Raw genomic sequence first — 53,438 nt, 5'->3', positions numbered from 1 at the left:
TTGCCGCGCAGTCGCTTACGATCTTTTTGTTGATTCAGAAGATTACTGGCTCTAGATTTATCTCCTCGGTGGCACGCTGAGTCGGAGAGAAAGGGCCCCACTGGGGGATGGGTGGAGCGAGGACGCAGTGCGCCACCGCTATAAATGAATCGTTCCATCGACCTTTACAGGGCGCCTGTCTGAGGCGCAGTCCGCACTGCTCTTGTGCGGTCGCGCCGAGTTCGGCCGTGGGGGGGAGCAGGGGGGGAAGCCCCACCGCTGCACGGGGAAGCCGAAGGGGGCCGGGCAGTCGGCCCCCACGGTGGGGGGTGGGGTAAAACCCCACGAACTTAAGGCAGGGGGTGTGGGGCAAAGCCCCATTCCACTTTCTCTTGATTTCTAATTATTCATCATTTTCCGATTGATCAATCGTGTCCTATTTCCTCCCAACATGAATCGCCACAATTCCACCGGTCAAATTTTCATAAGCCACCTCAATCAATCCGGCAGCCTCCATTCTTTTCTTTAACCCTCCTTGGTCCGGAAATTTTCGAATGGAGTCGGGAAGGTAGGTGTAGACGCCGGTGGGGTCTTTGGAGACCCACGTCCCGATTTTGGGAAGGAGGATGAAGGAGTAGAAGTCGTAGAGCTTGCGGAGGGTTGGGGTGGTGGGACGGGAGAATTCGAGGCAGGCGAATTTGCCGCCCGGCTTTAAGATACGATAGATCTCGCGGAGCGCCTGGTCCAAATCGGTGACATTGCGCATGCAGAAGCCGGTGATGACGGCGTCGACCGAATCATCGGGGAGTGGGAGGCGCTCGGCGTTGCCGAGGGCGCAGATCGCTTGGTCGATTCGGCGGACGGCGAGCTTTCGCCGTCCGATCCGGAGCATCGGCTCGTTGAGGTCAAGGGCGACGACCCGGCCCTTTCCTCCGACCGCGCCGGCGGCAAGCACCGAGAGATCGGCCGTTCCGGCGCCGATGTCGGCGACGCTCTCGCCGGGCCGAAGTTGAACCGCTTCGATCGTCCGGACCTTCCAGCGGTGGTGGAGGCCGAAGGAGAGAAGGGTGTTGTTCAGATCGTAGAAGCGGGCGATCGAGGAGAACATCTTCTGGACGGCCCGTTCTTTTTCGGAGGGAGGGGGCGGGGCGTAGGCTACCACGTGATGACCCGGTCGTGCTCGGCGATCAGCCGGGCGATCTCGGCATAGTCGACCGCCGGGTGGGGCGAGGCAATCCCGCGCGCCGTCAGATCTTCCCGGCAGGCGTAGGTCTCCGAAGGAAACGGCCCTTTGGCGAAGACGCCGTCTTGGATTAAAAGAACGGCGGCCTGCCGATCTTGCGCGATCGCCTCCTGCGCCAGCGGATCGTTTGTCTTTCGGACGATATGGAGCGTCTTCATCGAAAGGGGATCACCACCTCCGCCTCGGAGATCAGATTGAGCGCTTCTGGGTGCGAGAGCCGCTTCGTCCCGTCGGGAACCGTTTCGATCCCCCGGTCGGCGAGCGCCTCCGCCTCGGCATAGAGCTGAACGCGGACTCTCGGGAAGTATTCCAGATAGGTTTCAATCGACGGCTGTCCGACCGCCTCGGCTTTCAACGGCAGCAGGCTCCAGACCCCGTCTCCCATCAGCAGAATCGAGACTTCATTTTCGGAGAGAATCAGCCCCATCGTCATTCGGAATGCCTCGCTGGTTCGGAGGGTGTTGAATGGGCTCTCTTGAACGATGACCAATACGCGCTTCACATCACGCTCCGAACGAGAGAAAGCGGTCCGACCGGGCGACGATTCGAGAGAGCGCATGTTGCGAGAGCCAGCCGATGCCGGGGATCGCATCGGCCTCGAAGATCCCCCGCCCTTCGGCCGACTGGGTGCAAAGCGAGACGGTTAAGCCTTCCTTTATTAATTTTTCGAGCTGGGCGGCGGGGCTTTTCGGCGATTCGATTCGAACAAGATTATAAATGCCGTCATCCATCAAAAAAAGCGACACCTGATGTCCGGCGGTGAGGAGCGCTTCGATTAGTCGGAAAACGGTGTGGCTGTTTTGATGCTCGGGGCTTGTGGTGAGCAAAAAACCGATCGTCAGTTGTGTGGGGGGAGTGTTGGTTTCCATGGGAGTAAAAAGGGTTTTATCATAGCGGGGGGGGGTTGTCAACGAAAGGCGTCGGGGCGTGGCCCCGGACCCCGGGTACTGCCTGGAGTCGTGGGGTTTCCCCCCACACCCCACCGCGGGGGTTGCTTGCCCAACCCCCTTCGGATTCCCAAGGGACACCAGGGGGCAGACCCCCTGGACCCCACGGTCACAACTTGCACCACGCGCGGGAGGGCACCGCGGATGGTGCTTCGACAAGGTGACCTGATTTGGAAGGGAGTATGAGACGTCTGATTTGGAACGCGCAAGATGGCGGGCACAGCACGCCCTGGACGCGCACTGTCTTACGTTCTTAGTTCTCCATCAAACTAGAAAGAGATGAAGCGTGATGAGGCCTGCGGCCTCGAGGCCCCTGCGTACTCTAATCAAACGTAGCATCGACCCAATCAGGTCGAGCCGCAGCAGTCCGCGCTGATCTTGCGCGGTCGCGTGGCATTCGACCGTGGGGCGCAGGGGCTTGCCCCCGCTGCACGGGGAAGCCGAAGGGGGCTGGGCACGCAGCCCCCGCGGTGGGGCGCGGGGCAAAGCCCTGCTCCATCATCTCTTATGCCCAATATTAATGGATCGCCCCTTGACACAACGCACCCAAAATCCTTTAATGGCGGAAAGCCTTCCCTCGGAGAAATTCCAATGAAGCCACTTCGATATCTCTTCCTGCTTGCCTTGATCTTTGTCCCCGCCCCCCTCCACGCCGCGCTCCACCATGAGATCAAAATCGCCCTGACGCCGGAGAAGGGGCGAATCGAGGTGACCGACACGATCACCCTTCCCGAGGCCGACCCCCAGCTTTCCTTCCTTCTGCACGCGGGACTCGCACCGACCTCCCCGACGCCGGGGATCAAGCTCACACGCAAAAAGAAGCCGTCCAAATCGATGGTCGGCCTCGATCCGGAGGGGAGCGGCCTTCAGATTCCGATCGAGGAGTACCGCGTCACCCTCCCTGCGGGGGAGCGGAGGCTTATTCTAAAATACCAGGGAGCGATCGACCACCCCAAAGAAGGGGGGGAGGCGTATGGCCGCAGCTTCGATGAGACGCCCGGTGCCCTCTCTCCGGAGGGGGTCTTCTTGGCCTCGGCCAGTCTTTGGTATCCCTGGTTCAATAACGATTTAATCACCTTCACGGTCGACGCCCGGATGCCGAAGGGGTGGGAGCTGATCAGCCAGGGAAAGCGGATGAAGCATCTCCAGAAGGAAAGCGGCGCGGAGATCCGATGGGAGTCGCGCGAGCCGCAGGAGGAGATCTATCTGGTCGGCGGGCCGGCGACCGAGTACCGCCATCCGGCCGGCGGGGTGGAGGCGCTCGCCTTTCTTCGGAAACCCGATCCGGCGCTGGCGGAGAAATACCTTGGGGTGACCGGGCAATATATCGACCTGTACCAACAGCTGATCGGACCGTATCCGTATAAAAAATTTGCCTTGGTCGAGAACTTCTGGGAGACCGGCTACGGGATGCCGTCGTTTACGCTGCTCGGATCGCAGGTGATCCGCCTGCCGTTCATCCTCCACTCTTCTTATCCCCACGAAATCCTCCACAACTGGTGGGGGAATGGGGTCTATGTCGATTTTCCGACCGGCAATTGGAGCGAGGGGCTGACGGCCTATCTTGCCGATCATCTGATTTCGGAGCAGCGGGGCGGCGGGCCGCAGGCGCGGCGGGCGTCGCTTCAAAAGTATGCCGATTACGTGGCAGAGGCGACCGACTTTCCGCTCACCGCCTTCCGCGGCCGCCACAGCGCCGCCACCGAAGCGGTCGGCTACGGCAAGACGTTGATGTTCTTCCACATGCTCCGGCAGCAGCTGGGAGATGCGCTCTTCATCAAAAGCCTTCAGGCGTTTTATCGCGAGAACCGGTTCAAACGGGCCGGTTTCGCCGATCTCCAGCGGGCCTTCTCCGCCGTCGCCGGACGCGACCTCCAGGCTGAATTCGACCAGTGGGTCACCCGGCCCGGCGCGCCGGTCGTTCAGCTCTCCGAGACGACGGTGAAACAGGAGGAAGAGAAATATCTCCTCACCGCGACCTTGGAGCAGACCCAAGCGGGTCCGGCCTATCAGCTGCGCGTCCCGGTCGCCGTGACGGTGGCGGGGCGGGACGCGGCGTATCAGATGACGGTCGAAATGAAGTCGAAGGAGCGGACCTTCACCCTCTCCCTTCCGGCCCGGCCCCTTCGGATCGATGTCGATCCGGAGTTCGATCTCTTCCGACGGCTCGATCGAAACGAGATCCCAGCCGCCCTCTCGCTCGCATTCGGGGCGGAGAAGGGATTGATCCTCCTCCCCGCCGCGGAATCGGCGGATTCGAAAGAGCTGCTCGACGGATATCGACAGCTCGCGGAGGAGTGGAAGAAGACGCAGTCGATGGCGCTGGAGATCAAACTCGACAGCGAGGTCGCTACCCTTCCTTCCGATCGGGCGGTCTGGCTCTTCGGCTGGAACAATCGGTTTAAGATAAACATGGTCGGTGCCTTGGCCGACTACCACCTGGAAATCGGCGGCGTTCAGCCGAAGGAGGGGGCCGGCCTCCAAGAAACGGTCTTAAAGGTCAACAACGTCACGATCCCGATTCCGAATCACTCCCTCGTCTTCACGACGCGGCATCCGGACAATCCGGCCCGCTCGCTCACCTGGATCACCACCGACCGCGCCGCGGCGCTCCCCGGATTGGCGCGGAAGCTGCCGCACTACGGTCCCTACAGCTATCTTGCGTTCGAGGGAGACGAGCCGACCAACGTCGTGAAAGGGCAGTGGCCGGTCCGCGACTCGCCGATGACCCGCTTGCTCCTCAATGAGAAGGGGGAGAAGGGGACCCCTGCGACGGTCGAGCGCGGCAAGCTCGCCGCGCGGCATGCCTTGGCAGAACTTCCTGCGACTTTTTCCGATGCCCGGATGATGGAGGAGATCCGCTTTCTCTCCGCCGAGGGATTACAGGGGCGCGGGTTCGGGACGCCGGCGCTCGATCGGGCGGCGGACTATCTCGCAACGAAGTTCCGTGAAGCGGGACTGCAGCCGGGCGGGGAGGAGGGGAGTTATTTCCAGCGCTGGAAAGAGCGGGGAGGGGAGCCGGAAGGGGAGGCGACGTTGAAGAATGTGATCGGCGTGCTCCCGGGGCGAAAGCCGGAGTGGGCCGGTCAGAGTATCGTCGTCGGGGCGCACTACGATCACCTCGGTCAGGGCTGGCCCGACGTCCGCCAAGAAAACAGAGGAAAGATCCACCCCGGCGCCGACGACAATGCGAGCGGGGTGGCGGTCTTACTGGAGCTGGCGCGGAGCTTGGCGAAAGAAGGACCGCCGGAGCGGACGGTCATTTTCGTCGCCTTCTCCGGCGAGGAAGCGGGCCGCCGCGGGTCGAAATATTTCGTCGCCCATTCAAAAGACTTTCCCCTCGAGAAGATGATCGGGATGCTCAATCTCGACACGGTCGGGCGGCTCGGTGCGAACAAGCTGATCGTCTTCGGCACCGGCTCGGCCGAGGAATGGGTCCACCTTTTTAATGGCGCCGGTTTCGTGACCGGCGTGCCGATCCAACCGGCGCCGAAAGACCTCGGGGCGAGCGACCAGGTCAGCTTCGCCGAGGCCGGCGTCCCCGCCATCCAGCTCCACAGCGGTCCGAATGTCGACTATCACCGTCCTTCCGACACCGCCGACAAGATCGACCGGGAAGGGTTGATCAAGGTCGCGTCGGTGCTGAAGGAGGCGACCGTCTATCTGACCTCCCGGCCGGGCCCGCTGACCTCCCTTCTCCCGCAGCGCCGTCTCGGCGAAGCGCCGCCGGTTCCCGGAAGAAAGGTCAGCCTCGGAACCCTTCCCGATTTTGGATATCAAGGAGAAGGGGTCCAGCTCGAAGGGGTGATCGCCGGATCGCCCGCCGACCAGGCGGGGCTGCGGAAAGGGGATCGGATCGTCCGGATCGGCACGACGCAGATCCATGACCTCCGCGCCCTCTCCGAACTGCTCAAGACCCTCCACCCGGGCGATCGGATCTCCCTCCTTTTTATCCGCGACGGAAAAGAGCAGACGGCCGAAGCGGTGGTGAAGGAGCGGTAGGCCGATTGCGGAAGGCGGATTTCGGATTGCGGAAGACGGAAGAGGAGAACAATCAGCGGTGCCTGGCACAAAAATAAAAAGGGGCCCCGAAATCGGAGCCCCTTCCTATCGCCTCTAAAAAAGCTTAATGTTTCGCCGCCGCCACCGCAGCAGCCACCGCCACCGTAAAAAGTCCTTCGTCTTCTTGCGAAAGTTTAAACTTCGTCCCCGCCGGAGCAAACTCGCCGAGATCGCCTGCAAAAAGATCCTCAATCATCTTCTTCACGAAGTCTTTCCCCATCTGGGCCGCCCCCATTCCGAGTCCCTGCGCCTTCGCCTGCTGGACATTCCCGAACTCCAACTCCTTGCTCCCGCCGAATTCAGCGGGAAGGGTGAAACCGTCGAAAACGATCCGGGCGCTGTTTAACGGCTCAATCATTCCGATCAAGGTTTTGGCCACCTGATCCATCGGCAGAATCTGCGCCGGCTTGATGTTCGCCGCCTGCGGGAACTCGCGAAGGGTCTCGTGCAATTTCACCTTGGCATCGTTCATCATCAACATCGGCTCGATCTCTAAAAGTTTTTTGCAGATGTCGCCATCGCCCGGCAGCTTCTTGGCCGATTCGATCACCTTGATATGCATCATCGGGAGGTCAAACCGCTCCAGCACCGGCCGTTTGCTCTTTTCGTCCACACGGAGCCAGCGGAGCAGGCGGGCCTTCAGGCTCGGGATTTCGGAGAAGAGCTTGTCGGCGAGCTTCGCCTGAACGTCGGCGTGGAGCCCCTTTCCTTCCAGAAGCTTCTCCATCTCCGCCTCCACCTCTTGATCCGGAACGAAGCCGGAGATGGCATCGATGGTCGTCTTCTGCGCTTCAAGCCGCAGGCCGGTAAAGTTCACCTTTACCATCCGGATCAGCTCGGCGCGGGTCTCCGGGGTCTTGAAGGTCCCGATGAGACCGACGACATTCTGCTTTTGCAGCTCGTCCTGAACGCGGTGCATCAATTCGAAGAGCTTGGCGAGCCGGGCCGCATCGGCCGGCAGATTCCGGAGCCCCTCTCTCGCATGATCCTTGTCGAGGGCGGTGGTCGACGGCAGCCGGAGCTGATACAGATTGAAGAGCGCCTCCCACACCTCGCTTTCAAGCGGGATCGTTTTCTTCTCCTTCCGGGCGACCTTTGCCCGAGAGGCCAGGGCGATCGCCGCCTCTTTGCGGATATTCTCGCTCCGATTCGTCAACGCGTTGATGAGAACGCGGATCATCGGCTCGGTGCTCGGATATCCGATCGACGGTCCCTCTTTCGGCAGCGTTTGGATGAAGGCCCTCATGATGTGAATCGCCGTGTCGTCTTCCTTCACCGTCTCGGCGTTGGTCAAGAGCGTCTCGAGCCCCGCTGGAGGATATTTCCCCTGGGTATACTGGGCGAAATGTAAAAGCGCTTCCTCGCCCCCTTTGGGGAGCATCTCAATCAAAAGCGAGGTGATCTCCTCGGTCGCGCTGAAATAGCTCAGCGTCTTATAAAGCTCCATCCAGACCGGGTTGTGACCGTCCCCCTCGGCCCGAAGGCGCGCGATCAACGTCTCCCGCAGCTTCGCTTCGAAGAGAGGCCGGTCATCCTTCCGCTTCTCCGTCACCAGCTGAACCAGAAGGTTTCTCAGGAGAATGGCCGTCTCCAAGCGGATCTCTTTTTTAGGAACGGAGAGAAGAGAGGCGATCGAGCCGATCGTCTCCGGGTTAAACGGAAGGCGTTTGAGCAGCCGCATTTCGAGCTTCTGGATCCACTCGACCGGCTCCTTCTGCACGATTGGGATTAAGATCGTTACGATCTTCGGATCAGGCACCGCGCTATTGTAGACCAGCTTCTCTATTGTCGACTGCCGTACCGTGTCCGGCGTTTTCGCCGGATCGAGATTTACCTCTAACTCTGTCGCCATTCGTCCCCCCGTCCTCATGATCTAAAATTAAAAAACTGTAATTGTCTTTTATACCCCAACTCCCTGCACGAATTCAACAAATTCTTCATGAAAAGAAGTAAGAAAACGATCCGCCGTCCACTGCGCCGACAGCGGACCACGGATGGTTGAAAGCTTAATTCTTCAACATCTTCCGTAAGAATTGACCGGTATGGGAACGCGCGGCCTCTGCGACCTGCGCCGGGGTGCCGGTGGCAACCACCTCTCCGCCGCCGGTCCCCCCCTCCGGGCCGAGATCGATGACCCAATCGGCGTTTCGGATCACATCCAGATTATGCTCGATCACCACCACCGTATTTCCCGACTCGGCGAAACGATTGAGAACATCGAGGAGCCGTTGGATGTCGGCGAAGTGGAGCCCGGTCGTCGGCTCATCAAGGATATAGAGGGTTTTCCCGGTCGGCCGCTTCGAGAGCTCTTTGGAGAGCTTCACCCGCTGCGCCTCGCCGCCCGAGAGGGTCGTCGCCGACTGGCCGAGCTTCACATAGCCCAACCCCACCTCTTGAAGGGTGAGGAGCTTGGCCTTGATCAATGGAATGGCCTGAAAGAATTCGAGCGCCGCATCGACCGTCATGTCGAGGACATCGGCCACGCTCTTTCCCCGGTAGAGGATGTCGAGCGTCTCCCGGTTGTACCGCTTGCCGTTGCAGACCTCGCAGGTGACATAGATGTCGGGGAGAAAATGCATCTCGATCTTGATCACCCCGTCTCCCTGGCACGCCTCGCACCGCCCCCCTTTGACGTTGAACGAGTAGCGCCCCGATTTGTAGCCGCGCATCCGCGACTCGGGAAGCTGGGCGAAGAGCTCGCGAACAAAGCTGAAGACGCCGGAATAGGTCGCCGGGTTCGACCGCGGGGTCCGGCCGATCGGCGACTGGTCGATGTGAATCACCTTGTCGATCTGGTCGACCCCCTCCATCGCGCGGCAGGCCCCCGGCTTCTCGGAGCTTCGATAGAGCCGCTGGGCGAGGTTTTTATAGAGCACCTCCAGGACGAGCGTCGATTTTCCGGAGCCGGAGACGCCGGTGATGCAGGTGAAGAGTCCGAGCGGAATCTCGACATCGATGTTCCGGAGGTTGTGTTCGGTCGCCCCCTTGATCTTCAAAGCGCCCTTCGCGGCGCGCAGGCGCGGCGGAAGGGAAATCGTCCGCTCTCCGGAGAGGTATTTTCCGGTCAGCGAGCGGGGCTGATCGACGATCTCCTTCGGCGTCCCCTGCGCGATCACTTCGCCGCCATGAATTCCGGCCGCCGGCCCCATGTCGATCACCCAATCGGCGGTCTGAATCGTCTCTTCGTCATGCTCGACGACCAGCACCGTGTTCCCCAAATCCCGAAGGCGACGCAGCGTGTTGAGGAGCCGGACGTTGTCCCGCTGGTGGAGGCCGATGCTCGGCTCGTCGAGGATGTAAAGGACGCCGACGAGCGATGAGCCGATCTGCGTCGCCAACCGGATCCGCTGCCCCTCGCCGCCGGAGAGGGTCCCGGCCGAGCGATCGAGCGTCAGGTAATCGACGCCGACATTCACCAAGAAGCCGAGCCGCTCCCGGATCTCTTTCAAAATCCGCTGCGCGATCGTCTTCTCTTTCTCGTTGAGCCGAAGCGCTTCAATAAAGTCGCGCGATTCCCGAATCGAGAGCCGGGTCACGTCGGCGATCGATTTTTCGGCAATTTTGATCGAGAGGCTCTCCGGCTTCAGCCGGTTCCCTTTGCAGGCGGGGCAGGGGTTCATCCCCATGAACTCCTCGATCTCGGCCCGGATGTAGGTCGAATCGGTCTCTTTGTAGCGCCGCTCGAGATTCGGGATCACCCCTTCGAACGGCCGGCGATAGAATTCCCGCCGACCTTCTTTTTCATAATAAAACCGGACCTCCTCGCTCCCCGAGCCGTAGAGAAGGATTTTCCGGTGCGCCGGGGAGAGGTCGTTGAACGGCGCCCGCAGGTCGAAGCTGTAATGTTCGGACAGCGCCTCGAGCATCTGATAATAGAACATCGAGCTCCGCCGCTCCCACGGTCGGATCGCTCCCTCGCGGAGAGAAAGCTGCTTGTTCGGAACGACCCGGTCGGGATCGATGTCGAGGGTGGTGCCGAGCCCGTCGCACGAAGGACAGGCGCCGTGCGGCGAGTTAAACGAGAAGACGCGCGGCTCGATCTCGGGATAGCTCACCCCGCAGTCGACGCAGGCCAAGTGCTCCGAGAAGAGGAGCGACTCTTTGTCTTTGAGGAGGACGACGATCCCCTCCCCCATTTTCATCGCCAGCTCGAGCGAATCGGCGAGCCGCCGCTCCAGCCCCTCTTTGATGACGAGCCGGTCGACGACGACCTCAATCGTATGCTTTTTATTTTTCTCCTGGATCGGGTTCTCATCTTGCGAGAGATCGATCATCTTCCCGTCGATTCGAACCCGGATGAACCCTTTTTGCCGAACGCCGTGAAGCTCCTTCTTATATTCTCCCTTTCGCCCCCGGACGATCGGCGCCAGAATCTGAATCTTCTCCCCCGCCGGAAATTGCATGATCGTGTCGACCATCTGCTGGATCGTCTGGGCGGAGATCTCCTTCCCGCAGCTGTAACAATAAGGTCGGCCGATCCGGGCGTAGAGGAGGCGGAAGTAGTCGTAGATTTCGGTGACGGTGCCGACGGTGGAGCGGGGGTTTTTGCTCGTCGTCTTCTGCTCGATCGAGATCGCCGGCGAGAGCCCTTCGATCGCATCGACGTCGGGCTTGTCCATCTGCTCCAGAAACTGGCGGGCATAGGCCGAGAGCGACTCGACATAGCGCCGCTGTCCCTCGGCAAAGATCGTGTCGAAGGCGAGCGATGACTTCCCCGAGCCCGACAGTCCGGTGATGACGACGAACCGGTCGCGCGGGATCTCCAAATCGATATTCTTGAGGTTGTGCTCGCGCGCCCCTTTGATGATGATTTTTTGGTCTTTCATGCCGATTCCGTCAATTCCAATGAGAAATTAAGTTGGGAACCTGCGATCTTAACATGCTCTTTGGGCGAGGTCAACGCGTGGGAGAGGGCATCGGGGGATGGGTTGAGTCAGCCGATTTGTTTGGGTGATTGCGGTCTGTTGCGGCGAGGCATCACCGGAGAGAATGGAAGGGGGGAAAGCGCTTGAAACTGGGAGGTGGGGCCGTCTTTCCCGGTTGATATTCTGTGGGACCGGCGCCGACCGAAGAAGGTCGGTTTCCGATCCGCATTCCGCAATTCATTTGAACGGTTCGATTTCGAATTTTAATTTTCGGTGGGCCTCTCTCAGGGCCGCTTCGGCTTCTTCGGGGGTTTTGGCGCGGGCGAAGATGAAGCCGAGGTAGCGTCTTCCTTCGGGGAGGGGGATCACTTTTTGTTTTCGGCGGATCGTGATCTGGATGCTCTCGATGCCGGCGACTTTTTTCGCCTCCTCGATTCCGTGATAATCGAGGAGGGTGCCGGCGGCGGGGATCGGGATCATCATCACGCCTGCGGCGCGGCGCTGGCGCTCAAGGGAGTCGATCGGCATTGCCAACGCGTGGCGGAGGAGGAGCTCCTCCAGCGTCGTCCCGACGCCGAAGCGGAGGGTGCGGGAGCAGATCCCGCCGATCGACCGGGCGGCCAATTCAATCATCCAGGGACCGCTTTCATTGACCCGCAGCTCGGCGTGGATCGGTCCCTCCTTTAGGCCGAGCGCGGCGGTTGCGCGGCGGGTGCAATCGACGATCGCTTCCTGCACCGACGGGGAGAGGCGGGAGGGGGTGACATAGATCGTCTCCTCGAAAAAAGGACCGTTGAGCGGGTCCGGCTTGTCGAAGAGGGCGAGGAGTGCGAGCGTCCCATTCTGCAAGAGCCCTTCCAGCGCCACCTCTTTCCCAGGGATAAAGCCTTCCACCAAAAACTGCTTGGCCGCCGGGCCGCCGAGACGCCGGACCTCCGGCTCTTTGAGAATCCGGCCAAGCCGATGAAACGCGGCGACGAATTCCTCCGGCGTGTCGGCGCGGATCACCCCGCGGCTCGCCGAGAGGAAGGTCGGCTTCAAGACGCACGGATAGATTCGCTTCGGGGCGATCTCCTCCGGGCGATCGTCGGTCGAGAAGCGCTGAAACGGCGGAGTCGGGATCGCGGCGGCGGTGAGGGCCTCTCGCAGTTGGAGCTTGTCTTTCGTCGGAGCGGCGGCGGAGACCGGGTTGTGGGGGAGTCCGAGTGCTTCCGAGATCAGGGCGGCGAGGACGACGCCCTCTTCATCGGCCGAGAGGACCGCTTGAAACGGCTGTTCCTCGGCAAAGGCGATCGCTTGCGCCACCCCTTTTTTTAAATCGATGAAGTCGAGGGTGACCGTCTTGCCGGGGACGACCGACTCGAGCGCCTGTCGCTCGTTTGAGCCGACGACGATCTCGACGCCGAGGCGTTCGGCCGCGCCGAGGAAATCTTCGGCGCGGTAGGAGGTGCTGGGAAGGAGGAGAAGAAGCCGCTTCATCTGCGCTCCGAAAAAGGGGGAAGAGGGTCGAAGGAGGAGACGACTCGAAAAGAATCAGGAAGGGGCCGGAGAAGGAATCCGGGCGACGGGATCTGGGTGACGGAATCTGGGCGACGGGCGAGCTGAATTATTTCCCCGGCGTGTAGTAGGGATTGTTTCCGCCGGCGTGATCGGTCACATCGAGGACCTCTTTAATGTTGGGGACCCCTTTTTTGATCGCCACCACCACCCCTTGCTTCAGCGTCACGTCGGCCATGCCGCATCCTTGACAGCCGCCGCCGAGCCGGATGTAGGCGACCTGCTCTTTGACATCGACGAGGCTGATGAAGCCGCCGTGCGAGGCGACCGCCGGATTGATTTCAGTGTCGAGGACCTGTTGGACCGCTTTCGCTTCGGGACTGTCGAGATTGGGCGGGGTCGTCGGCACGGCCGGTTTCGGCTCAATGACCTTCGGGTTCTCGACCTTAAAGCCGCTCTGCTGCAGGGTCGTAATGAAGTCGATCTTCACATCTTCGAGGAGATTTGCATGTTGCGGCTCCATGAAGATCTGAAGTCCCTCCGCCTCGACCATGACATCGTTCGGATCTCTCTTCCCCTGTTCGATGAAGGCAAGCGTGTATTCAGGGCTCGGGAGGGTCGATTTCACGATCAGGCGGAGCCCTTCGATCTTCTTCCCTTGCTCCGTCTCCTGTTTTTCTTTGAGAAGGATGATTCTCTTTTTTGCGATCTCAGTGACCTGAATCATTGCGGGTGATCTCCTTCTGAACGTTCTTTAAAAAGAGCGCAAACCACACTCTTAGATTCCGATCATATCATACTTCGGCCCCGTTTGGCAGCCAGGAAGTGAAGAGGGGGAGACCCCTTCTTCAGCGTTCGAAAGGGTGCACAGTGACGATTCGGACCGGCCGAGGCGATCCGCATTCATACCCTATGGGGATTCATCGGGGAGGAATGAATCATCGCAATGTGATCGGACGACGTTATGATACGCAAGAACGGGAGTCTAGGGGCGCGGCCTGATTGACACTGCTGATCACCCAATGATATAAACGTTTCCGCAATATTCAAAAATTTATTCATTTTTCATTTCTCTCCTTTGTTTCAGAGCATACCCATCGAAAGGTGGGGACGCAGAGTCATGGGGCTAAAGCCGAAAAGGCCATGCCCGCCGGGCCGCCGAAGGGATTCCTTCGGCGGCCTTTTTTTGTGCGCGACATCGGAGCGGTTCAGGCCCCTCCGGGACAAGACAGGCTTCATCTTTATTTTTATTCCGTCCTTTGTTTCAGAGCATACCCATCGAAAGGTGGGGACGCAGAGTCACGGGGCTAAAGCGACGCTCCGATCCGGTTTGCCGGTCGGAGCGTGGGTGTGGGGCATCGGAGGATTCGCTGGAAAGCGGACCGGACGGGCCCCGCCTCTGATAGACGCCATGCCCGCCGAGCCGCCGAAGGAAATTTCTTTGGCGGCCTTTTTTTGTTTTTAACAAGGAGGTATTGTGCGCGAGATCATAGGGAAGCGGGGCTTCGTTCTATTCATTTCTCTTTTTTCCTTGATTGTTTTCAATGCAACCGCGTCGGCAATGAATGCCACGCTGACCTGGGACGCGAATACCGATTCAAGAGTGGCCGGCTATAAAGTTTATTACGGGACCGCCTCAGGAATTTATCTGGCTGCGATGGATGTCGGCAAGCAGACGTCTTACTCCCTCACCAATCTTCCTGATCAGACGCACTACTTCACCGTGACGGCCTATGATGGGTCAGGAAACGAGAGCGCTTACGCCGATGAGGCCTCCAAGACCCCGCCGCCCGATACGGCGGCGCCGCTGATCTCCAGCATTAACGTGAGCGGCATCACCACCGCGGCGGCGACGATTACCTGGGGGACGGATGAAGGGGCCGACACCCAGGTGCAGTATGGGACGACGACCACTTACGGATCATCGACAACATTGGCGACGGCGAAGGTGACGGTGCACAGCCAGAGCCTCAGCGGCCTGCAGCCGAGCACCCTCTACCACTATCGGGTGCTGAGCCGCGATGCGGCCGGCAACCTCGCCACCTCCCTCGATAACACATTTACCACCGCGGCCATTGTGATCCTCCCGCCCCCGCCGGTCGTGACCCCTTCCCCTTCTTCGGGCACGGTGACCTTGTCGCCGATGACCGACACCTATTTGAATGTAGATACGTCGGTCAACAACGCCGATGTGACGCTAAATACTTATACTTGGCCTGCAAACCAGGCGGCCAATGCCATCTTAATGGAATTCAGTTTAAGCGCCCTTCCGGCCGGCGCCGTCATCCAGAGCGCCACGCTGAACCTTTCCTTGGTGGAAGCGGATACGGAGGCGGAGCCGACCTACACGGTGACGGTGCACAAGCTGATCAACAAGAATCCCGATCTGACCCAAGCGACCGGATACAGCTATGATGGGATCAACAGCTGGACGGCCAATGATTGCTGCGCCAACAGTGTTCCTCTGGCGCAGGCCGACATCTCGGCGGCTTATGACACGAAGGCGATCGACAAAACGCTCGGCGTGAAGCGCTGGGATATGACACAGATGGTCAAGGAGTGGATCGCCGGGCCTGCGACCAATTATGGGTTGCTGCTGAACTCCGACACGACCAAAGGAGCCGATCGCTACCGTTTCTTCGGCAGCATGGAAAACCCGAATGCCTCCCTCCGTCCTTCGCTCACCATCATCTATACCGCCGCCGATACAACCCCGCCGGTCCTCTCGGGAATGGCCGCCGGCGGCATCGGGGGCCTGGCCGCGACGATCCGCTGGACGAGCAATGAACCGGCCACCTCGCAGGTGGAGTATGGGACGACGACCGCATACGGTTCCCGCTCGCTTCTCGATGTCACCCTCCTGAACGCTCACAGCGTTCTTCTCGCCGGTCTGAATCCGCTGACCACCTACCACTACCGGGTCCTCAGTCGGGATGCGTCGGGAAACACCGCCGCCTCCGGTGATGCGACCTTCACCACGACCCTTCTGCCCGATCTCTCGTCGCCGTCGGTGCCGACCGGTCTGACCGCCACGGCGGCTTCGCAAAGCCTCGTCAATCTGGTGTGGAAGGCCTCCACAGACAATGTGGCTGTCGCCGGTTACCGAATCTACCGAAACGGCGCTCAGGTGGGAACGACGACCTCATTAAATTACGCCGACACCGGGTTGAGTGCGAGCACGACGTATAACTATACCCTGTCGGCTTACGATGCGGCGGGGAACGCCTCGCCGCAGACGGCGGCCGTGAGTGCCACGACGTCGGCCTCCAGCTCGGCCATTCGATTGACGCTGACGCCGACAATGGATAGTTATCTGAATGTCGACAGCTCGGTGAACAACACCGATGCGACATTGAATACCTATACCTGGCCGGACAATCAGATTGCGAATGTCGCCTTGATGAAGTTCGACTTGAAGAGCCTTCCGCCCGGCGCCATTATCCAGAGTGCCACGCTCTATCTTTCCTTAGTGGAAGCGGATACGGAGGCGGAGCCGACCTACATGGTGTCCGTGCACAAGCTGATCAACAAGAATCCCGATCTGACCCAAGCGACCGGCTATACCTATGACGGCATCAACAGCTGGACCGCCAATAACTGCTGTGCCGATAATATTCCTTTGGCGCAGGGCGACATCTCGGCCGCCTATGACACCAAGGCGATCGATAAAGTGCTTGGAAGGAAGAGCTGGAATGTCACGGCGATCATCCAAAATTGGATGAGCAGCCCTGCAACCAATTATGGATTGCTGCTCAATTCGGACGCGACGAAGGGGAGCGACCGCTATCGCTACTTTGCCAGCATGGAAAATCCGAACGCCTCCCTTCGTCCCTCCCTTCGGATCTATTATCTGCTGCCGTAAGGAGCTCCGGTGTGTTGCCACCTTCGGGAGGCCAGTCCAGGGGGGGATATGGCAGCGCAGGCTGGGTGGGTCGATCCTAAATGAACCCGCCCAGCCCTTAAAGTGGAAGTAAAAAAATGAATGCCGGGGGGCGCATTCCGCTTGAGCCGTGTCTCTTCATCGGAGGAGATCCAACCTATATAAAGTATTGAAACCGACCCCGCAGTGTGCTATATATACTCCCTATAGTTAGAATACTGAGTATCCTTTAACCACACATTGTTTTTGTTCCTTTGCTTCAGAGCAAACCCGCTGAAAGGTGGGGACGCAGAGTCACGGGGCTAAAGCCGAAGAGGCTATGCCCGCCGGGCCGCCGAAGGGATACTTCGGCGGCCTTTTTTTATCTCTTCATCTTTTCGCAGGCTCCGGAGGTATTCAAGAGCAACAATTTATTTATTTGACCTTTGCTTCAGAGCAAACTCATCGAAAGGTGGGGACGCAGAGCAACGGGGCTAAAGCCGATCGGCCATGCCCGCCGAGCCGCCAAAGGATATTCCATTTGGCGGCTTTTTTTGTTTTTAGGAAGGAGATCGTCGTGCACAATACCCTCGGAAAGTGTGGATTCATCCTTTTTATTTTTATGGTGTTACTGATTCCAATGAATGGAATCGCATCGGCAATGGATGCCACACTGACATGGAGTGCGAACACAGACACGATTTTAGCAGGATACAAAATCTATTATGGAACCACTTCACGGAAATATAATACCCCGATTGATGTTGGAAAGCAGATTTCTTATGTTCTGACGAATCTTCCCAACCAAATCCACTTTTTCGCTGTAACCTCTTACGATACCGGTGGTCACGAGAGCGCCTTTTCTGCAGAAGTCTCTAAAGCCCCCTCCCCCGATATTACAGCGCCGCTCATTTCGAGCATTAATGCGAGCAGCATTACCAGTGCTGTTGCAACCATCACCTGGGGGACGAACGAAGGAGCCAACACCCAGGTACAGTATGGAACGACGACCTCTTATGGATCATCAACCACTTTGATCTCAGCCCTGGTCACGGTCCATAGTCAAGCGCTCACTGGACTCCAGCCGACTACCCTTTACCATTATCGGGTCCTCAGCCGAGATGCGGCCGGCAATCTGGCTACGTCTCTCGATAATTCCTTCACGACTCCAGCCGCTCCAGATACCACCGCACCGGCGATGCCGACGGGCCTGAAGGCCAGCACGGTTTCGTCAAGTCAGGTCAATCTGACCTGGACCGCCTCGACCGACAATGTAAAAGCAATCGGATATCGGATCTACAGAAATGGTGCCCAAGTGGGGACGTCTGCAACGACGAGCTACTTGGACACCGGCCTCGCATCTTCCACGACGTACAACTACAGCCTCTCCGCCTATGATGCGGCCGGAAACGTCTCGGCGCAGACGGCGGCGGTCAGCGCCGCCACCCTCGCGGCGCCCGATACCGCCGCGCCGGCCCTCTCGGCGATCGCCGCCGGGAGCATCACGACCGGCGGAGCGACGATCACTTGGACCAGCAGTGAAGCGGCCGACACGCAGGTCGAATATGGAACGACCCTCGCTTACGGGACAACGACCGTCGTTCTCCCGACAAAGGTCACCGCCCATTCGCAGAGCCTCACCGGCCTTCTCTCGGCCACCCTCTATCACTACCGGGTCAAGAGCAAAGATGCCGCCGGTAACCTGGCGGTCTCGGCCGATGCGACCTTCACCACCGCCACCCCCGCCGACACGACCCCGCCTGCGGTGCCCGCCGGCCTTCAGGCGGCCGCGGCCTCTTCGACTCAGATCAATCTCACCTGGACTGTTTCGACCGACAATGTAAAAGTGGCCGGCTATCGCGTTTATCGGAATGGCACGCAGGTGGGAACGACCGCGACCGCAAGTTACGCCGACAGCGGTTTGGTTGCGTCGACGACCTACAGCTATACGATTTCGGCGTATGATGCCGCGGGGAATGCCTCGGCGCAGACGTCGGCGGTCAGTGTGAAGACGTCGGCGGCGCCCGACACGACCGCGCCGGTTCTCTCCGGAATCGGCACTACGGGGATCACCTCGGGGGGAGCGACCGTCGGTTGGACCACCAATGAACCGGCGACGACCCAGGTGGAATATGGCGCCACCGCCACGTATGGGCTCCTCTCCACCCTCAACAGTACCCTCGCAACCTCCCATAGTGTCGCCCTGACCGGCTTGAGCGCTTCGACGGTGTACCACTACCGGGTGATCAGCCGAGATGGGGCGGGGAACATCGCAACCTCGGGGGACAATACCTTCACCACCGCCCTCCCGCCTGATACGACCGCGCCGGTCATCTCCGGCATCGCGGCAGGGAACATCACCCCCGGCGGGGCGACCCTCAGCTGGACCACCAACGAGTCGTCCGACACGCAGGTGGAATATGGGACGACGACCGCTTATGGCAGCGCCACACCGATCGTTTCCAATCGGGTCACCGCACACTCCCAAAGCTTAACCGGCCTTCTCTCCGCGACCCTCTATCACTATCGGGTCAAGAGCAAAGATGCGGCGGGGAATCTGGCCGTTTCGAGCGATGCCACCTTCACCACCGCGACCCCCCCCGATACGGCGGCACCGTCGGTCCCGGCCGGGCTGAGCGCAACGGCGGCGTCGGCCGGTCAGATCAATTTGGCCTGGAGCGCCTCAACCGATAATGTGAAGGTGACCGGCTACCGGGTCTACCGCAACGGAACACAGGTCGGAACGGCCGCATTACCGAGCTACGTGGATTCCGGTCTTACTGCCGCGACCACTTACAGTTATACTGTCTCGGCCTACGACGCGGCCGGGAACGCCTCCGCGCAAACCCAGGCGGTCAGTGCGAAGACCTTGCCGCCCCCCGATACGACCGCGCCGACCCTCTCCGGAATCGGCATCAGCGGGGTGACCCCCGGCGGCGCGACCGTCGGTTGGACGACAAACGAGCCGGCGACGACCCAGGTGGAATATGGGACGACGACCGCCTATGGCACCCTCTCGACGCTGAATACGACCTTGGCGGCCTCTCACAGCGTGGCGCTCACCGGCCTGAGCCCTTCGACGACCTATCACTATCGGCTGCTCAGCCGGGATGCGGCCGGCAATCTGGCGACCTCGGGCGACAACAGCTTCACGACCGCCGCGCCGCCCGACACGACCCCGCCGGTGATCTCCGGAATGGGGGCGGGGAGCGTCACGGTCAACAGTGCCGTCATCGGTTGGAGCACGAACGAGCCGGCCGACACACAGATCGAGTATGGGACGACAACGACCTATGGCTCTTTCACCGCCGTCGTCTCGACCCTGGTCACATCGCATGCTCAGAGTGTGAGCGGGCTGAATCCCTCCACCCTCTATCACTATCGGGTGCGGAGCAGAGATGCGGCGGGGAATCTGACGATCTCCGGCGACGGGACCTTCACGACCGCAATGCCGCCCGACACCACCGCGCCGTCGGTGCCGAATGGCTTGAGCGCGTCGGCGGTCTCCTCCAGCCAGATCAACCTGAGTTGGAGCGCCTCAACCGACAACGTGAAAGTGGCCGGCTATCGAATTTACCGAAACGGAGCGCAGATTGCCACGACGACCTCGACGAGCTATTCGAATACCGGGCTTTCCGAGAATACAACGTACCGTTACACGGTCTCCGCGTATGATGCGGCGGGGAATGTCTCGAACCAGAGCGCCAGCCGTTCGGCGACCACGGACAGAAGCCGATGGGGAGGGCGCTGAAACGGAGGTCGGACAGAATCGATCTTTTTTTGAACGGGCCGGAACGACCCGGATGGAGCGGTCTCGGCAAGAATCGGCAAGAATCCGGGATGATTCGGTCCGGCAGGGGTAGGGGGCTATAATCCTGTTTTCCGTCGCGGCGATTCTGATCCTTTAGGCCGCTTCCTCGCGGCCACTGGATAAGAGGGCGTCTCTCAGTTCCATCGCATTTCGGGGGGCATGCCCGAAGGCGTCATTGTTGAAATAAGCAAAGATCGCCCTTCCGGCATCGGCTTCTTTCGCAAGCCAGCGGGCCCACTCTTGGAGGTGCCGTTTCGGATAGGCCCCTTCCGGATGTTCCCTAAAACCATGGAATCGGACATAGACGAACGGTCCGACCCGCTCGTGAGGGGAGGCGGAACCGGGCATGTCATGGAGACAGAGGGCGACCCGCTTCTCCTCCATCGCTCGAAAGATGGTATCGGTATACCAGGTCGGATCTCGAAATTCGACCACGTGCCGTCCCGCTTCCGGGAGGGCATCGAGAAATTGAAAGAATCGTGTCTCGTTCCGTTTCCAATAGGGGGGAAGCTGGTAGAGGACGGGACCGAGTTTTTCTTCGAGAAGCCGGGCGCGGCTCCAGAAGAGATCGAGCGGCTCGGCCGGATCTTTCAGCTTTTTTAAATGGGTGAGATAACGGCTCGCCTTCACGGCAAAAAGAAAAGGGTCGGGAACCCGGCCGCGCCACTCCGAAAAGGTTTTCTCGGTTGGAAGCCGATAGAAGCTGTTGTTTACCTCGACCGTATCAAAGCGCTCCGCATAGAATTCAAGCCATCTTTTTTGAGGCAAGGTGGCAGGATAGAAGGCCTCCTTCCAATGGCGGTATTGCCAGCCGGAACATCCGACCCGATAAGGAGTGCTTTTCTTCATGACGCCTTTCCCTCACGCTGAATAAAACCGATGCCGGCCCCCCTTTGCGTCGATCACCTTCGAAAGGGAGGCCGATCTGCGACGGCCGCCGTTCAACCGGATCGAAACCCTCTTCTCTAATTATTTTAGAACACTCCTCGGCTCCGACGCAATCGAAGGACCGTGCGCGCCCCTCTCCGTTCCCCGTTTGGTTTGATCCCGGGATGGGCTCATTCAATAAAAAAATATTCTGAATTAAGGTTTGACTCTGAAATCGGCATTATGTTATAAGAAATCCTACTGTAAATAGATATATCTAATTCGAAGATTTACCTTTCCGTTATATCCTTTGATCAGAGCAAACTCATCGAAAGATGGGGGCGCAGAGCAACGGGGCTAAAGCCGATCGGCCATGCCCGCCGAGCCGCCAAAGGAAATTCGTTGGCGGCTCGTTTTTTGTTACAGCCATATTCTTCATGCAGCACTGGCATTGAAATCGATCTTTCATAGAATCTGAATGCTCGTATTTTAGTCAGCGAATAAAAGAGACAAGAAGCGTAAGCGGTCGGCCCGTCGAAAGGACCAGCGACGCGCATCGACAACGCCCGCAAGCCGCTACAGGGAGGGAGGCGGTTTCTGAGCTCAGGACGGGCATTGTGGACGATACGGAGATGCGATGAGGAGAGTCAGTGCTCGGTGGGTGATCGTTCTTTTTCTTTCACTCTGGCTCAATCAGGGTGGGGTCGCGTGGGCGGGTCAGGCGGTCCTGACGTGGGACCCGAGCCCCGACGCGGTCAGCGGCTATAAGGTTTATACCGGGACGGTTTCCGGTATCTATTTGACCGCCGTCGATGTCGGAACGGGGACGACCTATACGGTCCCCAATCTCATCGACGGATTGACCTACTACTTTGCCGTCACCGCCTATGACGGCGCCGGAAATGAAAGCCCCTCCTCCAACGAGGTCAGCAAAGCGATCCCCCTGGCGATCGACCTGACCCCTCCCATTCTCTCGAGCATCACGGTCGGCAGCCTGACACTGAATTCCGCGACGATCAGCTGGAGCAGCAATGAGGTATCGAGCAGCCGCGTCGTCTATGGGGCGACCGCTTCCTATGGCGCTTCAACGCCGGGGACGCCGGACCTCGTAACGGCTCACACCCAAACGCTCACCGGTCTGCAGCCGGGAACCCTCTATCACTTCAGCGCCCTCAGCCGCGATGCGGCGGGGAATCTGGCCACCTCTCAAGACGGCACCTTCACCACCCTCGGCGACGGCACCGCTCCCTCCACACCGGCAGGGGTGACCGGGACTGTTCTCTCCGCCACACAGATCAATCTCACCTGGTCGGCCTCCACCGACAACCTGGGGGTGACCGGCTATCGTATCTATCGCAATGGAACCCAGGTGGCCAGCAGCGCGACCCCAGGCTATCTCGACGGCGGTCTGACCGCTAACACGACCTATAGCTATACGGTGGCGGCCTATGATGCGGCGGGGAATCTCTCGGCGGCTTCTTCTGCGCGCGCCTATACCACCCTGCCGCTGGCGCCGGTCCTCTCTCAGACGGCGGCGACCGGTATGACCTCCTCCGGCGCGACCCTCTCCGGCACGGTCAATCCTTCGGGAGCGACCACAACCGCCTGGTTCGAGTATGGCACCACGACCGCTTACGGCAGCAGCACCCCTGTGGCCACCGTCTCGGCGACCAATACGATCTCGGCCACCCTCGCCTCGCTGACCGCTTCGACGACCTATCATTTCCGACTGGCCGCCCGCAACGCGGGGGGAACGACCTATGGACCGGATGCCTATTTCCTAACGCTCGCCCCGCCGACGGTGGCGCCTCCTCCTGTCCAAGGGCCTCCCCCATCGATCAGCAGCTACACCCTGACACAAGATCCATACGCCTGGGTGGCGGCGCCGATCGCCTTAACGCTCGCCGGGGATGACAATTCGACCACCGCCTTTCTCCCCTTTCCCTTCCCCTTCTATGGACAGACCTATAAACAGTTGTATCTCTCGACCAACGGGTTGATCACCTTCGGAGGGGCGAATACCGCTTTTATCCCGCAGTCGATTCCGGGACCCGCTCAGCCGAACGCTTTCATCGCCCCTTTTTGGCGGGATCTTTATGTCGGGATGCAGCAGATCACCTTCGCCTCTTCAGATACGGAGTTCGTGATCGCCTTTAACGGCGTGAGAGACCTCTGCTGCAGCGCGCCGACCCATACCTTTGAAGTGGTCTTGAGGCCGGATGGGACGATCCTTTTCCAATATGGAGCGGTGACGATGAATGCCCCGACCGGGATCGGGATCGAGAACCAGGACGGCAGCGTCGGAATATCGATTCCGACGGTCTCCGCCAACAGCGGTTTCCGCTTCACCCCCAACACCGCCGCCGCCCCGCCGTCGGCCGCCGACACGACGGCACCGGTTCTTTCCGGAATGGGGACGGGGAGTGTCACCGCCAGCAGCGCTGTCATCGGGTGGAGCACGGATGAGCTCTCCGATACCCAAGTGGAATATGGAGCGACGACCTCTTATGGCCTGACCAGCCCGCTTGTCTCGACGATGGTGACCGCCCACTCGCAGAGCTTGACCGGATTGGCTTCTTCCACCCTTTATCATTACCGCGTCCGAAGCAAGGACGCCGCCGGAAATCTGGCGGTCTCAACCGATGGGATCTTTACCACGGTGACCCCGCCCGACACGTCGGCGCCGTCGGCGCCGACCGGGCTGGCGGCCACGGTGCCTTCTTCCACCCAGATCAATCTAAGTTGGAGCGCTTCGACCGACAATGTCGGGGTCACCGGCTACCGGCTCTATCGCAACGGAACCCAGATCGCCACCCCAACCGGCCTGACCTACTCCGACGGCAGCTTGACCCCCGATACCGCTTATAGCTACACGGTGGCCGCGTCCGATGCGGCGGGGAATCTCTCGGCGCAGAGCGCCGCGATCAGCGCCCGGACCCTCCTTCCGCCCGACACCGCCCCGCCGGTCTTTTCCGGGATCGGCGCGTCGGGGGTGACGCAGACCGGAGCGACCGTCGGCTGGACGACCAATGAGCCGGCGACCACTCAGGTGGCGTATGGAACGACGACGGCGTATGGGAGCTTCTCCACATTAAATACGGCCCTGGTCTCCGCCCATACCGTTTCCCTCACCGGGTTAACCGCTTCGACAACCTATCATTATCAAGTGATCAGCCGGGATGCCGCCGGGAATGTGGCGACCTCCTCCGACGCCATCTTTATCACGACCGCCATCCCCGACACGACGGCGCCGTCGGTGCCGGCCGGGCTGGCCGCCACGGTCCCTTCTTCGACCCAGATCAATCTGAGCTGGAGCGCTTCGACCGACAACATCGGAGTGACCGGCTATCGGGTTTATCGCAATGGGACGCAGGTGGCCACTCCGAGCGGCCTGACCTACTCCGACGGCGGCTTGACCGCCAATACGGCGTATAGCTATACGGTGGCGGCGTCCGATGCGGCGGGGAATCTCTCGGCGCAGAGCGCGGCGATCAGCGCCCGGACCCTTCTCGCCCCCGACACCACCCCGCCGGTGATCTCGGCGGTGGCGGCGGGGAGCATCACGTCGACCAGTGTGGTGATCAGCTGGACGACGAATGAAGTCGCCGACAGCCAGGTTGACTATGGAACGACGGCCTCTTATGGGACGACCACCGCCGTCGTCTCAAAGCTGATCGCGGCCCATTCGCAGACGCTGACCGGACTCCTTCCCTCCACCCTCTATCATTATCGGGTCCGGAGTAAAGATCCCGCCGGAAACGTTGCGACCTCCGCCGACGCGATCTTTGTGACCGCCGCGCCGCCGGTCTCGACCCCGACGACAGTGACGCTCTCCCCGGCGGCCGACACCTACCTCAATCTCGACACCTCGGTCAACAGCACCGATGTGACATTGAATACCTATACCTGGCCCGATAATCAAGCGGCGAATACGGTGTTGATGAAATTCAACCTAAGCAGCATCCCGGCGGGCGCCGTCATTCAGAGCGCGACACTTAACCTCTCCCTGGTCGAAGCCGATATTGAGGCGGAACCGACCTACACCGTCACGGTCCACAAGGTGATCAACAAGAATCCCGATCTGACGAGAGCGACCGGCTATACCTATGACGGGGTGAACGGCTGGACGGCGAACGCCTGCTGTTACGACAATGTTCCGCTCGCGGAGCAGGATATCTCCGCCCCCTATGACACCAAGGCGATCGATAAGGTGCTCGGGCGGAAGAACTGGACCCTCACGGCGATGGTGCAGGAGTGGATCAACGCGCCGACGACCAACTTTGGTCTGATGCTGAATTCCGACGCGACCAAAGAAGCCGACCGCTACCGCTTCTTCGCCAGCATGGAGAACCCGACCGCCGCAATCCGTCCTTCGCTCACCGTGACCTATCAGCTGCCGTAGTGTGAGTTGATCTTTAAAGAGGGAGAAGAGGCGGGACCGGCGACGGTGACCTCGTCTCCATCGTGTGGGTTAAGACGAAGTGGGACGGAATTCTGGGAGGAATGGATGTTTACGCCGCCTTCAACCCTCGATTAACCTCCTCTAGAAGGGTCCGGACCGCGGCCTCCGGTACCGGATCGAACTGCTGGTAGCAGCTCTTAATCGATCGATAGGACGGAATCGTGTGAAGCACCACCACCTCATCCATCGACGCTTTCATCCGAGAGATATTCTGCCGGCCGGCGACCGGAATCGCGACGATTCTCGCATCGGCCCCCTCCAGTCGGAGCCAGTCGAGCGCTGAGAAGAGGGCGGTCCCGTTAGAGACCCCTTCATCGATGAGAATCACCTTCCTCCCCTGGATATTAAACCCCATCGACATTTTTCGAAATTGATGCCTCCGCTGAAGGATTTCTTTTCTCTTTGAAGAGATCGCCTCTTGGATCTCCTCGTCCGGAATCTCATAGCGGCTGATGATCTCGGAGAGAAGGCAAATCGTCCCCTCCTCCGTCATCGAGCCGAACGAGAGGGCCGGGTTTCCGGGGACGGGAAGTCTCCTGGAGCGGAACAGCTCCATCGGCGCGCCGAGCGATTTTGCGACCTCCGCGCCGACCACCGCCCCGCCGGGAGAGAGGGCAAGGATCAGGAGGCGCTTTCCATCGCGATAGGAGCGCAACCGTTGAGCCAGCGCTTGTCCCGCTTCTTGCCGATCTTGAAAGATCGGCTCGTGTTCAATCGGTTTTGTCATAAGGCGCTGCCCCTGTTTTACGATGAGTGCTTCTCTCTCTATCCCTATACTAAAGCGTTTGGGTCTCTATAACAAGACACGCTTCCGAGGGTCGGATGTGCTATAATCGACCGACCTTTTATTTTATAAAAGAATGGGAAGAAGGAAGAAGATAGATGAATATATTGGATGTCTCTCACCTCGCCAAAACGTATGGGATGAGAGAGGTTTTTCGGGATGTCACCTTAACGATCGATGAAAATGAGAAGGTCGGCTTTGTCGGGCGGAACGGCTGCGGAAAGACGACGCTGTTTCGAATCATCGCCGGCCTGGAGCCGCCGGACGGCGGGGAGATCGCCTTTAAGCGGGGGATCTCGATCGGCTACCTGACCCAAGATCCGGTGTTAAACGATACATCGACCGTCGGGGAGGAGATCGAATCGGCGTTGGCGCAGATCCACGAGAAGCGGGACCGTTATGACGCGATCGGGGAGAAGATGCGAACCGCCGATGCGGCCGAAATGGAGCGGCTTCTGAAAGAGCAGGAGGGGCTCGGGGAGTGGCTGGAGCTCCATCAGGGATGGGAGACCGACCATCGGATCGACGAAGTTCTCCTCCGTCTGGGAATCGTTCGGCGCGATGAGCCGGTCGGCATGCTGAGCGGCGGAATGCGCAAGCGGGTGGCGCTGGCGAAATTGGTCCTTCAATCGCCCGATCTGCTCCTTCTCGACGAGCCGACGAACCACCTCGATGCGGAGACGACCGCCTGGCTGGAGACGTTTCTCATCGGCTATAAAGGGGCGGTGATGTTGATCACCCATGACCGTTACTTTCTCGATCGGGTCGCACAGCGGATCTTCGAGATCGAAGACGGCGGCGCCTACAGTTATCTCGGCGGCTACCTCGATTATCTGGAAGGGCGGGCCGACCGCCTCATGCACGACGCGCGCGAGCAGGGGCGTCTGATCACGCTGCTGCGGCGGGAGACGGAGTGGATGCGGCGCGGCGCCAAAGCCCGAACGACCAAATCAAAAGCCCGAATCGATCGGTTCTACGCCATGCAGGGAGAGCGGAAGGACCATGTCGAGCGGGAGATCGGGTTGCGGCTGGAGACCGATCAGCGGCTGGGGCATACCATCTTAGAGCTGAACGAGCTGTTCAAGTCGTTCGGCGATCGGACCTTGGTCTGCAAGCTGAGCCTGCTGCTCAAGGCGGGGGACCGGATCGGCATCATCGGTCCGAACGGCTCCGGAAAGACGACCCTGCTCCGGATGATCCTCGGAGAGGAGACGCCGACGGCGGGGTCGATCGTGCGCGGAAAGAATACGAAGATCGCCTACTTCGATCAGAAGCGGGAGGTGCTCGATCCGGAGCTGAAGGTCGAGGATGCGCTCGGCGAGGGATCGTGGGTGACGCTCGGCGGGGAGCGGCGGCACAAGACCGGCTATCTGGCCGAGTTCCTCTTCGAGCACTACGATCAAAAGCGGTACATCCGGACCCTCTCTGGGGGGGAGAAAGCCCGGCTGATCTTGGCGAAGATGATGCTGGAGAATGCCAACATGCTCGTCCTGGATGCGCCGACGAACGACCTCGACATCCCGACCCTTCAGCTCTTCGACGACGCCCTGGTCTCCTACAACGGCTGTGTGCTGATGGTGACGCACGACCGCTTCTTTCTCGACAAGGTGGCGACCGGCATCCTCAGCTTTGAAGGAGGCGGGCGCATTCGCTACACCGAGGGGAACTATGAGACCTACCTCACCCGTCTGAAAAATGAAGAGGCGGCGAAGGGGAAAGAGCAGGTCGAAATCACCCCCGGCCCGCCGGCGCAGCGCTCTCCGGGAAAGCCGAACGAGAAGAAAGGGCTCAACTTCAAAGAGCGACGGGAGCTGGAGGGGATCGAGGAGGAGATTGCCAAACTGGAGGAGCGGAAGCGGGCGCTGGAGCGCTTCCTTGCCGATCCCGCCGGTCAGGCGAGCGGGGCGGGGACGATTACCGCGTGGGGGAATGAGCTCGCCGCGACCGAGAAAATGTTGCAGGAGAAGATGAGCCGTTGGGAATTTCTCGAAACCAAGCAGGCGAAGTAGGAGGAAGGCGTTGCTTCGACCTCTTTCCGAGAAGGGACGTTTTGAGGCGGAATGCCGGGCGCTCGCCGCGGCCGATCCGGTCTTGGCGGAGTTCATCACCTCGGTCGGGCCGTGCCGGCTGATCCCGACCCCCGACCCTTTTATGGCGCTGGTCGAGGCGATCGTCTCGCAGCAGCTCTCGGTCAAGGCGGCCGATACGATCTTCAAGCGGCTCCTGGCGCTCTATCATCCGAAGAAAAAAATCCTCCCCCGCGCGCTCTTGGCGACCAACACGCTCGCCCTGTCGCGGGCCGGCCTCTCCCGTCAGAAAATTGAATATATGCGCGACCTCGCCGAGCGGTGGGAGACCGGAGAGATCGTCCCCCGGCGCTTTCGGAGCCTCTCCGATGAGGAGGTGATCGCTCAGCTGATCCGGATCAAAGGGGTCGGCCGGTGGACGGCGGAGATGTTTCTGATTTTTGCGCTGAATCGGCCCGATGTCTTGCCGGTCGATGACCTCGGGTTGAAAAAGGCGATCGAGCGCGCGTACCGGCTGCGGAAGCTCCCCTCTCCGGAGCGGATTCGGCTGATTGCCGAGCCGTGGCGGCCGTATCGGTCGATTGCGACCTGGTATCTTTGGAAGAGCTTGAATGCGGTGCCGGTGAAGAGCGAGAAGGAATTGATGGAGTAGCGGGGCTTCACTTCAGTACTTAGATTTCCCCTCCTTTATGAGGAGTGGTGAGGGGAGGTAGAAGACGAATCTAAATACATGGGAGCAATGCACTGGAGCGGGGTTCCACCCCGCACCCCGCCGTGGGGCGGCCCTGCCGCCGCCCCTCCGGCCTCCCCCGGCACCGGGGGAGACCCCCGGACCCCACGGTCACAACTTGCACCACGCGCGGGAGTGCACCGCGGATGGTGCTTCGACAAGGTGACCTGATTTGGAAGGTAAGTAGATGAGACGTCTGATTTGGAACGCGGTGAATGGCGGGCACAGCACGCCCTTGACGCGCATTGTCTTACGATCTGAGTTCTTTACAAACTAGAAAGAGATGAAGCGTGATGAGGCCTGCGGCCTCGAGGCCCCTGCGTATTATAATCAAACGTAGTATCGACCCAATCAGGTCGAGCCGCAGCAGTCCGCGCTGATCTGTGCGCGGTCGCGTGGCATTCGACCGTGGGGGTGCTGGGGGTGTAAACCCCCAGCTGCCCTTGGGAGGCCGAAGGGGATTGGGCACGCAACCCCCGCGGTGGGGTGTGGGGTGAAACCCCGCTTCAATATTCTTAATTCTATGTCTTCTACTTCTCCTTCTCCTGTCCCTACGGTCACACGCTGCAGCGACCGCGTATACTACAGCACTACAGCGACGGACTGCTGCAGCGGGTGACCTTAGGCGGTGGGTAGAATGTCTGATTGTCCGAAAAGATAATAGAGAAGGCAGTCGGTCCTTTTACCCGCAGCCGCTTCGCCCGACGATCGTTGCTAAATCTTCCCTTCTGAATTCTGACTCCTGTCTTCAGACTTCTTCCCCTCTTCTTACATTTTCGGTTTGTCTTGTTTTCCCCCGAAGAGCGATTCTTTTTGGAGGCCGGGGGGGACGGTGAAGCGGTCGGCGGGGATCGATTCTTTTTTTAGGATGACGAGGTCTTGTTCGGGGCCGGCGGTTCCGTCGGGGCGGAGCATCTTGACGTGGGCGGGGATGCCGGGGGATTGGAGGAGATCGCCGAAGACCCGGTTCTGTTGATTCCCTTTTCCGCCGCCGATTTTTCGGAAGAACTGATCGAGCGCGTCGAAAGCCCGGAAGTCTTCGACCGAGAGGCCGGTCTCTTTCCAAGGAATAAAGCAGGCCTCTTCAATCGCCTGGCCGTTGGCCGTCACGCGAAACGGTTTGCAGGAAAAACCATGCTCGGTTTTGCGTCCCTCGCCGATCGGCTCGAAGGTCAGCTTCGGCGCCTCGGTCTCTTTTCCCTTCATCGCGTCGAGCTGATCTTCCATCTGTTTCCGCTGCTCCGGCGGAAGGCCCTTCAGCCGCTCTTTCATCTGCTGTTCCATCTGCTGCTGCATCTCTTGAATCCGCTTGGCGTCGGCCTCGGTCACCTCGGTGTAGCGCTGCTTCTGCGGGTCGACCGTCCAGAGGGTCTGCTTGTCGCCGTCGAAGATCATCACCCCGCCGCGGGGATCTTCCGCGCGGATTTTCTTTCCCTCGAGGGTGAAGCGGCTGGCGCGGGAGGCGGTCGTCTCTTTCGACGGCGCCTGCGCCTCCTCGAAGCCGAGGATCACGCCGGCGAAGGCGAAGGAGGCCGACAGGGTAAAGGCCAAGACGGTTAAAAGCGCTGTGGCCCATTGAAGCAGCTGAAGCAGCCGGAGCCGTCGAAGCAGCGGCGCGGTCGGTCGCGGATGCAGGGGGCGAGATCGATTAATCGGCAAGGGGATTGACCTCCTCTTTTTGCTTCGGTTGTGCGGCGGCTTTCGATTCGACCTCGGCGGCGGCGATCTCTTCGCGGATCGCAAAGGAGACCTCGACCGGCTTCACCCATTTGAGGACCGTCTCCCGGGTGCGGATCACATCGAGCTTGTTGAAGAGGAAGGTGAACTTGTCCTCCAAGACCTGGCCGATCTGTCGGCGAAGGTCGGCCGGAAGGTCCCAGAGCCTTTTTTTGAACGGTCCGAGCGCCTTCTTCCGGGTCTTGTAGATGAACTGCTCATCCGTCTGTCCCGCCTTCATCTCGTCCTGACACGCTTCGCGCAGATAGGCGTAGATCTCCTGTTTGAAGTCGTTCGGAAGCTGCTCGTAGATCATGTTCTGGAATTCGGTGGCGAGGTGGATCTCAGCGGTTCCGGTTTTCGGGAAGCGGTCGAAGACCTCCGGCGGGAGCGTCGAAGCGCCATGCTGCACCGCACCGGCCAGCCGATATTCTTCGCGGGCGACCTTGGAGATCGACTCCAACACGCCGAAATCGAGCTTCACCTTGGCGACGGTGCCGTCGGGCATCGGAACGCCGCCGTGGCTCGTCCCGGTCTGGACCGAGATCTTGCTGATCCCCTTCGCCCCCGGTCTGAGCTTCTCAAGGGTGGTCAGGTAGTGGTCGATGTAGACCTTGAACTCTTCGACGGTCGAATTCTTTCCGCCGACCTCTCCGATCTCCCCGCCGACGGAGATCGTCACCCCCTTCGGCTCAAGCGACCGGACATAGGCGGTCAGATCGGCGCCGACCTCGAAATTGTCCCGCTGCTGCTCGACGACGTCGGGTGGGTCGAGATCGACCAGGGTGGAGGAGTCGATGTCGATGTTGAAGAAGCCGGCGGCGATCGCCTCTTTCATCAGCTTGCGGACCCCATCGACCTCTTTCTGCCGGTTCTCTTTGAACTTCTTGGCATTCAATTGGATGTGGTCCCCCTGGATGAAGAGGGGACCCTGATAGCCTTCTTGGATGGCGGCGGCGGCCATGACGGCGGCATATTCGGCGGGCGATTGATGGGTATATCCCATTTCGGATTTGGCGATCTCCAAGATAAACGTCCCGACATTGTTCTTTCCGACCGACCTGAAAATGGCCCGGGCGGTGTCGTACGCCATTCCCCGGACGTTGATCGCCGGGACGGTGAAGCCGCCCGCCTCGCCCCGGCCCATCGCTTCATAAAGCGGCTGGATGGAGGCGAGATAGACGCCGAGCTGAGGCGCCGCCATCTTGATGATCCAGCGGGCGGTTCCGCGCATGTCGGGTTTTTCATGAAAAACGGCGGTGTAGACGAGCCGGTCGATCAGCGCGCCGCGGACCCGTTTCGGGTCGATCACCTTGACCTGCCCGTTCGAAATCTCAATGATCCCCTTGATCGTATCTCCAAGCTGGCTCATCGTCTCGAATTGCATTTTCTCTCTCCTTATTCAGTTTGAGGTCTGATTCAGATCGTCGATCTCGTCTATGTCGTCTAGGACATCATCGGGAAAATTGATTTTAGCTTAGCAAAATGACCGGAAAAGATCAATCTTTTCGGAGAGACTTTCTGCGCTTCGGGGTAAGAGATCTCATTTTGGGATGGTCCTCCCGCTCGCGCTTCGAGGGTCCATCGTTTCGAGGGTCATAAGTAACGATAAGAAGCGTTCGGCCGGTTTCAGGAGAGCCGGGCCTTCCGGGCCGCCGCCTGAATATATTTCCGCGCCATCGGGGAGAGGTCGTTCGGACGGATCGCCACCTCGATGAGGACAAAGGAGGGGAGCTTCTCCGCTTTTAAGAGGGTCTCTTTCAATTCAGCCGCTGTTTTTACCTGAAACCCGACCCCGCCCCAGAGCCGGGCGAGCTCGGCATACGGCCAGTCGGGGATCGCGAGGAGGGTCTCCCGCTCGGCGATCGGCCGGAAGATCCCCCATCCTTTATTGTTGAGCAGGAGCACAATCGGGTTGAGCCGGTAGCGGGGCGCGTGCGAGATCTCCGGGCCGGTCATCTGAAAGGCGCCGTCGCCGCAGAGAATCAAGGGACGCAGTCCGGTTCCGATCTGCGCCCCCAGGCCGCCGGGGACGGCGAATCCCATTGAGGCGTAATACCCCTGCGCCAAATAGACGCTGCTCCCGACCTTGAGGTCGATCCCGGCGAAGAGCGAGTCGCCCGACTCGGTGATCGCCATGAAGTTCTTTCGCGCTTTCAGGAAGTCGTTGACCTCGTGCAGCACCTCCGCCATCTCAATCGCCGGGTCGGCGCGCTCCGGACCCGTTCGGCGCGTCCGCTTCGGCAGGTTGTCGTAGTAGCGGACCTTTTCTTTGCGGCGGGGAAAGGAGGCGTCGCGCAGTGCTTTGATGAAGTCATTGATTCGAACATCGGTATAGGTGTGGAAGCTGATGTCGACCCGGCTCTCCACCGCCCAGATCGATTTCTCCCGGGGGATCTCCGGCGGCCGGCTTCCGAGATCGATATCGGTCAGCAGCGTTCCGAGGTTTAAGACCAGATCGGCTTGCGCCACCCGTTTTCGAATGGCGGGGTGGCTGAGCGGGCCGACATAGATTCCCATCGCCAGCGGATGGTCCATCGGGAAGGCCCCCTTTGCCAGCACGTTCGTCAACACCGGCGCGCCGATCGCCTCGGCCAGCCGGACCATTTCGTTCGTCAGGCCGAACCGTTTGACCTCGATTCCGACGATCAGGACCGGCCGCTTTGCCCGCCGCAGCCGCTCCACCGTCTCGCGCGCCGCTTCGACCTTCTTCCGTTTGTCGGAGGGAATGTCGATGAAGCGGCCATCCCACTCCAGGATCCTTTTCGGGACCGGAATCATCAGATCGACCAGATCGCGGTGAATCTCCAGATAGCCCGGCCGGCGCGCCCGTAGGATCGTCTGGATGACCTCATCGATCTCTTCGGCGGCCCGGTTCGGATCTTGGATGATCCGTGCGGCGCAGGTGAGCTCTTTGTAGATGTGGAGCTGGGATTCGATCTCTTTGACTTGATGGTGGATGAGGACGCCGAGCTTTCGCTCTTCCTCCCCCGGCCCGCCGGAGATCACCAGGATCGGCACCTTCTCGGAGAAGGAGCCGGCGACCGGGTTGACCATGTTGAGCCCGCCGGCGCCATAGGTGACGCAGAGGACGCCCAGCTTGCCGGTGCTTCGCGCATAACCGTCGGCGGCGAAGCCAACCCCCGGCTCGTGCGAGAAGGTGATCACCTTCAGCCCGCGCGGTTTCCCGAACTGAAGGAAAAGCTTGATCACCAGGTCTCCGGGAATGCCGAAGAGGTGATCGACGCCGATTTTCTTGAGATAGGCGATCAGGTAATCGCCGAGCTTCATTTGCGGCCGCATGTCGTTATGTTTTAAAGGGCAACTTCAAGCGGTTTGTTCCGGAGTTTGCTAATCTTTAATACAGAGAACCCCAAGACATTTCCTTCTTGGTCGACTTTTTCCATGACCTGATCGCTTTCCGTTTCCCTAAAATAGCCTTCCTTCTGGTCAAAGGTGACTTCCAGATAGTCTCCCTCCGAGTCATACCAGAGTTTTACGACTTTTTTGGCCATATGACCTCTCCTTTTTTAATGCTGTCCGTCTAAATGCGGGTACTTTTTGGATACGACTTTGAAGTGGGAAACAGATCATCGCCGAAGTTTATCTGTGGCTGCATCGTTTTTAACGATACCCAAAGTGGGTTGGAAAGGCAAGGGAAGAACATAGATTTTACTTTGTGGAAAGGTTTCTCGGCGCCCTGGAGATCCACCAGGGCAGTATAGCTGCTTCAATGAGGCCGAAGATTTTACTCTTCGGAAAGCAGATAGAGTCCAAACTCCTGAGCCTTTCGTATCATGGTTTTAATGAGGCCACAGATTTTACTCTGTGGAAAGCCCCGGCCGATGTGACCGGGTTCTTTGTCGATCAGGTGCTTCAATGAGGCCACAGATTTTACTCTGTGGAAAGCAAACCCCCGATCGGGGTGATCGACGTCGTCCCCTGGGTGCTTCAATGAGGCCACAGATTTTACTCTGTGGAAAGCTTGTTCCGATACTTCTCGGAACGTTGCATGGCGACTGCTTCAATGAGGCCACAGATTTTACTCTGTGGAAAGCGGTTGGGGGGTTTGGGGCGACGGAATCGAAAGAAAAGCTTCAATGAGGCCACAGATTTTACTCTGTGGAAAGCCAGATGATCCGGTTATCGCAGACGTACCGATAGAGGCTTCAATGAGGCCACAGATTTTACTCTGTGGAAAGTCAGGTGAAGGCGGCCTTAGAAGCTTATTGTAATCCTGCTTCAATGAGGCCACAGATTTTACTCTGTGGAAAGGTAATGTGCGCATCCACGACCAATCCCCCATCCAACACGCTTCAATGAGGCCACAGATTTTACTCTGTGGAAAGTTAGCGGTCTGGATGGCTTGGACCTCGTCCGGAGAAGCTTCAATGAGGCCACAGATTTTACTCTGTGGAAAGAAGATGGGGGGTTCGATGCAAGGTATCGATGATCAGGGCTTCAATGAGGCCACAGATTTTACTCTGTGGAAAGTAAAGCGCATCTTCAGATTCAGATTCAGAAAAAGGAAGCTTCAATGAGGCCACAGATTTTACTCTGTGGAAAGCAACCTCTCTTGGGGAAAAACGTCTGCTCGTTATAATGCTTCAATGAGGCCACAGATTTTACTCTGTGGAAAGCGACCCTCTGGGTGCTCTCGAATGCGCGTTTGACGGCGCTTCAATGAGGCCACAGATTTTACTCTGTGGAAAGAAGGGCCTCTTACAACATAAACGGAGAAGAGAGGCAGCTTCAATGAGGCCACAGATTTTACTCTGTGGAAAGAGATCAAGGCGTCGCTGTTTAGCCGCACCGAAATGAAGCTTCAATGAGGCCACAGATTTTACTCTGTGGAAAGAAATTATGTTCATTGCAATCTCAAAACGACTGAGAAAAGCTTCAATGAGGCCACAGATTTTACTCTGTGGAAAGCGAGTTCCAGCAGCACAGACAAAAACGAAGTGATTGGCTTCAATGAGGCCACAGATTTTACTCTGTGGAAAGCTGACGATCGACCAGGCCGCAAGGCCGATAAAAAGGTCATGCTTCAATGAGGCCACAGATTTTACTCTGTGGAAAGAATCAGGAAGAGCGGCGTCCCCGGGTTGAGTGAGACCCGCTTCAATGAGGCCACAGATTTTACTCTGTGGAAAGTTAGGTCAATATGTATTGCTTGGAGGTTCCCTTAATGGCTTCAATGAGGCCACAGATTTTACTCTGTGGAAAGCCAGGAAGCCAATTTCCTAGAGTGCATAATGTTAATGCGCTTCAATGAGGCCACAGATTTTACTCTGTGGAAAGTGTTGGAAAAAGATTGAAGAACCTAAAGAGGAAGAAGCTTCAATGAGGCCACAGATTTTACTCTGTGGAAAGAGATTGTCTCAGTTCGTAAGCCAGGTTTTGCAAATCCAGCTTCAATGAGGCCACAGATTTTACTCTGTGGAAAGCAAACCGACTGGATCTATGACGGACCTGCGGGTGGGTCTGCTTCAATGAGGCCACAGATTTTACTCTGTGGAAAGCTGATTCCTTCCCCGTTGAATCGAGCGTCGTTAACGAGCTTCAATGAGGCCACAGATTTTACTCTGTGGAAAGACAGGAACTACTAGGAGGTGTCAATAAAATGAGCAAAAGCTTCAATGAGGCCACAGATTTTACTCTGTGGAAAGGAACTTCGGCACATCAAGGTCGATCCTGTGGGAGAGAAGCTTCAATGAGGCCACAGATTTTACTCTGTGGAAAGGGTCAGCCCATCCCACCATGCAATAATTACTAGCGTAAGCTTCAATGAGGCCACAGATTTTACTCTGTGGAAAGTGATTCGCGTGAGTCGCTGTCAAAACCTGGCCGACCGAGCTTCAATGAGGCCACAGATTTTACTCTGTGGAAAGCCTCGTACGATCTCACCGACCCCCTCGCCGACAACCTCGGCTTCAATGAGGCCACAGATTTTACTCTGTGGAAAGGGCGCCCCTGCTAAGTTGGTGATTAGCCGTTTCTTTCGGGCGCCAAAACGAGTGGTTCGACTTACAATATGTCATGTGTTTGAATTTCAATTTTTTGTGTCTCCTTTTAGCCACTAAAGTGCTGATATTTTAACTGCATAGCAACTTGCGAGCGCTCCTCCAGGCGGCCGCGTCACCGAACCGCTCGCGCGCGGTAGGCAAAAAAAAATCAAACCACTACGGTTGCGCGCTTTGCCAGCTTGGCGGGAAGACCGAGGGTCTGAATCGATTTGATCGGGCAGCTTTCCGTCGGCCCCAGGTTGAAGATAAGGACTTGATCTTCCTCCGCGTTGATAATCAGGGTCAGGATATCCTGCATCCGGATCAGATCGATCGCCGGAAGATCGCATTGGAAAACCGAAAGCTGAAGATGTTTTCCAAACCCCTTCATGGTCTTGAAAACACGGCGAAGCCGTTTCGGATTCGCGATGTCGTAGGTCACGATATAAACATGCCGCATTGGGAACCGCTCCTGGTTTAAGTCATCCCGGGATCACCGCGTCACGAACGCCGGATAGTCGGGGATCTCTCCCATGAGATGGCGTCCCAGCAGGCGGGCCTGGACTTCGAAAACCCGCCGGTAGCTGATCCGGTATCCAAAGACGGGGTGGGTGATCTCGCTGCTCATCCGCCGCTCGTACGTCTGAATGAAACGGCTCCTCCCTTCCGCGGTCAGGCTGACGGCGCCCATCTGCTTGATGAAATCGTTCGCGGTAATTTCACCGTTGTTGATCGCCGTGATCACCGCCGAATCGCCGATGATCGGCCGGAACTCCTCCATCAGATCGAGCGCCAGCGCCGGGCGGCCGTATCGAGGCTGATGATAGAACCCCAGATAAGGATCGAGACCGACTGTCTGCAGCACTACGGCCCATTCCCGCGCCAGCATCGCATAGGCGAGCGAGAGAAGCGCGTTGATCGGATCGCGCGGCGGCCTTCGGTTGCGGCCGTTGAAGTCGAATTCCGGAAAAAGGGGATCGGCCAACTTTAGCATCCCATCGAAGCATTCGAAATAGCGCCGCGCCGACATCCCTTCCACCCCCAAAAGCTGTTCGAGGCTGTCGGCTTTTCCGGCCTGCTCGATGTCCCATTTCATCTGCTGCAGCGGCTGATCCAGCGGAAGCTCGTGATTGCGGCGGAGAAGGGTCCGGCAGTTGGCGATCTTCGCCTGGACGAACCGGCGCGCAAGTAATAGACACCTGGACCGATCTTCGGCCGCCCGGAACTGGTGGCGCCGCAGGTCGATGTTCTTGTGGTTCATCCCATGGGTGAACCCATAAAACCAGCCACCCGAGGAGAGATAGGTGAGCGGAATGCCCCGGCGGCAGAGCTCCTGAACCACCGGCGTGCTGATGTGGACCCCTCCGAAGAGAGCGACCTGGGAGATCTCTCCCAAACGGGCTTCGGTGAGGAGCGCATCGCCATCTAAGATCGCCAGGACCTCGCCCCGTTTCGCCACCTTCGCGCCCGGATGCTGGACATGGAGCGGCAAGGTGTCGTCCGACGCCGGAAAGAGCGGCCGTGGCTCCGGAAGGCCGGCGGCGTTCGCCCTGAGAAACCGCACCTCATCCGGAAGGCAGATGCCGACCAGCGAGCAACGGACACATTTGGGACTCTCCTCCAACGGCGGCGGGATCTCTCCTGAAACGACCGCCCGCCGCATCTGTGCGATCCGCTCCAGCGTGAGGGCGATCAGCTCGTCGTCAAAAGCGATCGTCACCCGCTCGCGCGAGCCGACGAAATAAATCACCCCTTCGGCGCATTCGTATCCTTGCTCCCGGAGAAGCAACCCCTGAGCGCAAAGCTGTACTAACTCCGGCTCCCACGCCCCCCTCGCCACATGCGGCCGTTTGCTTTTTTTGTAATCGACCGGCGTCACGCGGGCGCCTTCGCCCTCAACAAGATCGATCTTGGCCGTAAGCCCCATCCGCTCGCTGGAGAGCGACACCGACCGGGCGTGGAGAACGACTTTTTCTTCTTCGCCTTCCGATTCTTTTTTCGCCGGCCGCTTCGCACTCTGATCCACCCGCCGATGGCGATACCGCCCCTCCACCGTATCGGCGCTGTCGGCGAATTCCCCCTGGACCCATTCGAGGTATCCCAAACGGGGACAATAGGTAAACTCGTTCAACATCCGAACGGGGAGGAGCGGTAAGTCCACAGGCGCATCTGTTGCGTTGGTGTTCATAAAACCTCCTTTCAGTTGTCAAAGAGCGGGTGGAATAGTTGGCAAAAATGACTATTCTTTTATTGCGGTGAACTGTCCCAAGCCGAAGTGGCATCCATAGCCCAAGGCGATAGGGCCGGAGACGTCAACGGGGAATTCAATTCTAAACCCATACCCGCGTGAGTCTGCAACCTGGCCCCCACCTTTTGTTCGGATTCTCTTGAATTCGAGCCAGCGGATCTTTTTGCCTGAAGCAATCGTAGAATCTAGCCGGTCAATTTTAATGGGTTCTGGCAATCCTCGGCGAGTCAGTTCTAGCCGCAGTTGGATTTCTGGGGAATCTTTTCCATTCTTTTTTGGATGGCGTGTCAGCATATAGGGGGTAGTGGAAACCCATACTTTTGATCGAGCCAATTGAGGGGTTTGGCCGCTCCGGCCATCAAATCCTCCATAATTTTCCGGATGACCAAGGGATAATAAAACAGTGTAGACGGGATAACCCCCTCTACTCCGCAATTCTCGAACTTGGTTTAAAGCAATCCGGGCACTATCATCGAATCGTTTTTCTGCATAAACTGTAATGTGATCCAGTTTTCCATCTCGGTCCTCATCAGACGGCAGATAAAAAGCATGTGAATGCTTATCTTCCGAAGGACTTCCCTCGACTGTCTTGCCGGAAAAAATTGACATGTTATAAAGAGAATCCTCCATCTCACTCGTTCTTTTTATCAGTGTCTGTCGCATCAGTTCTCCGATAAAAAGGCTGTCAGTCAATCGAGGAAGAACAGGACCGGCGAGGGCATACCTGGCCACGGTAGGGTAGGATTCTTCTTTTTTCATCATAGGCCTCCGTTGGTAAACAATCTGAAATGCATTGTCCGGGCGGGCGTAATCGACCCATCTGCTTCCCGGAGGGAATGACCAGCCTTGTTTTTGCAAGTCGCTTGTTTCAGCGTGAAGCGCATCCCATAGATTGGTTGGGGCAGAAAGTAGGTCTTTTTTACTTCTGGTCTTTTTTTTGGTAGCGAGTTCCGGGCCAACGGGTTGAATGCTGAAATGAGTCAACCAGACTGAATACTCCTCTGGTGTCAGTGCAGCCATGGTTCGAACCCGCTCTCCTTCTACTTTCTCGCCGTTTTCAATCTGCTTGCAATTCGAGACGCCGTCCCACTTGTCTGAGGCCTCGATGCTGACCCAGCTTTCTGCGCGGCCGAGATAACCGAGACCGGAGGTTAATCGTTGAAGGCGGAGTAACTGATCCTGTTCCAGTGTGACAGAGGGCCAGATCACTGAAAGCGGATCATCGGGCAGGATTGAAATAAAGGCATCAAAGATTTTCGTTTTGTCCCGGCCAAGCGGGTCTCTTTGCGGCATGAAGTGCCGCGTGTGCCCCAGTGTGGCTTTTGGAAGATGAAACAGAGGAAGTGCCGTTAAGTTTTCAACAATGTCGCGAACGGCAGGTTCGGGAATATCGGGTGAAAACTTTCGATGCCAGGCGGCAATGAGCCCTCTCAAAATCCGCCAGGGAGACGGCGGCCACTCGATCGCTCCCTCATTAACATGCCGACCCCATGGGGTCGCGTGATATCGGCCGGCTGTGAACCGGATATTTAAGGTGATCATCCCTTGCCCCCTGTATAAGAGACGGTCGTGACCGCCGGACTCGCAAACTTCCCCTCACCGGCGACCGCCTGGATGAGAGGAGGCAATGCCGCTTCCAGAGCCTGTAAAGAGGGGATCTCGAAATTCTCCGGACGTTTTACTGTGGTCTTGACGACTTCCAGATCACAAGCCGTTCTGAGGCGCAATCCTTCTTTTAAAAATTTCTGGATCTTAAATAAGGCAACGGCGACCAATAACTGCTCTGCATTTTCTCCTAAGCCATATCCTCGGATTTGAGCAAGATCGAGGTTGAAAAAAGCGGTGATCTCCTTTGCGGTAAACTCATTTCTATGAAAAGGGACATGGCCGAATCCTTTCTTTGTATCACCCTGTGGATTGACCCGGTCCATCTTGACCCCCCCGCTTGCAGCGACGGCCACCTCTTTTGCTTCGATAAAGGCCGATAGGCTTCTGGCCAAGCGAAGTCTTCCTCCCGCAAGTTCACTCTTTGCTAAGAAGACGCCGTGCAACAGGGCATTCACATCATATTTCATTAGAATAGCGGCCAAAAGCTTGAGATCGACCGGTTTTCCTTCGAATACTCCTAATTCTCCTTTAAGCTTGTTGAAAAAGGTTTTATCGGTGCCCTCCAGAATGTAAGGTGAATTCAACCGGTGAGACTCCAATAAAGAGTTCGTAATCACTTTCCCGTTTTCTTTGACCACAATATATGGGAGCCCTTTAAGCGTATCGGTCAGATCGCTGGTTGCTTCCTCCCAGCAGATGTTTTCCAACCGATTCGCCATGCTCTGTGCGGATTCCACCAAGAGCATCGATGTATCATTGTGCAGGGTGAATGTCGCCGCACCCAGATCGGGAAAGCCCGTTGGTTGAAAGCGGGTTCCCTGGATTGGCTGAAGTTCGGCTTCGATAAGGAGGCGAGGTGTGTCTTGAAGAGGCTTAAGATCCAATTTTGAGGCCATGATGTTCTCCTTTCATGTGAGTAAGAATATTAAGTTCTATCTTTGTGCCGGCTCGGACACTTTTAAAACGCGTTTAACCAGGTGGTAAATATCTGATCTGGAAATTGGAAAGATCAATGCTGCTGCAATGCGTTGAGTTTTTTTGTTTGGCTCTCTAATAAGGTCTACGAAGGGATGAAACCCGCTGCCTGTTAGACGTTGGGCTGCCAGCTTTGAGGCTGCGGCTGCATCCCCTGAAGCTGCTCTCGTCAGAATCGCTGTATTGAGCGGAATCGGTGTATCTTTTAAAGGCTCATGCAGACATGTCAATTTCAGGAGATCATAGAGCATGGGCGTAAAACTGCCCTCAATGCGATGACTGGCTGCGGTTGTGATTTTTGGCCAGTCAATGAGAGAGAGTCCCCATAGAAGTTTCTCAAGGCGTGAATCATCGATATCAACAGAAATAAAGGCCGCAATTTCTCCCAGGCCCGCTCGGTATTTCCCATCCAGGGACTCAGCATCCAAACATCGCCGAAGTAGAGCGGCCGTAAGATTATTAACGAGCGATCCATCTCTCCAGACCACATGCGGAGGATTCTTCTGATCAAGCCAACTTACTTTTCCAGGTCGGACTTCGACCGGTTCTAAATTCTTCCGGATTTCCATTGAGGCCAGCGCTAAAGCGAGGTGAAATTCGGCTTTTTCTTTCCCATTGTCTAATGTTTCAATCCACTCTTCGGAAAGAAGAATCGGTTTGGCAAACGCTTCTTCTCGAAATCGAGGTGATCCTGCCAAGGCCCTCTCTGCCTGCCCCAGTGCGATCACGATCTCCGTCATTTGGGATGGCCCTCCGGGTTTGCAGAAATTCATGATCGCTTCTTCGACGGCGCGAAATGTTCGTTTTATCCGTTCGGGGGCGATGTTTCCCATCGCTTTATGCCTGAACGAATCGATCCAGGACCCGACCTGATCCAGCAAATTTGCCTTAGGACGGGCTTTGGCCCTCCAACGCCCCAGAGGGGTTGCAAAATAAGCGAGACCGTTTCTCTCCTGAAAGCCGTAGCGAAGAAATTCATTGATGCCGCGATCCGTTCCCAGCATTGCCAATGCCTGGGCGAAGTCGACACTGTTTTTAGCAGGACGCTTTCCCGCTTGCGCCCTTCCCTCAGAAAAAAGGGTCATCACTTCAGAGAGCAATGAAGGTGATTCCCATAAAGGAATCCAGAGTTCACCGCGGGAACTTTCATCTGCCGTGCTGGCAGTGCCATATCCCACGCCGGCCGCTCGTGTGCTGAAGGGATAACCCAACTCTACGGTGGTGCCGGCCCGAAGACGCTTTGTTGCCGCAGCGGCAAAGAGCAACGCACCTTCGATCATGAGAATGAAATCCCAAGGGTTGATCAGCGATTTTGAGGAAAAACCTACTGACGAATTTGCCCCTCCCGCTGCGCCCGGATAAAATTGCCCAATCGGCTTGTCAGCTAAAAGCTTCTGTACAGGCTCGTTGAAAAGAGCGCCGGAGAGCCATGACCGGGAAAAAGCGGTCGGCGCACCTGTTCCGATATCAAAAATGTCGATCAATCGCTGCATGAAATTATTCGTGAATTCTAACCTTCCATCATTGCCTCCGGTTCCGAGGAGAGGTGGATATTTCGCTTCAGATTCCGTCAAGATATACGCCGCATCTAGCCAGGCGACTGCTTTATCCGGGAAATGATTTCGGCATTGACGTAAAAGCAGTTGTTTTTGCTCACCACTCGATTTTTCGGACAACCCAAGTGACTCAATTAAGTTTTGAGCGATAGAAATCGTCTGCCGGTAATCGGTGAATCGTTGAGCCGGAGAAATACAAAGAGCATCGATCCCTTCTTTTTTATCTTTCGGATAGAATCCGCTTCCTCCATTCCAGGGGGCGACGATGGGTGTTGGCCGGTAATCTTGTAAGAAAAACTGTTCCAGTTTTTCTCGATCAAGGCTCGATCGGAGAATAAACTCATCTTGTTTCCATCCCCCCCGGACATTCGGGTCAGCCTGTTCACCTAAGAGCCGTAATACCCCGAGGGCCTTAAGATAGTTGGCCAGCGGTTCCGGCCTACATCCGGAAAGTATCAGATCATTCATTTGGTCTCCTCTTCCTTCCGGGTACCCCTCCAATCGGCCACACGGACGAGGGTTTCCATCCAGGCTAATCTAAAAGGCCCGTATTCATCCCGCAATTTCAGTGTTCGCTCCAACCAGCTGGCCCCATGCGGGCCCTCACCCATTCCCATATAGGCAAGGGTGAGAATCAATTGCTGACTCTGAATTTTATCTCCCAGATCGACCGCCGGAAGGTCATCTCCTTCCCAGACGCCGCGCGCGAAGGGCCTCCCATCACCAGATGGTATTTCACCAGGAAGGGAGCGGATCGAAAGACGTACCTTGCCGTGGTGGGCTGCTGCAAGGTACGCGGCCAGGTCGGATTCCTTGTGTTGCAAAAGTGCCAAAGCCGAGGCAAGTTCATGGCGGAAATGGGGGCGGGAATATTTGCCTCCTTTGTGCGCTGACTTTGCCCAGGGGGGCTGGCCTCCCCGTAGGTCGTCGCTTTGGAGAGGGGATGGCAGCATCTCTTGAAATACTTTATGAGCCTTGCCGATATCGTGCCATCGAGCCGCTTTCGAAAGATCGTCCCACGGAACGTCAGGCAGAGAACTGAAAAATATTTTTCTGAGAGCGATCAGTGCCTCAGCGACATCTTTTGCGTGGTCTGTTAGTGTGACGTAACGACTTATAAAAGTGGGGCGGTCCTCGTCATAAGCGTCCAGTGAAGGGGCGTTTAGAAGAGATGGAAGCGCTGAGACCAGGTCGGTTCCGTCTCCAGTCCAGCCGAGCTCTTCCGAATACCCGCCGGCAGAGACATCCAGGAGAATGGTAAGGCCGGGCCAGATAGATCTATCAGTGACAGGAATCCACTCTCGATCCAAACCATTCCATCGATAGGCAGGCTTCTTCTTTTTTAGAAAAATTCTGAAACTTTTAATCGAAACGGAGCAGAGTTCTTCGTCTCGAGGTTCCGAATTGATATCAACGGGTGTTCGCCAATAAATCTGAACATCATTGTTCTCGGTCTCACGAATGTAACGGGATACGTCAATATCATTGCCTGCCAGATCGGGGGTGGTGTCAAAAAGTTCGATCAAATCTTTCTTCCGGAGCACATAGGCGGGCGGAGCCGGGAAAGGATCGCTGAATCCGGACACTGCTTGAGGTCCCCCATCCGTTAACTGCGTCAGTTGTTTTCTAGCCCAGTCCAGCGGAGGGGTCTCATAGGGTTGAGCCGCCTCTTTATTTGGCTCATTTTCACCGTTTTTGTTGACGACCAGCGTTTCGAGATCTATCCAAAAGATGCGGGCGGGATGATCTTCGTTGTATTCTCCGTATCGATTGCACCTTCCAAACCGCTGAACAAGTGATGACCAGGGGGCCAGTTCCGTAAAGAGCGTTTGAGCGGAGAGATCGATGCCTGCCTCAATGGCCTGAGTAGCCACAATGATACGGCCTTGTGGAGGGCTTTCTTTTAGACGTGCTTGAATCTTTTTCCGTTCGGCGGAGCGGAAACGGGAATGAATGAGAAGTAGGTCTGGCGGTTGAGAGGCGCTTCGCAAGAGTTCCTGTAGCTCTTTTAATACTTCCTGAGCACGATTGACACGATTTACGATGACCAGACTGAACGACCCCGTTTTGTGTTTCTGGACCACTTCTTTTGCTAAAGTCTCCGCATAGTCATCTTCTGCTTCCGCGCGCCACACAGTCTGCGCCTTTGTCAGAGTTTTTCTGGCATTTATGCGTTTAGATACTTCTTGATGCTGCTTATCTTGATCATTCAACGAGAGTGTTTGAAGACGGGCGGCCTGTTCCAGAAAGTCGATCGTGGCAAGTCCTTCTTTTTTCAGTGTGGCGGACATCCAGAGCGAATGAACTGCTCCATAGGTTCCGAGCTTTTCTCGAAACGCCTGAAGCTGAGCGGTTGTCGGAAGTCCCGCTCCCATCAGCTGCACTTCATCAAAGATCCAAAGACAATCGTTGTTGAGAAGGGAAAAATGCATTGGCCATCGGTAACGGCTCATTGCATAGCCCCGGTTTAATGCGCGCGATAACAACTGATCTTGAGTGCCGATCAGGATTGCATCCGCTTCGGGATGAGCGTCCCAGTCGATATCGATTTCACCGCCCATTAGAAGATGGACCGAAATTTTCCCGTCGCCGGGGCTACCCAACATGTTTAATTTGCTCAACCAACCCTTTGCGTTCTCATAGGTTTGTTCAACCAATACACGCATGGGTAAGCAATAGATGAGGCGGCGAGGTGTGGCATTTTGGATTGCTCTATCCGGATGAAACCTCCGCCTCCATAACCATCCTAAGATAGTCGTTGCCGTTTTCCCCAAGCCTGTCGGTATATCGACCAATTGAGGCAGGGTATCATCCATTGCGAAGCGGGCTTGATATGGATACGGTTCATTCTCCTTATTCATAACACCCTGAAACCAATTTATGAATTCCAGATGGCGTTTATTCACTTAGCGTCCTCTCAGCTATAACTCTTGTTATGAAATACAATGGGGCCGCGGCAGGTGCCGCGGATAAGGTTTTTGGAGTCTCATGATGCTTCAAAAGACATTGCTTCAACAGGGCCTGCTCAGTGAACATGGAGCTATCGGCACCCCACATTTGTTTTGTAGGGTGCCGATGCAGGATCTCCCACTCCAGCGATACCCTTTAGAGTGTCACGGGAGAGATATAGCATGTGCTTACATGAAGAATCAACATTTTTCTCATTAAACTACAAAATACATTAAAGTATTACTTATCTTTTGAGATTATCTAAGCTCCATTTACGTCTTTTCACTTCGATACCGAGCTGGTCCGCCATTTCATCCCTAGAGTGGGACAATTCATGTCATGTTGCTTGAAGAGGGGCCGGGGAGGGGAAACGATGTCGTTCAGAACATGGAATCTCCGAATCGCTACCTTTCCACGGCTCTACCCCGTTTTGTTGGAGACTATGCCTGGCCAATTTAAAAGACTTGCAACAAGAATCGGGACAGGGTCACCGCCAAAACCGGTATTCTCCTTAACTTTATAAGCGTGATCCTACTACACCGTTGTGACACCGGTGGTCACAAATTTGCTCTCCTTTGTTGACAGAATTCTGTACACAATTTATACTCGGGCTTGCCACCAAAACGGAGGCCCTCATGCCCATCTCACCCAAAGACATCATTCCCCTCACCAAAGCCCGCGCCAAGCTCACCGAGCTCTGCGAGGAGGTCTGCAGCGAGGGGAGCGAGAAGATCATCACCAAGAACGGCGAAAGCTGCGCCGCCCTCATCGATGCCGAGCGGCTCGACCATTACCATCGCTTGGAGCGGGAGCACATTCATCTCACTCTTCTGGAAGAGGCAATTCGGGGAGTCGAAGAAGCCGAAAGTGGGAAAACGGTTTCGCTGAAGAAAATAAAATCCCGCTATGGCCGGTAAACTCCGGACGCCGGTCTTTTCCGAAAACTTCATCCGAAACCTCGATGCCATCCAATCCTTTCTGAAACCGCAAGGAGGCCGCGCCTTCGACGACCTTCTCGATCGGCTGGTCGATGAGATCGTCCCGATGCTTCGCCGTTACCCCCAGCCGGGCCGGCTGTTTTTATCTCACCCGATTCACTCCCGCGAGGGGCAACTCCTCCTTCGCAAGCTGAAAGCCAAAATGAAGAAAGGAGACGACCTTCGGGAATTTGTGTCGGAGGAATCTCTGATCCTTTATCTCCTGCGGGGAACCCGGATTATTTTTCTTTCCATCAAGCATCATCGGCAGCTCTCTTTCGACCTGCGCCGCTTTTGGTCTTGATCGGGCGCCGGCTTTTTCCCGTCTGATATTTCCCCGCGATCCGCCATGCCTCATTCTCCACCATCCGTCTCAATCTCACCGGCGCAATGACCTCCACTTGCGCCCCAAACCCCATCACCCATTGCATCAACTCCGGCGTAATCGCGACCCGAAGCTCCAATTGAATCCTCCCGCTCCGAAGCGACGTGATCTTCTGGCTCTGATGCCATTTCCGTTCTCTTACCCAGAAGGCGGCCTTCTTTTCAAAGAGGAGGGATACCGTCTCCGCCTCGCCACGATAAACCCCGAAGGCATTCTTGAAATAGTCGTCGGTGGAAAAATAAAAGGGGATCTGAAACGGCCGGTTGGTCATCTGGATCGACGTGATCCGGTCGATCACAAAGGTGCGGGTATCTTTTCGTTCATGACAGTAGCCGATGAGGTAAAGCGTTCCGCCATAATGCCAGAGACGATAAGGGTTGACGGCGCGCGTTGCCGCGCGGCCGGTCCGCAGCGGCGTATAGCGGATCTCGATCGTTTTTCCAGATTCGATCGCCTGTTGGATTGGGTCGATCCGAGCGCGGTGGGTTTTGTAGATCTTGTAGGGAGGGATCCCGATTTGGATCGTCTGTTGGAGCAGTGCGAGGTAGTCTTTGCTTTTCGGAGGAAGGTTGGCTTTGATTTTTTGGGTGAGACTTTGAATCGCGTCGGTGATGAAGGTCCCTTCGAGGGGGGCCATCATTTGCATCCCGCACTGGAGCGCATAGAGCTCCGTGGCGGTGAGCGGGAGGGGGGCGCACCGATAGGCGTCGTCGAGCTTCCAAACCGTCTTGCCGTTCTCCCGCTCGGAGTAGATCGGAAACCCGACCAGCCCCAGGACATCGAGATCCCGCCGGAGCGTCCGCTCATGGCAGGTCTCGGAGAGGGCGTCGGCGATATGCCGAAGCGTCACCCTTCCGTTCGACTCCAGCAGCTTGAGGATGGTCCATTGTCGGATCGGCTGGTCGGCGCGCGGCATGCGGCTCTCACCCAGGGGAAGAAAACCAATGGAGAGAGATTAGCGAAAAGAATAAAAAAAGGCAAATGGAAACGCTCTTGCTTGAAGTATTGGACGCGAGGGCGCCTCTCGTCAGGCAAGAAGGATCTTCTCTTTTGCTCCAGGCGGTCTTCAGCCTTTGTCTTGACCTCCTAAAAACAAGGTTATACAATGGAGATACATTGAGTCACCCTTACTTGGAGGTTGATGATGATCAAACGTTTAACCAAACATGGCAACAGCTTGGCGCTGGTGATCGACCGGCCGGTGCTGGATCTGCTGGAAATCGATGCCGATACCCCGCTCTCCATTACGACCGATGGAAAGTGTCTCATTATCGCACCGGTGAGGGATGAAAAGAAGCAGAAGGCATTTCGAGAGGCGGTGGCGGAAGGGAAACGAAAATATGGCAAGATGCTGAAGCGGCTTGCAGACAAATGAAAGAAATTCTTTTTCTCACCGTAGATCAGGTCATTGAAGTTCATGCCGATTTGATCGAGGAGTTTGGAGGTTCTCACGGTATCCGAGACCTCGGGTTGCTTCAATCCGCCATTGCCATGCCGCAGGCCGGTTTTGGAGATGAATACCTCCATTCCAATCTTTTTGAAATGGCAGCGGCCTATCTTTTCCATCTCGTTCAGAATCATCCTTTCATCGATGGAAACAAGCGGACCGCTGCGCTCTCTGCCTTTACATTTTTGAAATTGAATGGACACGCGCTTAAAGCGGATGAGTTCTCGTTTGAGGGGATTATTTTAGATGTGGCTCAAGGTAAAATCGGCAAAGCCGCCGTGGCCGAATTTTTTAGAAAGAACGTCTGATCGTTTCCACATTCCGCATCGCCTGGACCGTCGATCCTTTCGCTTCTAACTAAAAAGATCCCAAGCGCTTCTCTGAAAAACCACTTGACTCCTTTTTCCAAATTCATAATGATGGGGGCGTTGGACGCTTTTATGATTCAGGAGGGATAGAGGAAGAGATGGCGGAGCCGATTTTGATTGCGAAGGATAAAAAAGAGCTGACGCTTCTGCCGAAGATGGCGAACCGGCATGGATTGATCGCCGGGGCGACGGGGACCGGGAAGTCGGTCACCCTTCAATCGCTGGCGGAGCGATTCAGCCGGATCGGCGTGCCGGTTTTCCTCGCCGATGTGAAAGGGGACCTCTCCGGAATGAGCCAGGCCGGAAAAGAGAATCCGAAGGTCACGGAGCGGGTGAAACAGCTCCGCTTGACCGACTTTTCCCCCGCCGCGACACCGGTGGCTTTCTGGGATGTCTTCGGCGAGCAGGGCCATCCGCTCCGGACCACCGTCTCGGAGATGGGGCCGCTTCTCTTCAGCCGGCTCTTGAATCTCAACGAGACGCAGAGCGGGGTGCTGGCGCTCGTCTTCAAAATTGCCGACGACAACGGCCTGCTCCTCCTCGATCTCAAAGACCTCCGCGCCATGCTCCAGTATGTCGGCGACAATGCAAAAACCTTCTCGACGCAATATGGGAATATCTCCGCCGCAAGCATCGGGGCGATTCAACGCGGCCTGGTCGCGCTGGAGCAGCAAGGGGGCGAGCCGTTCTTCGGCGAGCCGGCGCTGAACCTCGACGATCTGATTCAGACCGACGAGAAGGGTCAGGGGATCGTGAACATTCTGGCGGCCGATCGGTTGATGCAGTCGCCGAAGGTCTATGCGACCTTGTTGCTTTGGCTGTTGTCCGAGCTCTTCGAGCGCCTCCCGGAGATCGGCGACCCCGTGCAGCCGAAGCTCGTCTTCTTTTTTGACGAAGCGCATCTTTTGTTTAGCGACGCGCCGCCGGTCTTGTTGGAAAAGATCGAGCAGGTGGTCCGGCTGGTCCGCTCGAAAGGGGTCGGCATTTATTTCGTCACCCAAAATCCGCTCGACCTTCCCGATCCGGTCCTCGGTCAGTTGGGAAATCGGATCCAGCATGCGCTCCGCGCCTTTACCCCGCGCGATCAGAAGGCGGTCAAAGTGGCGGCGACGACCTTCCGGAGCAACCCGAAGGTGAACGTCGAGAAGGCGATCACCGAGCTCGCGGTCGGAGAAGCCCTCGTCTCCCTCCTCGATGACCAAGGCCAGCCCGGGATTGTCGAGCGGGCATGGATCGTCCCGCCGCAGGGCCAGATCGGCGCGATCACGCCGGAGCAGCGTCGGCGGTCGATCGCGCAATCGGTGATTTATGGTCACTATGAAAAGGGGATCGATCGGGAGTCGGCTTATGAGAAATTAAAATCGCGCGCCGAGCAGACGGCCTCGGCCGCCCCTCGGTCGAGCAGGGGGGATCGTGGACCGACCTGCTGACCGGCGCGGCCGGTCCGAAGGGCCGCTCCCGGGAAGGGATCGTCGAGTCGATGGCGAAGAGTGCGGCGCGGGCGATCGGAAGCCAGATCGGCCGCCAGATTATCCGGGGTGTTTTGGGATCGATTTTGGGGGACGACACCCGGCGTCGAAGAAGGTAGTTCAAAGGAAAAGAGCAGCTCTGTGTGAAGCCCGTTTTCAATCTGAAAGGAGCGAGAGATGGATCCGATTTCAATCATTGTGACCGCGCTGGCGACCGGCGCGGCGGCGGGGCTCAAGCCGACGGCGGCGAAGGTGATTCAGGATGCCTATGAAGGGATCAAGGGGCTGATTCTGCGCAAATATGGGGAGACGAGCGTCCCCCTGCTGGAGAAAGACCCCGCCTCGGTATCGCGACGGGGGGTGGTGAAAGAGGAGCTGGAGCGCGCCGAGGCGGGGAGCGATCCGGAGCTGCTCACCCAGGCGAAGGTGCTCCTCGATGCCGTTCAGCAGCATGCGCCGGAAGCGGCGGAGAAGATCGGCGTCGACTTAGAAGAGATCAAAGGGGCCTCGCTCCGGATCAGCGACATCCTCGCCTCCGGCACCGGGGTCAAGGTGCGAAAGGCGGAGCTCACCGGAGACATCGAGATCAAAGGGGTCCGGGCCGGCGGCGGCTCCGAAAACCCCTCGAAGCGGCAGTAGGAAAAACGCCGGGAGCTGCTGCCGCGGAATCCCGCTCGGCCGTCGACCTCGAAGGGGTCTCGGCGCGCGATGTCGATATCCATGTCGGGTCGCGGAATTATCTCATCCTTCGGGGGGTCGAGCCGTATCGCGATTTTTTGAATGACCCTTCCCGGCCGTGGGACCTCTCGTTCCACGGCGTCGAAGAGATCAGCACCCTCCGCAAAAAACTCCTTCACATCGAAGCGCTGAAAGATCCGAGCTTCATCACCGTCCGCGGCACCCTCTATCCCTGCGCCCTTCTCTCCTCCGGCTGGTGGGAGCGGGAGTCGCGGGCGATCTCCTCCGAGCTGGAGTGGAAAGACCGCCTCCAAAAGTGGCTCTTCATCGGCTTCGACCTCTGGGGACCCTCCTGGGATTTTTCATGGGATTTCGACACCCAGACCGGCGGGAGCCGCTCTCACTTTATCGCCCAGATCGGAGAGGGGGACGAGGCGAACTCCCTCCCGGTGATCATCCCGTGCGAGAAGGCGAAGAAACTCCGGGAGAAATTCAAAGAGGGGTGGGGCGGGGTGGAGGTGAATGTCCGGGGACTGCTCGGCCACCGGCATCAGTTCGCGAAGGAGCCGGGGCCGCTCGGTCTGGTCGGAGGACTCCTCGACTATTGTCTCTGGTTAAACGAAGAAGATAAAGAGCACAAGATCACCCTCCTTGCCGATAAGACGGAGATCTACTCGGGATACCTCTGGAAGTGCATGGTCCCGAAGAAATGGTTCGAGGCGAACAAATCTCTCTGTCTCAGCGATGTTTATTTTCTCTGGGAGCATACCAACTTTACCGAGAAAGATGCTATCCGCTACAACCTCGACAGCCTGGCGCGAAAAGAGGAGTATGTCCGGTCGCTTCAGGGAGAGTTGATCCTTCTGCAGAAGTCGTCGTCGCTCGTCCCGGGGGAGCCGCTCTGGTCGACGGAGGAATTCTATGGCCTGCTGACCCGAAAGAAGGGGGAAGAGATTTAAATCGTCGGAGTGCTGAAGCGCCGCCCTGTCCCCCCCGGCCGTTCCATCGGGGAAAGGACGAGCGGTGAGGAGGAAATAAGATGGTCGTCATTGTGTTTCGTTCTCGTTTGAAAGAGGGGGTGGAGCCGGAGATCGCGAAGGTGGGGATGCGGATGTATGCGCTCGCTTCCGCGATGCCGGGCTTCCGCTCTTATAAAGACTTCGTGGCGGAAGATGGCGAGAATGTCTCGATCGTGGAGTTTGAATCGATTGAGGATGTCGATGCGTGGCGGGAGCACCCGGAGCATCGGGAGGCGCAGCGGCGGGGGCGGAGCGAGTTTTTCTCGGAGTATCGGATTCAGGTCTGTACGCCGCTTCGGGAGCGGACGATGGGGGTGGATTCCAACCTGCGTTAATAAAGGGCGTTGGAAAGGGGCGCTGCTCAAAAGTCTCAACTGCGGAAGTTCGTGGGGTTTTACCCCACCCCCCACCGTGGGGGCCGACTGCCCGGCCCCCTTCGGCTTCCCCGTGCAGCGGTGGGGCTTCCCCCCCTGCTCCCCCCCACGGCCGAACTCGGCGCGACCGCACAAAGAGGTGCGGACTGCGCCTCAGACATGCGCCCTGAGAAGGTAGATGGAACGATTCATTTATAGCGGTGGCGCACTGCGTCCTCGCTCCACCCATCCCCCAGTGGGGCCCTTACGCTCCGACACAGCGTGCCACCGAGGAGATAAATCTAGAGCCAGTAATCTTCTGAATCAACAAAAAGATCGTAAGCGACTGCGCGGCAAGGGCGCACTCCGCCCCCCCACTCTGCTGCGTTTTATATCAGACGTTCTATCGACCAAATCAGGTCACCTGTCGAAGTACCATCCGCGGTGCTCTTCCGCGCGTGGTACAAGTTGTGACCGTAAGGGGGGAGCGGGGGGGATCTCCCCCCGGCTGCACGGGGAGGCCGGAGGGGGCCGGGCAGTCGGCCCCCACGG

General features: G+C 57.7%; 34 protein-coding genes, 1 pseudogene, 1 CRISPR repeat array and 5 riboswitches. Of the genes and pseudogenes, 14 read left to right on the top strand and 21 right to left on the bottom strand.

Annotation, left to right across the window (positions count from 1 at the left end; genetic code table 11):
* Positions 1-415 precede the first annotated feature (415 nt).
* Genes HY282_14690 through HY282_14675 form a run of 4 tightly spaced genes read right to left on the bottom strand, consistent with a single transcriptional unit; the run spans position 416 to position 2,091 of the window.
* Complete coding sequence (locus tag HY282_14690; GenBank protein ID MBI3804999.1) at positions 416-1,087, bottom strand: class I SAM-dependent methyltransferase; 672 nt, start codon at positions 1,085-1,087, stop codon at positions 416-418.
* 47 nt (positions 1,088-1,134) lie between these two features.
* The gene (locus tag HY282_14685) at positions 1,135-1,380 is read right to left on the bottom strand and encodes a sulfurtransferase TusB (protein ID MBI3804998.1); all 246 of its coding nucleotides are present in this window, start codon (positions 1,378-1,380) and stop codon (positions 1,135-1,137) included.
* Positions 1,377-1,724 carry a DsrE family protein gene (locus HY282_14680; GenBank protein MBI3804997.1) on the bottom strand — a complete coding sequence of 116 codons (348 nt, stop codon included), beginning with the start codon at positions 1,722-1,724 and terminating at the stop codon, positions 1,377-1,379. Before HY282_14680 ends, HY282_14685 begins: the two co-directional genes overlap by 4 nt.
* 1 nt (position 1,725) lies before the next feature.
* Positions 1,726-2,091 carry a DsrE family protein gene (locus HY282_14675; protein ID MBI3804996.1) on the bottom strand — a complete coding sequence of 122 codons (366 nt, stop codon included), beginning with the start codon at positions 2,089-2,091 and terminating at the stop codon, positions 1,726-1,728.
* A 669-nt stretch (positions 2,092-2,760) separates the two neighbouring features.
* Between HY282_14675 and HY282_14670 the strand changes: the two genes are divergently transcribed.
* Positions 2,761-6,171 carry a M20/M25/M40 family metallo-hydrolase gene (locus HY282_14670; GenBank protein MBI3804995.1) on the top strand — a complete coding sequence of 1,137 codons (3,411 nt, stop codon included), beginning with the start codon at positions 2,761-2,763 and terminating at the stop codon, positions 6,169-6,171.
* A 124-nt stretch (positions 6,172-6,295) separates the two neighbouring features.
* Here the strand turns inward: HY282_14670 and HY282_14665 are convergent, their stop codons facing one another.
* From HY282_14665 to HY282_14650, 4 genes are all read right to left on the bottom strand, one after another.
* Positions 6,296-8,083 carry a hypothetical protein gene (locus HY282_14665; GenBank protein ID MBI3804994.1) on the bottom strand — a complete coding sequence of 596 codons (1,788 nt, stop codon included), beginning with the start codon at positions 8,081-8,083 and terminating at the stop codon, positions 6,296-6,298.
* Positions 8,084-8,237: 154 nt separating this feature from the next.
* Positions 8,238-11,057 (bottom strand): excinuclease ABC subunit UvrA, encoded by a 2,820-nt coding sequence (gene uvrA / locus HY282_14660; protein ID MBI3804993.1) that lies wholly within the window; start codon positions 11,055-11,057, stop codon positions 8,238-8,240.
* A gap of 276 nt (positions 11,058-11,333) precedes the next feature.
* Positions 11,334-12,575, bottom strand: coding sequence for an ATP-grasp domain-containing protein (locus tag HY282_14655; protein MBI3804992.1), 1,242 nt, complete (start codon positions 12,573-12,575; stop codon positions 11,334-11,336).
* A gap of 127 nt (positions 12,576-12,702) precedes the next feature.
* The gene (locus HY282_14650) at positions 12,703-13,320 is read right to left on the bottom strand and encodes a NifU family protein (protein MBI3804991.1); all 618 of its coding nucleotides are present in this window, start codon (positions 13,318-13,320) and stop codon (positions 12,703-12,705) included.
* Between the two features lie 350 nt (positions 13,321-13,670).
* Positions 13,671-13,756, top strand: a riboswitch (cyclic di-GMP riboswitch).
* 95 nt (positions 13,757-13,851) lie between these two features.
* Positions 13,852-14,024: riboswitch (cyclic di-GMP riboswitch) on the top strand.
* A 46-nt stretch (positions 14,025-14,070) separates the two neighbouring features.
* Here HY282_14650 and HY282_14645 point away from each other — a divergent pair.
* Together HY282_14645 and HY282_14640 are read left to right on the top strand one after the other, a co-directional pair.
* Positions 14,071-16,455, top strand: a complete 2,385-nt coding sequence (locus tag HY282_14645; protein ID MBI3804990.1) for a DNRLRE domain-containing protein — start codon at positions 14,071-14,073, stop codon at positions 16,453-16,455.
* A 271-nt stretch (positions 16,456-16,726) separates the two neighbouring features.
* Positions 16,727-16,812: riboswitch (cyclic di-GMP riboswitch) on the top strand.
* Positions 16,813-16,897: 85 nt separating this feature from the next.
* Positions 16,898-16,982: riboswitch (cyclic di-GMP riboswitch) on the top strand.
* Positions 16,983-17,029: 47 nt separating this feature from the next.
* On the top strand, positions 17,030-20,203 hold the full coding sequence (locus tag HY282_14640) for a fibronectin type III domain-containing protein (protein MBI3804989.1): 3,174 nt from the start codon (positions 17,030-17,032) through the stop codon (positions 20,201-20,203).
* A gap of 153 nt (positions 20,204-20,356) precedes the next feature.
* Here the strand turns inward: HY282_14640 and HY282_14635 are convergent, their stop codons facing one another.
* On the bottom strand, positions 20,357-21,112 hold the full coding sequence (locus HY282_14635) for a DUF72 domain-containing protein (protein ID MBI3804988.1): 756 nt from the start codon (positions 21,110-21,112) through the stop codon (positions 20,357-20,359).
* Between the two features lie 326 nt (positions 21,113-21,438).
* Positions 21,439-21,523: riboswitch (cyclic di-GMP riboswitch) on the top strand.
* Positions 21,524-21,767: 244 nt separating this feature from the next.
* Here HY282_14635 and HY282_14630 point away from each other — a divergent pair.
* Positions 21,768-25,532 carry a fibronectin type III domain-containing protein gene (locus tag HY282_14630; protein MBI3804987.1) on the top strand — a complete coding sequence of 1,255 codons (3,765 nt, stop codon included), beginning with the start codon at positions 21,768-21,770 and terminating at the stop codon, positions 25,530-25,532.
* A 109-nt stretch (positions 25,533-25,641) separates the two neighbouring features.
* On the opposite strand, the gene HY282_14625 is transcribed toward HY282_14630, so the two are convergent.
* Complete coding sequence (locus tag HY282_14625) at positions 25,642-26,319, bottom strand: hypothetical protein (GenBank protein ID MBI3804986.1); 678 nt, start codon at positions 26,317-26,319, stop codon at positions 25,642-25,644.
* A gap of 155 nt (positions 26,320-26,474) precedes the next feature.
* On the opposite strand from HY282_14625, the gene HY282_14620 reads away from it, so the two are divergent.
* Positions 26,475-28,385, top strand: a complete 1,911-nt coding sequence (locus HY282_14620) for an ABC-F family ATP-binding cassette domain-containing protein (protein MBI3804985.1) — start codon at positions 26,475-26,477, stop codon at positions 28,383-28,385.
* 10 nt (positions 28,386-28,395) lie between these two features.
* On the top strand, positions 28,396-29,055 hold the full coding sequence (locus tag HY282_14615; protein ID MBI3804984.1) for a DNA-3-methyladenine glycosylase 2 family protein: 660 nt from the start codon (positions 28,396-28,398) through the stop codon (positions 29,053-29,055).
* An 846-nt stretch (positions 29,056-29,901) separates the two neighbouring features.
* Here the strand turns inward: HY282_14615 and HY282_14610 are convergent.
* From HY282_14610 to cas3, 10 genes are all read right to left on the bottom strand, one after another.
* Entirely contained in the window at positions 29,902-30,792 is an 891-nt protein-coding gene (locus HY282_14610) for a hypothetical protein (protein MBI3804983.1), read from the bottom strand.
* On the bottom strand, positions 30,782-32,236 hold the full coding sequence (locus HY282_14605) for a class II fructose-bisphosphate aldolase (GenBank protein MBI3804982.1): 1,455 nt from the start codon (positions 32,234-32,236) through the stop codon (positions 30,782-30,784). The genes HY282_14610 and HY282_14605 overlap by 11 nt, the downstream gene beginning before the upstream one ends.
* Positions 32,237-32,478: 242 nt before the next feature.
* Positions 32,479-34,140, bottom strand: coding sequence for a hypothetical protein (locus tag HY282_14600; GenBank protein ID MBI3804981.1), 1,662 nt, complete (start codon positions 34,138-34,140; stop codon positions 32,479-32,481).
* A gap of 23 nt (positions 34,141-34,163) precedes the next feature.
* Positions 34,164-34,364, bottom strand: coding sequence for a DUF2283 domain-containing protein (locus HY282_14595; protein ID MBI3804980.1), 201 nt, complete (start codon positions 34,362-34,364; stop codon positions 34,164-34,166).
* Between the two features lie 212 nt (positions 34,365-34,576).
* Positions 34,577-36,815: direct repeats of the CRISPR family, unit length 36 nt; unit sequence GCTTCAATGAGGCCACAGATTTTACTCTGTGGAAAG.
* A gap of 208 nt (positions 36,816-37,023) precedes the next feature.
* Positions 37,024-37,314: a CRISPR-associated endonuclease Cas2 gene (gene cas2 / locus HY282_14590; protein ID MBI3804979.1), complete on the bottom strand. Its 291-nt coding sequence runs from the start codon at positions 37,312-37,314 to the stop codon at positions 37,024-37,026.
* A 33-nt stretch (positions 37,315-37,347) separates the two neighbouring features.
* Complete coding sequence (gene cas1 / locus HY282_14585; protein MBI3804978.1) at positions 37,348-38,988, bottom strand: CRISPR-associated endonuclease Cas1; 1,641 nt, start codon at positions 38,986-38,988, stop codon at positions 37,348-37,350.
* 105 nt (positions 38,989-39,093) lie between these two features.
* Entirely contained in the window at positions 39,094-40,644 is a 1,551-nt protein-coding gene (gene cas5u6u, locus HY282_14580) for a type I-U CRISPR-associated protein Cas5/Cas6 (GenBank protein MBI3804977.1), read from the bottom strand.
* Positions 40,641-41,606 (bottom strand): type I-U CRISPR-associated protein Cas7, encoded by a 966-nt coding sequence (gene cas7u / locus HY282_14575; protein MBI3804976.1) that lies wholly within the window; start codon positions 41,604-41,606, stop codon positions 40,641-40,643. The genes cas5u6u and cas7u overlap by 4 nt, the downstream gene beginning before the upstream one ends.
* A 36-nt stretch (positions 41,607-41,642) precedes the next feature.
* Complete coding sequence (gene csx17, locus HY282_14570; protein ID MBI3804975.1) at positions 41,643-43,709, bottom strand: type I-U CRISPR-associated protein Csx17; 2,067 nt, start codon at positions 43,707-43,709, stop codon at positions 41,643-41,645.
* Complete coding sequence (cas3, locus tag HY282_14565; protein MBI3804974.1) at positions 43,706-46,102, bottom strand: CRISPR-associated helicase Cas3'; 2,397 nt, start codon at positions 46,100-46,102, stop codon at positions 43,706-43,708. The genes csx17 and cas3 overlap by 4 nt, the downstream gene beginning before the upstream one ends.
* Positions 46,103-46,825: 723 nt before the next feature.
* Here cas3 and HY282_14560 point away from each other — a divergent pair.
* Positions 46,826-47,107: a type II toxin-antitoxin system Phd/YefM family antitoxin gene (locus HY282_14560; protein MBI3804973.1), complete on the top strand. Its 282-nt coding sequence runs from the start codon at positions 46,826-46,828 to the stop codon at positions 47,105-47,107.
* Positions 47,097-47,471, top strand: coding sequence for a type II toxin-antitoxin system RelE/ParE family toxin (locus tag HY282_14555; protein ID MBI3804972.1), 375 nt, complete (start codon positions 47,097-47,099; stop codon positions 47,469-47,471). The genes HY282_14560 and HY282_14555 overlap by 11 nt, the downstream gene beginning before the upstream one ends.
* Here HY282_14555 and HY282_14550 read toward each other — a convergent pair.
* Positions 47,422-48,468, bottom strand: a complete 1,047-nt coding sequence (locus HY282_14550; protein MBI3804971.1) for a YafY family transcriptional regulator — start codon at positions 48,466-48,468, stop codon at positions 47,422-47,424. The two genes, HY282_14555 and HY282_14550, sit on opposite strands and share 50 nt — an antisense overlap.
* 228 nt (positions 48,469-48,696) lie before the next feature.
* Here HY282_14550 and HY282_14545 point away from each other — a divergent pair, with 228 nt between their 5' ends.
* The 6 genes and pseudogenes from HY282_14545 (at position 48,697) to HY282_14520 (ending at position 52,868) form a co-directional block, all read left to right on the top strand.
* The gene (locus HY282_14545; GenBank protein ID MBI3804970.1) at positions 48,697-48,927 is read left to right on the top strand and encodes an AbrB/MazE/SpoVT family DNA-binding domain-containing protein; all 231 of its coding nucleotides are present in this window, start codon (positions 48,697-48,699) and stop codon (positions 48,925-48,927) included.
* A complete protein-coding gene (locus HY282_14540; protein MBI3804969.1) occupies positions 48,924-49,307 on the top strand; it encodes a type II toxin-antitoxin system death-on-curing family toxin in 384 nt (127 codons plus the stop codon). The genes HY282_14545 and HY282_14540 overlap by 4 nt, the downstream gene beginning before the upstream one ends.
* Positions 49,308-49,465: 158 nt before the next feature.
* Positions 49,466-50,955 (top strand): annotated as a pseudogene (locus HY282_14535) (DUF853 family protein).
* Between the two features lie 58 nt (positions 50,956-51,013).
* Positions 51,014-51,475, top strand: coding sequence for a hypothetical protein (locus tag HY282_14530; GenBank protein ID MBI3804968.1), 462 nt, complete (start codon positions 51,014-51,016; stop codon positions 51,473-51,475).
* Between the two features lie 137 nt (positions 51,476-51,612).
* Entirely contained in the window at positions 51,613-52,473 is an 861-nt protein-coding gene (locus HY282_14525) for a hypothetical protein (GenBank protein ID MBI3804967.1), read from the top strand.
* An 80-nt stretch (positions 52,474-52,553) separates the two neighbouring features.
* On the top strand, positions 52,554-52,868 hold the full coding sequence (locus HY282_14520) for an antibiotic biosynthesis monooxygenase (GenBank protein MBI3804966.1): 315 nt from the start codon (positions 52,554-52,556) through the stop codon (positions 52,866-52,868).
* Positions 52,869-53,438 lie beyond the last annotated feature (570 nt).

The organism is Candidatus Manganitrophaceae bacterium (assembly GCA_016200325.1).
In the GTDB taxonomy this organism is placed as follows: Bacteria; Nitrospirota; Nitrospiria; order SBBL01; family Manganitrophaceae; genus Manganitrophus.
The sequence above is the reverse complement of the archived record's forward strand: the minus strand, read 5'-3'. Positions and strand labels throughout refer to the sequence as shown.

Bases quoted from the DNA above. Each gene is read 5' to 3' on its own strand.
- HY282_14690 (MBI3804999.1), bottom strand. From the start codon at position 1,087: ATGTTCTCCTCGATCGCCCGCTTCTACGATCTGAACAACACCCTTCTC.
- HY282_14685 (MBI3804998.1), bottom strand. From the start codon at position 1,380: ATGAAGACGCTCCATATCGTCCGAAAGACAAACGATCCGCTGGCGCAG.
- HY282_14675 (MBI3804996.1), bottom strand. From the start codon at position 2,091: ATGGAAACCAACACTCCCCCCACACAACTGACGATCGGTTTTTTGCTC.
- HY282_14670 (MBI3804995.1), top strand. From the start codon at position 2,761: ATGAAGCCACTTCGATATCTCTTCCTGCTTGCCTTGATCTTTGTCCCC.
- HY282_14665 (MBI3804994.1), bottom strand. From the start codon at position 8,083: ATGGCGACAGAGTTAGAGGTAAATCTCGATCCGGCGAAAACGCCGGAC.
- uvrA (MBI3804993.1), bottom strand. From the start codon at position 11,057: ATGAAAGACCAAAAAATCATCATCAAAGGGGCGCGCGAGCACAACCTC.
- HY282_14655 (MBI3804992.1), bottom strand. From the start codon at position 12,575: ATGAAGCGGCTTCTTCTCCTCCTTCCCAGCACCTCCTACCGCGCCGAA.
- HY282_14650 (MBI3804991.1), bottom strand. From the start codon at position 13,320: ATGATTCAGGTCACTGAGATCGCAAAAAAGAGAATCATCCTTCTCAAA.
- HY282_14635 (MBI3804988.1), bottom strand. From the start codon at position 21,112: ATGAAGAAAAGCACTCCTTATCGGGTCGGATGTTCCGGCTGGCAATAC.
- HY282_14630 (MBI3804987.1), top strand. From the start codon at position 21,768: ATGAGGAGAGTCAGTGCTCGGTGGGTGATCGTTCTTTTTCTTTCACTC.
- HY282_14625 (MBI3804986.1), bottom strand. From the start codon at position 26,319: ATGACAAAACCGATTGAACACGAGCCGATCTTTCAAGATCGGCAAGAA.
- HY282_14620 (MBI3804985.1), top strand. From the start codon at position 26,475: ATGAATATATTGGATGTCTCTCACCTCGCCAAAACGTATGGGATGAGA.
- HY282_14605 (MBI3804982.1), bottom strand. From the start codon at position 32,236: ATGCAATTCGAGACGATGAGCCAGCTTGGAGATACGATCAAGGGGATC.
- HY282_14600 (MBI3804981.1), bottom strand. From the start codon at position 34,140: ATGAAGCTCGGCGATTACCTGATCGCCTATCTCAAGAAAATCGGCGTC.
- HY282_14595 (MBI3804980.1), bottom strand. From the start codon at position 34,364: ATGGCCAAAAAAGTCGTAAAACTCTGGTATGACTCGGAGGGAGACTAT.
- cas2 (MBI3804979.1), bottom strand. From the start codon at position 37,314: ATGCGGCATGTTTATATCGTGACCTACGACATCGCGAATCCGAAACGG.
- cas1 (MBI3804978.1), bottom strand. From the start codon at position 38,988: ATGTTGAACGAGTTTACCTATTGTCCCCGTTTGGGATACCTCGAATGG.
- cas5u6u (MBI3804977.1), bottom strand. From the start codon at position 40,644: ATGATCACCTTAAATATCCGGTTCACAGCCGGCCGATATCACGCGACC.
- cas7u (MBI3804976.1), bottom strand. From the start codon at position 41,606: ATGGCCTCAAAATTGGATCTTAAGCCTCTTCAAGACACACCTCGCCTC.
- csx17 (MBI3804975.1), bottom strand. From the start codon at position 43,709: ATGAATGATCTGATACTTTCCGGATGTAGGCCGGAACCGCTGGCCAAC.
- cas3 (MBI3804974.1), bottom strand. From the start codon at position 46,102: ATGAATAAGGAGAATGAACCGTATCCATATCAAGCCCGCTTCGCAATG.
- HY282_14560 (MBI3804973.1), top strand. From the start codon at position 46,826: ATGCCCATCTCACCCAAAGACATCATTCCCCTCACCAAAGCCCGCGCC.
- HY282_14555 (MBI3804972.1), top strand. From the start codon at position 47,097: ATGGCCGGTAAACTCCGGACGCCGGTCTTTTCCGAAAACTTCATCCGA.
- HY282_14550 (MBI3804971.1), bottom strand. From the start codon at position 48,468: ATGCCGCGCGCCGACCAGCCGATCCGACAATGGACCATCCTCAAGCTG.
- HY282_14545 (MBI3804970.1), top strand. From the start codon at position 48,697: ATGATCAAACGTTTAACCAAACATGGCAACAGCTTGGCGCTGGTGATC.
- HY282_14540 (MBI3804969.1), top strand. From the start codon at position 48,924: ATGAAAGAAATTCTTTTTCTCACCGTAGATCAGGTCATTGAAGTTCAT.
- HY282_14530 (MBI3804968.1), top strand. From the start codon at position 51,014: ATGGATCCGATTTCAATCATTGTGACCGCGCTGGCGACCGGCGCGGCG.
- HY282_14520 (MBI3804966.1), top strand. From the start codon at position 52,554: ATGGTCGTCATTGTGTTTCGTTCTCGTTTGAAAGAGGGGGTGGAGCCG.